This window comes from Microbacterium meiriae, assembly GCF_040686935.1.
Classification (GTDB): domain Bacteria; phylum Actinomycetota; class Actinomycetes; order Actinomycetales; family Microbacteriaceae; genus Microbacterium; species Microbacterium meiriae.
The window spans coordinates 607,156-652,570 of sequence record NZ_JBFBMF010000003.1; the positions used below are offsets into that span (position 1 = coordinate 607,156).

At 71.0% G+C, this 45,415-nt stretch carries 43 protein-coding genes and 1 riboswitch (1 of these 44 cut by a window edge); of the genes, 37 read left to right on the forward strand and 6 right to left on the reverse strand.

Translation table 11 applies throughout. From position 1 onward, the window contains the following. Positions 1–874, reverse strand: partial view of a DUF2510 domain-containing protein gene (locus AB0P08_RS13015; protein ID WP_363590119.1) — the 5' portion only. It extends 470 nt beyond the left edge of the window; only the first 874 of its 1,344 coding nucleotides appear in the window; the start codon lies at positions 872–874; its stop codon lies off the left edge, out of view. A gap of 173 nt (positions 875–1,047) precedes the next feature. On the opposite strand from AB0P08_RS13015, the gene ftsE reads away from it, so the two are divergent. The 3 genes from ftsE to smpB all read left to right on the forward strand — a co-directional run bounded on the left by ftsE (position 1,048) and on the right by smpB (position 3,610). After that, positions 1,048–2,154, forward strand: coding sequence for a cell division ATP-binding protein FtsE (gene ftsE / locus AB0P08_RS13020; protein ID WP_363590120.1), 1,107 nt, complete (start codon positions 1,048–1,050; stop codon positions 2,152–2,154). Next, complete coding sequence (gene ftsX, locus AB0P08_RS13025) at positions 2,151–3,065, forward strand: permease-like cell division protein FtsX (RefSeq protein ID WP_187661891.1); 915 nt, start codon at positions 2,151–2,153, stop codon at positions 3,063–3,065. The genes ftsE and ftsX overlap by 4 nt, the downstream gene beginning before the upstream one ends. A 68-nt stretch (positions 3,066–3,133) precedes the next feature. Then, entirely contained in the window at positions 3,134–3,610 is a 477-nt protein-coding gene (smpB, locus tag AB0P08_RS13030) for an SsrA-binding protein SmpB (RefSeq protein ID WP_363590121.1), read from the forward strand. A gap of 11 nt (positions 3,611–3,621) precedes the next feature. Here smpB and AB0P08_RS13035 read toward each other — a convergent pair whose 3' ends face one another. Beyond that, complete coding sequence (locus tag AB0P08_RS13035) at positions 3,622–5,484, reverse strand: dipeptidyl-peptidase 5 (RefSeq protein WP_363590122.1); 1,863 nt, start codon at positions 5,482–5,484, stop codon at positions 3,622–3,624. A 184-nt stretch (positions 5,485–5,668) separates the two neighbouring features. On the opposite strand from AB0P08_RS13035, the gene AB0P08_RS13040 reads away from it, so the two are divergent. Both AB0P08_RS13040 and metE read left to right on the forward strand, forming a co-directional pair. Further along, the gene (locus AB0P08_RS13040; protein WP_259954189.1) at positions 5,669–6,616 is read left to right on the forward strand and encodes a methylenetetrahydrofolate reductase; all 948 of its coding nucleotides are present in this window, start codon (positions 5,669–5,671) and stop codon (positions 6,614–6,616) included. A gap of 21 nt (positions 6,617–6,637) precedes the next feature. Next, positions 6,638–8,947, forward strand: a complete 2,310-nt coding sequence (gene metE, locus AB0P08_RS13045) for a 5-methyltetrahydropteroyltriglutamate--homocysteine S-methyltransferase (protein ID WP_363590123.1) — start codon at positions 6,638–6,640, stop codon at positions 8,945–8,947. A 64-nt stretch (positions 8,948–9,011) separates the two neighbouring features. Here metE and lexA read toward each other — a convergent pair whose 3' ends face one another. After that, positions 9,012–9,698, reverse strand: coding sequence for a transcriptional repressor LexA (gene lexA / locus AB0P08_RS13050; protein ID WP_363590124.1), 687 nt, complete (start codon positions 9,696–9,698; stop codon positions 9,012–9,014). A gap of 283 nt (positions 9,699–9,981) precedes the next feature. On the opposite strand from lexA, the gene AB0P08_RS13055 reads away from it, so the two are divergent. From AB0P08_RS13055 to AB0P08_RS13080, 6 genes are all read left to right on the forward strand, one after another. After that, positions 9,982–10,350: a LysM peptidoglycan-binding domain-containing protein gene (locus tag AB0P08_RS13055; protein WP_187661886.1), complete on the forward strand. Its 369-nt coding sequence runs from the start codon at positions 9,982–9,984 to the stop codon at positions 10,348–10,350. Positions 10,351–10,414: 64 nt separating this feature from the next. Continuing rightward, positions 10,415–11,509, forward strand: coding sequence for a histidinol-phosphate transaminase (locus tag AB0P08_RS13060; RefSeq protein ID WP_187661885.1), 1,095 nt, complete (start codon positions 10,415–10,417; stop codon positions 11,507–11,509). Next, positions 11,506–12,123, forward strand: a complete 618-nt coding sequence (gene hisB, locus AB0P08_RS13065; protein ID WP_060922523.1) for an imidazoleglycerol-phosphate dehydratase HisB — start codon at positions 11,506–11,508, stop codon at positions 12,121–12,123. Before AB0P08_RS13060 ends, hisB begins: the two co-directional genes overlap by 4 nt. Continuing rightward, positions 12,120–12,755 carry an imidazole glycerol phosphate synthase subunit HisH gene (gene hisH, locus AB0P08_RS13070; RefSeq protein WP_363590125.1) on the forward strand — a complete coding sequence of 212 codons (636 nt, stop codon included), beginning with the start codon at positions 12,120–12,122 and terminating at the stop codon, positions 12,753–12,755. Before hisB ends, hisH begins: the two co-directional genes overlap by 4 nt. A 112-nt stretch (positions 12,756–12,867) precedes the next feature. Beyond that, entirely contained in the window at positions 12,868–13,614 is a 747-nt protein-coding gene (gene priA / locus AB0P08_RS13075) for a bifunctional 1-(5-phosphoribosyl)-5-((5-phosphoribosylamino)methylideneamino)imidazole-4-carboxamide isomerase/phosphoribosylanthranilate isomerase PriA (RefSeq protein ID WP_025105284.1), read from the forward strand. After that, positions 13,598–14,395 carry an SseB family protein gene (locus tag AB0P08_RS13080; protein ID WP_363590126.1) on the forward strand — a complete coding sequence of 266 codons (798 nt, stop codon included), beginning with the start codon at positions 13,598–13,600 and terminating at the stop codon, positions 14,393–14,395. The genes priA and AB0P08_RS13080 overlap by 17 nt, the downstream gene beginning before the upstream one ends. Before the next feature lie 18 nt (positions 14,396–14,413). On the opposite strand, the gene AB0P08_RS13085 is transcribed toward AB0P08_RS13080, so the two are convergent. Beyond that, complete coding sequence (locus tag AB0P08_RS13085) at positions 14,414–14,812, reverse strand: DUF1844 domain-containing protein (protein WP_060922526.1); 399 nt, start codon at positions 14,810–14,812, stop codon at positions 14,414–14,416. A 233-nt stretch (positions 14,813–15,045) separates the two neighbouring features. Between AB0P08_RS13085 and infC the strand changes: the two genes are divergently transcribed. The 22 genes from infC to argH all read left to right on the forward strand — a co-directional run bounded on the left by infC (position 15,046) and on the right by argH (position 39,365). After that, on the forward strand, positions 15,046–15,684 hold the full coding sequence (gene infC, locus AB0P08_RS13090) for a translation initiation factor IF-3 (protein ID WP_370428515.1): 639 nt from the start codon (positions 15,046–15,048) through the stop codon (positions 15,682–15,684). Between the two features lie 72 nt (positions 15,685–15,756). Next, positions 15,757–15,951, forward strand: a complete 195-nt coding sequence (rpmI, locus tag AB0P08_RS13095; RefSeq protein WP_025105280.1) for a 50S ribosomal protein L35 — start codon at positions 15,757–15,759, stop codon at positions 15,949–15,951. 31 nt (positions 15,952–15,982) lie between these two features. Continuing rightward, the gene (gene rplT / locus AB0P08_RS13100; protein ID WP_187661881.1) at positions 15,983–16,369 is read left to right on the forward strand and encodes a 50S ribosomal protein L20; all 387 of its coding nucleotides are present in this window, start codon (positions 15,983–15,985) and stop codon (positions 16,367–16,369) included. 88 nt (positions 16,370–16,457) lie between these two features. Further along, positions 16,458–17,270, forward strand: coding sequence for a TrmH family RNA methyltransferase (locus AB0P08_RS13105; RefSeq protein ID WP_363590127.1), 813 nt, complete (start codon positions 16,458–16,460; stop codon positions 17,268–17,270). A gap of 22 nt (positions 17,271–17,292) precedes the next feature. Then, on the forward strand, positions 17,293–17,964 hold the full coding sequence (locus AB0P08_RS13110) for a response regulator transcription factor (protein WP_268776862.1): 672 nt from the start codon (positions 17,293–17,295) through the stop codon (positions 17,962–17,964). A 3-nt stretch (positions 17,965–17,967) separates the two neighbouring features. Next, positions 17,968–19,341, forward strand: coding sequence for a sensor histidine kinase (locus tag AB0P08_RS13115; protein ID WP_363590128.1), 1,374 nt, complete (start codon positions 17,968–17,970; stop codon positions 19,339–19,341). Then, positions 19,338–20,300 (forward strand): TAXI family TRAP transporter solute-binding subunit, encoded by a 963-nt coding sequence (locus AB0P08_RS13120; protein ID WP_363590129.1) that lies wholly within the window; start codon positions 19,338–19,340, stop codon positions 20,298–20,300. Before AB0P08_RS13115 ends, AB0P08_RS13120 begins: the two co-directional genes overlap by 4 nt. A gap of 262 nt (positions 20,301–20,562) precedes the next feature. Then, positions 20,563–21,309: an amino acid ABC transporter ATP-binding protein gene (locus AB0P08_RS13125; protein ID WP_363590154.1), complete on the forward strand. Its 747-nt coding sequence runs from the start codon at positions 20,563–20,565 to the stop codon at positions 21,307–21,309. A gap of 46 nt (positions 21,310–21,355) precedes the next feature. Further along, positions 21,356–22,264, forward strand: coding sequence for a glutamate ABC transporter substrate-binding protein (locus tag AB0P08_RS13130; RefSeq protein ID WP_363590130.1), 909 nt, complete (start codon positions 21,356–21,358; stop codon positions 22,262–22,264). 63 nt (positions 22,265–22,327) lie between these two features. Then, on the forward strand, positions 22,328–22,984 hold the full coding sequence (locus AB0P08_RS13135) for an amino acid ABC transporter permease (RefSeq protein ID WP_060922531.1): 657 nt from the start codon (positions 22,328–22,330) through the stop codon (positions 22,982–22,984). Then, positions 22,981–23,901: an amino acid ABC transporter permease gene (locus AB0P08_RS13140; RefSeq protein ID WP_363590131.1), complete on the forward strand. Its 921-nt coding sequence runs from the start codon at positions 22,981–22,983 to the stop codon at positions 23,899–23,901. The genes AB0P08_RS13135 and AB0P08_RS13140 overlap by 4 nt, the downstream gene beginning before the upstream one ends. A 641-nt stretch (positions 23,902–24,542) precedes the next feature. Further along, a complete protein-coding gene (pheS, locus tag AB0P08_RS13145; RefSeq protein WP_025105270.1) occupies positions 24,543–25,583 on the forward strand; it encodes a phenylalanine--tRNA ligase subunit alpha in 1,041 nt (346 codons plus the stop codon). After that, the gene (gene pheT / locus AB0P08_RS13150; RefSeq protein ID WP_363590132.1) at positions 25,583–28,129 is read left to right on the forward strand and encodes a phenylalanine--tRNA ligase subunit beta; all 2,547 of its coding nucleotides are present in this window, start codon (positions 25,583–25,585) and stop codon (positions 28,127–28,129) included. The genes pheS and pheT overlap by 1 nt, the downstream gene beginning before the upstream one ends. A 219-nt stretch (positions 28,130–28,348) precedes the next feature. Further along, positions 28,349–29,320: an NAD-dependent epimerase/dehydratase family protein gene (locus AB0P08_RS13155; protein WP_363590133.1), complete on the forward strand. Its 972-nt coding sequence runs from the start codon at positions 28,349–28,351 to the stop codon at positions 29,318–29,320. Between the two features lie 7 nt (positions 29,321–29,327). Next, positions 29,328–29,421: riboswitch (TPP riboswitch) on the forward strand. Beyond that, on the forward strand, positions 29,413–30,261 hold the full coding sequence (gene thiM, locus AB0P08_RS13160) for a hydroxyethylthiazole kinase (RefSeq protein WP_363590134.1): 849 nt from the start codon (positions 29,413–29,415) through the stop codon (positions 30,259–30,261). It overlaps the preceding riboswitch by 9 nt. Beyond that, positions 30,258–32,405 carry a bifunctional hydroxymethylpyrimidine kinase/phosphomethylpyrimidine kinase gene (locus AB0P08_RS13165; protein ID WP_363590135.1) on the forward strand — a complete coding sequence of 716 codons (2,148 nt, stop codon included), beginning with the start codon at positions 30,258–30,260 and terminating at the stop codon, positions 32,403–32,405. The genes thiM and AB0P08_RS13165 overlap by 4 nt, the downstream gene beginning before the upstream one ends. 239 nt (positions 32,406–32,644) lie before the next feature. Beyond that, entirely contained in the window at positions 32,645–33,742 is a 1,098-nt protein-coding gene (gene argC / locus AB0P08_RS13170; RefSeq protein WP_363590136.1) for an N-acetyl-gamma-glutamyl-phosphate reductase, read from the forward strand. Beyond that, positions 33,739–34,896 carry a bifunctional glutamate N-acetyltransferase/amino-acid acetyltransferase ArgJ gene (gene argJ / locus AB0P08_RS13175; RefSeq protein WP_363590137.1) on the forward strand — a complete coding sequence of 386 codons (1,158 nt, stop codon included), beginning with the start codon at positions 33,739–33,741 and terminating at the stop codon, positions 34,894–34,896. Before argC ends, argJ begins: the two co-directional genes overlap by 4 nt. Next, positions 34,893–35,810, forward strand: coding sequence for an acetylglutamate kinase (gene argB, locus AB0P08_RS13180; protein WP_268776873.1), 918 nt, complete (start codon positions 34,893–34,895; stop codon positions 35,808–35,810). The genes argJ and argB overlap by 4 nt, the downstream gene beginning before the upstream one ends. Next, positions 35,807–37,012 (forward strand): acetylornithine transaminase, encoded by a 1,206-nt coding sequence (locus tag AB0P08_RS13185; RefSeq protein ID WP_363590138.1) that lies wholly within the window; start codon positions 35,807–35,809, stop codon positions 37,010–37,012. The genes argB and AB0P08_RS13185 overlap by 4 nt, the downstream gene beginning before the upstream one ends. Then, positions 37,009–37,938, forward strand: a complete 930-nt coding sequence (argF, locus tag AB0P08_RS13190; protein ID WP_187661865.1) for an ornithine carbamoyltransferase — start codon at positions 37,009–37,011, stop codon at positions 37,936–37,938. Before AB0P08_RS13185 ends, argF begins: the two co-directional genes overlap by 4 nt. Next, entirely contained in the window at positions 37,938–39,365 is a 1,428-nt protein-coding gene (argH, locus tag AB0P08_RS13195) for an argininosuccinate lyase (protein WP_363590139.1), read from the forward strand. The genes argF and argH overlap by 1 nt, the downstream gene beginning before the upstream one ends. 22 nt (positions 39,366–39,387) lie before the next feature. Here the strand turns inward: argH and AB0P08_RS13200 are convergent, their stop codons facing one another. Beyond that, positions 39,388–39,972 carry a DUF1349 domain-containing protein gene (locus AB0P08_RS13200; RefSeq protein ID WP_268776876.1) on the reverse strand — a complete coding sequence of 195 codons (585 nt, stop codon included), beginning with the start codon at positions 39,970–39,972 and terminating at the stop codon, positions 39,388–39,390. A gap of 59 nt (positions 39,973–40,031) precedes the next feature. On the opposite strand from AB0P08_RS13200, the gene AB0P08_RS13205 reads away from it, so the two are divergent. Genes AB0P08_RS13205 through AB0P08_RS13220 form a run of 4 tightly spaced genes read left to right on the forward strand, consistent with a single transcriptional unit; the run spans position 40,032 to position 43,637 of the window. Continuing rightward, positions 40,032–40,676 carry a SatD family protein gene (locus tag AB0P08_RS13205; RefSeq protein WP_363590140.1) on the forward strand — a complete coding sequence of 215 codons (645 nt, stop codon included), beginning with the start codon at positions 40,032–40,034 and terminating at the stop codon, positions 40,674–40,676. Beyond that, a complete protein-coding gene (locus AB0P08_RS13210; protein WP_363590141.1) occupies positions 40,673–41,458 on the forward strand; it encodes a hypothetical protein in 786 nt (261 codons plus the stop codon). Before AB0P08_RS13205 ends, AB0P08_RS13210 begins: the two co-directional genes overlap by 4 nt. Before the next feature lie 52 nt (positions 41,459–41,510). Further along, on the forward strand, positions 41,511–42,812 hold the full coding sequence (tyrS, locus tag AB0P08_RS13215) for a tyrosine--tRNA ligase (RefSeq protein WP_363590142.1): 1,302 nt from the start codon (positions 41,511–41,513) through the stop codon (positions 42,810–42,812). A 12-nt stretch (positions 42,813–42,824) separates the two neighbouring features. Continuing rightward, complete coding sequence (locus tag AB0P08_RS13220) at positions 42,825–43,637, forward strand: DUF4184 family protein (protein WP_363590143.1); 813 nt, start codon at positions 42,825–42,827, stop codon at positions 43,635–43,637. Positions 43,638–43,646: 9 nt separating this feature from the next. On the opposite strand, the gene AB0P08_RS13225 is transcribed toward AB0P08_RS13220, so the two are convergent. Then, entirely contained in the window at positions 43,647–44,984 is a 1,338-nt protein-coding gene (locus AB0P08_RS13225) for a CoA transferase (RefSeq protein ID WP_363590144.1), read from the reverse strand. Between the last annotated feature and the right edge of the window lie 431 nt (positions 44,985–45,415).

A 45,415-nucleotide genomic window follows, 5' to 3' on the forward strand; every position in this document is an offset into this window, starting at 1 on the left:
GAAGCGTGACCGGGCGCACGGTGTTCGCGACGGCCAGCACGAAGAAGATGCTCACGACGATCGCGACGATGCCGCCGAGCACCGACACCCCGAGTCCGGTGATCCCCGGCCACTTGGTGCCCTTCAGGAACAGGGAGATGAGCGAGACGATGAACCCGGCCGCCAGGAGGAACCAGGCGAACGGGAGCGTCAGGGGGATGAACGCGAGGATGAGGCCGAGCGCGGCGATCCCGAGACCGACGAGGCCGAGCACCGACATCTTCTTCGGGCCGTCGGTGGCCGGTGCCTGGCCCGGATAGGCGGCCTGTCCGGGGTACGCGCCCTGTCCGGGGTACGCGCCCTGTCCGCCCGGTACCTGTCCCGGGTAGCCGCCGCCACTCTGCGAGCCGGGGTACGCACTCTGCGCCGGGTATCCGCCCTGGCCCTGATACGCGTTCTGGTCGGGGGAGAACGGTGCCGCGGGGGGATAGGCCGCCGTGCCGCCGTCGGTACCGGCCGGAGGGACGATCGGTGCCGCGCCGGGGAGGTCGTGCGCGCCGCTGGCGGGCGCCGTCCAGTCCTGCGCGGGCTCGGGAGCGACGATGAAGTCGGTCGCGGGCTCGTCCGGAGCGATCTCCCGTTCGGCGGCGACGGGTTCGGGTGTGGAGGGCTCCGCTGCGGCGGTCGGTTCCTCCGCCGGGGGAGCGCCGTCGGAAGTCGCCGCGGAGGCGCTCTCCGCGGAGGTGCTGTCCGCGCCCGCGTCCTCAGCCGCCGCAGCGGTGGTGTCCTCGGGCGTCGCGGTGGTCTCCGGCGCGAAGTGTTCGGTCCACTGCTGGCCGTCCCACCGGCGCAGGCGCCCGGAACCGTCGTCGTACCAGCCGGCAGGTGTCGTCATGGGGGTCCCCTCCGTGTGTGCGCTCGCGTGGTGGACGCGAATCGACACTCCATGTATAGCAGCGGGCGCGGACCTCGGCGGGCCGACGGGGAGGAGGAAGAGCGGCACGGCGTGCCGCGCGGCGGGGTGTCGTGCCGGGGCGACGCCCGTGCCGCGCTTAGGCTCGAATCGCCATGATTCGGTTCGAGAACGTCACGAAACGCTACCGCGGGACGTCGAAGCCCGCCCTGTCCGGTGTCGACTTCGAGGTGCAGCGCGGGGAGTTCGTCTTCCTGGTCGGTGCCTCCGGGTCCGGCAAATCCTCCTGTCTGCGCCTCATCCTCCGCGAGGACGTGCCGACGACGGGCCGTGTCGCCGTCCTCGGCCGCGACCTGAGGGCTCTGGCGAACCGTAAGGTGCCCTACTTCCGTCGGCACATCGGCTCCGTGTTCCAGGACTTCCGCCTGCTCCCGTCCAAGACCGTCCATCAGAACGTCGCGTTCACGCTGCAGGTCACCGGCTCGTCCCGGGGCTTCATCCAGCAGGCGGTTCCCGAGGCGCTCGCCCTCGTCGGGCTCGACGGCAAGGAGAAGCGCATGCCGCACGAGCTCTCCGGCGGCGAGCAGCAGCGCGTCGCGATCGCCAGGGCGCTCGTCAACCGTCCTCAGGTGCTGCTCGCCGACGAGCCCACCGGAAACCTCGACCCGGCGACCTCCGTCGACATCATGCAGCTGCTCGCCCGGATCAACGCGGGTGGCACGACAGTGCTCATGGCCACCCACGAGGCCGGGTTTGTCGACCAGATGCGCCGCCGCGTGATCGAGCTCCGCGACGGCGAGATGGTCCGCGACGAGGTGCACGGCGGATACGGCGACACCTCGAACATCCCGCGCCTGGTGCCGGAGGAGGTCCGCGGTGCCGCGGCCGCCGCAGCCCTCACGGCCGTGCAGGAGGTGCAGCGCCAGACCGCCGACCTCTCCGTGGTCCGCGCGGCCCTGGCGGAGGAGCTGGACGCCCAGCGCCGTGCCGCCGCCGCGTCCCCCGCGGTCACCAGGCCCGCCGCCGAACCCGCTCCGCAGGTGGTCGAGCCGCCGGAGCCCTCGCGGGAGCCCGGCGTGGTCGAACCGCCGGATGTCGTGCAGCCACCGGCCGCGCCGCAGCCCGCTGCCGAGCGTCCCGCGCCCGCAGGTCCGCGCACGCATCCGATCGTGATCCCGGAGGTGGACGTCGCCGAGCTCGGCGTCGCCGACCGCCTCGGGCTGTCCGACCAGGACGACGAGGAAGTGGGCCCGACCTCATGAGAATCGGCCTGATCCTGACCGAGGCCCTCGTCGGCCTGCGGCGCAACATCTCGATGGTCATCTCCGTCGTGCTCGTCACCTTCGTGTCGCTGACGTTCGTCGGCGCCGCGATCCTCATGCAGTCCCAGATCGGCGTCATGCGCGGCTACTGGGCCGAGCGCGCCCAGGTGGCCGTCTACATGTGCTCCGCGGTGTCGGAGTCGGACACCTGCGTCGACGGCGCGGCGAGCGAGGAGCAGGTCGCCGCCGTGCGCGCCCAGCTCGAGGGCGACGCGTTGTCGCCGCTCATCAGCTCCATGACCTTCGACACGAAGGAGGAGACCTACGCCAAGCTCGTCGAGCAGGTCGGGGAGGAGCAGGCCAGCGTGCTCTCGCCCGATCAGGCGTTCGAGGTCTTCTTCGTCACGATGAAGGACCCGGGCCAGTCGCAGGTCCTCGCCGAGGCGTTCAACGGCCAAGCCGGAGTGGAACAGGTCCAGGACCAGCTCCAATACCTCGAACCGCTGTTCTCCGCGCTCACCGTGGCGACCTACATCGCCGTCGGCATCGCCGTCCTCATGCTCATCGCCGCGACGCTTCTGATCGCCACCACCATCCGCTTGTCCGCCTATGCGCGGCGGAAGGAGATCGGGATCATGCGCCTGGTCGGCGCCTCGAACCGCTTCATCCAGACGCCGTTCGTGCTGGAGGGCGTCTTCGCCGCGTTGCTGGGCTCGGCTCTCGCGAGCGCGGCGGTCGTCGCCGGCATGCACTTCGGCGTGAACGGCTATCTCCGCGGACGGGTGCCGTTCATCACGACGTGGGTGACCATGCAGGACGCGATCCTCGTGGTCCCGGTCCTCGTCGGGATCGGCGTCGTGCTCGCGGCGCTCTCGGCCGGCTTCGCGATCCGGCGTTGGCTGCGCACCTGATACCCTGAAAGGCTGCTCGACCGATCCGCTGTCGAGCCGTCCACAGCACCACAGCACAGGAGATCATCATGCCCAGGGAACGCGGGGAGAAGGTCATCGCGACCAATCGTCGCGCGCGTCACGACTACAACATCGAGAAGTCGTACGAGGCGGGGATGGTGCTCACCGGCACCGAGGTGAAGTCGCTCCGTCAGGGGCGCGCGAACCTCAGCGACGGGCACGCGTTCGTGAAGGGCAACGAGGTCTTCCTCGATGCCGTGCACATCCCGGAGTACTCGCAGGGGCACTGGACGAACCACTCGGCCAAGCGCATCCGCAAGCTGCTCCTGCACCGGGAGGAGATCGCGAAGCTCGCCCACGCCGTCTCCGCGGGCGGGTACACGCTCATCCCGCTCAAGCTGTACTTCTCGGACGGTCGCGCCAAGGTCGAGATCGCCCTCGCGAAGGGCAAGCGCGAGTACGACAAGCGCCAGACCCTCCGTGAGCGTCAGGACACCCGCGAGGCCGAGCGCGCGATGCGCCTGCGCAACAGGGTCGGCGAGTAGCCCGAGCCGGCTCAGAGGCTCGGCGTGAAGCCGAACACCCGGCCGAGGAACGCGAGCTCCCGCTCCAGCGCGTCGACGATGGTCTCCGCGCTGCGGAACCCGTGGCCCTCGCCCGGGTACAGCACGTAGTCGTGGTCGATGCCGTTCGCCGCCAGAGCGTCGCGGATGGCCTCGGACTGGGACGGCGGCACGACGCGGTCCTCCCCGCCCTGCAGCAGCAGCACCGGAACGTCGATGCGGTCGGCGTGCGTCAGGGGCGAGCGCTCGATGTAGACGTCCTCGGCCGCGGGGAGCGGACCCACGAGGCCGTCGAGGTACGACGCCTCGAAGTCGTGGGTCTCGGCGGCGAGCAGCCGGAGATCCGCGACACCGTAGCGGCTGATGCCGGCCGCGAACGTGCCGCCCCGGACGAGTGCGGAGAGCACCGTCCAGCCGCCGGCCGAGCCCCCGCGGATGGCGATGCGGGTGGAGTCTGCCAACCCGGCGTCCGCGAGGCCGCGGGCCGCCGCGATCACGTCGTCCACGTCGACGATGCCCCACTGTCCCTGCAGACGGTCGCGGTAGGCGCGTCCGTATCCCGTCGATCCGCCGTAGTTGACGTCGAGGACCCCGATGCCCCGGCTCGTGAAGAACGCGATGGAGGCGGAGGCCGCACCGGTGACATGGGCGGTCGGACCGCCGTGCACGAGCACGATGTAGGGCGGCAGCTCCCCGTCGGCGCCGCGGGGGTCTCCGGGCGCGGCGGGCGGATACGCGAACGCGTGCACGGGGCCGTGTGCCCCGTCCACGACGATCTGCTGCGCCCCCGGCATCCAGTCCTCGTCGACCGGAGCGCCACCGGTGATGGTCTCGACGGTCCCCCTGTCGACATCGACGCACCAGATGCCTGAGGTCACGCGCGAGCCGTCTCCGCTGAGCAGCACGCGGGAGCCGGCGACATCGTCCACGCTGAGGTGCCCGTCGCCCGGCACCGTGATCGCCCGGGTCTCGCCGTCCGCGGACACGAGCTGCACCTCGTCGCGTCCATTCGTGCGCACCGCCACGAGGCGCCCGTCGGCCAGGACCTGGAACCAGCGGTTGCCGAGCACCCAGAGGCCGTATCCGGTATCCGCGTCCGACGAGGTCAGCGCGCGCGAGGCGCCGAGCCGGAGGCCGTCCAGTGCCAGGTGCTGGAGCTGCCAGCGCCCTGAAGCGTCGTCGGCGAACACGAGCGCGTCGTCGCCGCTCCACTCCGGCTGCAGGGCCGCGGAGGTGGGGACGCGGGTGACGGTCCCGCCGTCCACCGCCCCGATGGCGAGGACGGCACTCTCCCACGGCATGCTGTCCGCCTGCCACTCGACCCAGGCCACCCGGCTGCCGTCCGGCGAGAGAGCGGGGTGGGCGAAGAACCCGGTGCCCTCCGCGATCACGCGCACCGCAGCCGCTTCGTCGGCGGCCGAGCCGTCCACGGGGATCTCCACGATCGCGCGGCGGTGCGGGGCGGCCGAGAGGTCTTCGCGGACCGCAAGCAGGCGGCCGCTCTGCACGCGCAGCCCGCCGTACGACGGGCCGGCGGCGGTGAGGGGGCGCGGCTCCGCGCCGCGGTCCATGCGGTGCACACGCTGGTCGGCGCCGGAGACGAAGTACAGGGTGTCGCCGTCGACGGTCCAGGCACCGCCCCCGTACTCGTGCACGCGGGAGCGGGCGCTCCAGGGCGCCGGGAGGATCTCCGCCCCCGTCGAGCTGCGCACCGTGACGCGTCCGCCCTCGGCGGGCACGGACTCGGCCCACCACACCTCATCGCCGACGAAGCGTGCTCCGTCGATACGGGGAGCCGCTCCGGCGACGGCGGCGGCGGTGAAGGGGGAGGACCAGGAGCCGAACGGTGAGGACATGCGTCGAGCCTACGGGCGGTGACACACGACGTCACACTCGTGCGGCGGGCCGAGGGCGTGTTCTAGGTTTCTGGAAACGCCCGGTTGATCCCGGACGTGGAGCGACAGCCGAGCCCGGCACCCGCCCGCGAGCGACGTGCTCTTCGTCGTGCGCGGACCCCGGCCCCTGTCCCCTGGAGAGAAGATGTCTTCCCCGTTCGACGCCTCCCGCGCCTCCCGCGTGCCGTTCTCCTTCGAGCTGTATCCGCCCCGCTCGGAGTCGAGCCAGGAGGCCCTGCACGAGACCGTCCGTCACCTCGCCGCGGCCGGGCCCGCGTTCCTCTCGGTGACCTATGGCGCCGGCGGCTCGACCGGGGGACGCTCGCTCGACGTGCTGCGGTTCATCCGCGAGCACACCGACGTCGAGCCCCTCGCCCATCTCACGTGCGTCGGCAACACCTATGCCGGGGCGACGGCGCTCATCCGGGAGTTCCTCGACGCCGGGATCCTCCGCTTCCTCGCCCTCCGCGGCGATCCGCCCGCGGGCCGGACCGAGCCCTTCCTCGGCGACCTGGAGAGCGCGGCTCAGCTCGTGCAGCTCATCGATCGCGTCCAGGCCGAACGTGCTCCGTACCAGGAGTCCCCGGTCCCCGGCCTTCCCGGAGCCGCGCTGGTGGCGCCCCGTCAGAAGGTCGACATCGCGGTCGCGGCCTTCCCGAAGGGGCACCCGCGGGCCACGCACCGCACCCAGGACGTGGAGGCTCTGCTCGCCAAGCAGGCGGCAGGGGCGACCTTCGCCATCACCCAGCTCTTCTTCCACCCGGACGACTACCTCGCCTTCGTGGAGCGTGCCCGAGCGGGCGGCGTCACCATACCGATCCTCCCCGGCATCATGCCGATCACCTCACCTGCCCGGCTGGCCCGGGTGCTGGAACTCACGGGGGAGGACCTGCCGAGCGAGCTCTCGGTCGCCCTCGACGTCGAGCCCACCGCCGAGGGGCGCCGGGAGATCGGGATCTCGTGGGCCGCGCGCCTCGCCGCCGACGTCGTCGCCGGCGGCGCCCCCGGCGTCCACCTGTACGCCTTCAACCAGCACGAGACCGTCCTGACCGTCCTCGCCGAAGCCGGCATCGTCCCGGCGCTCCGGCACTAGTCCCCGCCGAAAGGAAACACCATGACCGCATTCCCCGAGGGCACCATCCTCGGCTATCCCCGCATCGGCCGCCGCCGCGAGCTCAAGAAGGCCGTCGAGGCATTCTGGGCGGGCCGCATCGACGAGCAGGAGCTGGAGCGGACGGCAGCGGACCTGCGCGCGGCGACCCGTGAACGCCTGGCCGCGCTCGGTCTCGGTCGGACGGACTCGTCGATCCCGGAGTCCTTCTCGTTCTACGACCAGGTCCTCGACGCCGCCGCGACGGTCGGCGCCATCCCCGCGCGCTTCGACGACCTGCGGGACGCGGACGGGACGATCGGACTCTCCGCACTGTTCACCGTCGCCCGCGGCGAGGGGGAGCGCGCGCCGCTGGAGATGACGAAGTGGTTCGACTCGAACTACCACTACCTCGTGCCGGAGATCGGCCCGGAGACGGTGTTCTCCCTCGCCAGCGACCGGCTGGTGCGCGAGGTCGCCGAGGCCGCGGCCGCCGGATTCGTCACGCGTCCCGTGGTCGTCGGACCGGTCACGCTGCTGGCGCTCGCGAAGGCGTCGGACGACGCGCCGGAGGGCTTCGAGCCGCTCTCGCGTCTGGAGGACGTGCTGCCGGTCTACGTCGATCTGCTCGCCCGCCTGCGCGCCGCGGGTGCTGAATGGGTGCAGCTCGACGAGCCCGCGCTCGTCAGCGAGTCGCTGCCGGCCACGACCGCCCAGCTCGCCTCGGCGGCGGAGCGCGCGCTCGCGGTGCTGGGCAGCGCCGAGGAACGCCCCTCGATCCTCGTCGCGGCCCCGTATGCGAGCCTCGGCGAGACGTTCGGGACCGTGGCCGCGGCCCCCATCGAGGCGATCGCCGTCGATCTCGTGCGCGGTGCCGTCCCGGAGGTGGTGCCTGGCCTCGAGGGCAAGACCCTCGTCGGCGGTGTGATCGACGGTCACAACATCTGGCGTGGCGACCTCTCCGCGGCGTTCGACTCTCTGGAGGCGCTCCGCGCGCTCGGTGCTCCGGTGTCCGCGGCCACCTCGACCTCGCTGCTGCACGTGCCGCACGACGTGCAGGACGAGACCGCGCTCGACGAGCGCCTGGTGTCCTGGCTCGCGTTCGCGGACCAGAAGGTGCAGCAGGTCGTGACCCTCGCCCGCGGCCTGTCCGAAGGGCGGACGGCGATCGCGGCCGAGCTGGACGCCGCGACCGCTGCGCTGCAGGATCGCCTGAGCGCTCCGGGCGTGCGCGACGGTGCGGTGCGTTCCCGTGCGCTGACCGACGCCGACTTCGCCCGCGCTCCGTATGCGGAGCGGGAAGAGGCGCAGAATGTCCTCGGCCTGCCGGTGCTGCCCCTGACGACGATCGGCTCCTTCCCGCAGACCGGCGACATCCGCCGCGCACGCGCGCAGTTCCTCCGCGGCGAGATCCCCGAGGACGACTACGAGGAGTTCCTGCGCCGTGAGGTCGCCGCGGTCGTCTCCCTGCAGGAGGACCTCGGCCTCGACGTCCTCGTGCACGGCGAACCCGAGCGGAACGACATGGTGCAGTACTTCGCCGAGCACCTCGACGGCTTCGCGGTCACGCAGCACGGCTGGGTGCAGTCGTACGGCTCGCGAGCCACGCGTCCGTCGATCCTCTGGGGCGATGTCTCCCGCCCGGCGCCCATCACGGTCGCCTGGTCGGCATACGCCCAGTCGCTCACCGCGAAGCACATGAAGGGCATGCTCACGGGGCCGGTCACCATCCTCGCGTGGTCCTTCGTCCGCGACGACCAGCCTCTGGGGGAGACCGCGAACCAGGTCGCGCTCGCCCTCCGCGACGAGATCGCCGATCTGGAGGCCGCGGGCATCCAGGTGATCCAGGTCGACGAGCCGGCGCTGCGCGAGCTGCTGCCGCTGAAGCAGACCGACCAGCCCGCGTACCTGGACTGGTCCGTCGCCTCGTTCCGTCTGGCGACGGGCGGTGCCGCGGCGGCCACGCAGGTGCACACCCACCTCTGTTACTCGGAGTTCGGCGTCGTGATCGACGCGATCCGTGCGCTCGACGCCGACGTGACGTCGATCGAGGCGGCCCGCAGCCGCATGGAGGTCGTCGCGGACATCGCCGAGGTCGGCTTCGACCACGGCATCGGCCCCGGTGTCTACGACATCCACTCGCCGCGTGTGCCGACGGTCGAGGAGGTCGAGTCCCTGCTGCGGCGCGCGGTCGAGGAGATCCCGCTCCGTCAGCTCTGGGTGAACCCGGACTGCGGCCTGAAGACCCGCGGCTACGCCGAGACCACGGCATCGCTGCGGAACATCGTCGAGGCCACCCGCCGGGTGCGCGAGGACGTGGTGGTCACCGCCTGACACTCCTGCTCAGCGAGACGACGAAGGCCCCCCCGGTGCACCGGGAGGGCCTTCGTCGTGTGTCTCAGACGGCGCGCATGACCGCGACGACCTTGCCGAGCACGACGGCTTCGTCGCCCAGGATCGGCTCGAACGCGGAGTTGCGGGGGAGCAGCCAGGTGTGGCCGTCGCGACGACGAAGCACCTTGACGGTGGCCTCGCCGTCGAGCATGGCGGCGACGATCTCGCCGTTCTCCGCGGTGTTCTGCGACCGGACCACGACCCAGTCCCCGTCGCAGATCGCGGCGTCGATCATCGACTCGCCGGAGACCTTGAGCATGAAGAGCTCGCCCTTGCCGACGAGCTGCCGGGGGAGCGGGAAGATCTCCTCCACCTGCTGATCGGCGGTGATGGGCACGCCGGCGGCGATGCGGCCGACCAGCGGGACCAGGGCGGCGTCGCCGACCGGGGTCGCCACATCCGCGGGGTTCTCCGCACCGGTGCCGGGAAGGTCGATGAGGACCTCCATGGCGCGCGTCTTGCCCGGGTCGCGCCGCAGGTAGCCGCTGAGCTCGAGCTGACCGAGCTGGTGCGTGACGCTGGACAGCGACTTGAGTCCGACGGCATCGCCGATCTCGCGCATGCTCGGCGGGTAGCCGTTCTGTGCGATGGAGGCCTGGATGACCTCGAGGATCGCCATCTGCTTCGGGCTGAGGCTCTTGCGACGGCGGGTGCGCGGCGCCTCGGACTCGAGGGCTGAGGTGTCGCTCATGGTGCTCCTTCACTGCGTGATCCGACGTGCCGCTTCGAATGTCGGTGGCCCGTGGTGGGGTGTCCTTATCGAAACCGTATCCGAGAAAAGCGCGGATCTGGAAGATCTGTTCGAGCGTGTCGGGCGATTCGCGGGCCGAGGTTTCGAAGACAGCTTGACAGATGTTCGAACTCGAAGATATCTTCGGAACGTAGCTTCGCATCCACGGCTCCCGGCCGAGGCGCGGATGCGAAAGCTACGCCAACCTCCCCGGGCTCCGGCGCCGGGACAGTAAGGAGCAGACATGAGCAGCATCAGCCTCAGCACCGCGACCGCCTTCCCGGCATCGGCCCGTCCGGCCACCCGGCTGCGGATCACGGCACGCGGCCGCCGCGCTCTGCTCGCGCTCGCCTCGGTCCCGCTCGCGGCGGGCATCGCCTTCGCCGCCATCAGCGGGGGCAGTGCGATCGCCTCCGGCGCGGACGCACCGGCCGTCTCCGTCGAGACCGTCACGGTCATGCCCGGCGACACCCTCTGGTCGATCGCGAGCAGCATCGCCCCCGAGGCCGACCCCCGCGAGGTCATCGGTGAGATCAGCCGCATGAACCTCCTGCGCGGCGGCGAGCTGCAGGTCGGTCAGGAGCTCGCGCTCCCGGCCCGCTACACCGACTGACGCGGAGCCCGAGTCTTCCGATCCGGTCGTCACGATGACCTCGGCTCTCCGTGCTCCTCTTAAGATGGGAAGGGTGACCTTCTCCCTCAACGATCTCCCGCTCCGCGACGATCTGCGCGGACTCACCCCGTACGGCGCGCCCCAGGCCCCGCTGCCGGTGGCTCTGAACGTGAACGAGAACACGCATCCCGTTCCCGACGAGGTCGCCAGCGACATCCTCGATGACATCGCCGTGGCGATCCGGGACGTGAACCGGTACCCGGATCGTGAGTTCACGACGCTGCGGGAGGCCTTCGCCGACTACCTGGGTCACGGCCTCACGCCGGAGCAGATCTGGGCGGGAAACGGCTCCAACGAGGTGCTGCAGCACATCTTCCAGGCTTTCGGCGGTCCAGGCCGCACGGCATTCGGCTTCGGCCCGACGTACTCGATGTACCCGCTCATCGCGAAGGGCACAGGGGCGTCGTGGATCGCCGGCACCCGGCAGCCGGACTACACCGTCACCGCGGAGGAGGCGGCGGAGCAGGTCCGTGCGGCCGACCCGGACATCGTGATCCTTTGTTCGCCGAACAATCCGACGGGCACTCCGCTGGGGCTCGACGTGGTGGAGGCCGTCTACGACGCCGCCCGTGGCGTGGTGATCGTCGACGAGGCCTATCAGGAGTTCGCGCCGCGCGATGCCCCGTCTGCACTGACTCTGCTGGAGGGCCGGCCGCGGCTGGCGGTCTCCCGCACCATGAGCAAGGCCTTCGCCTTCGCCGGTGCCCGCGTCGGCTACCTCGCCGCCGACCCCGCGTTCATCGACGCGCTGCGTCTGGTGCGCCTGCCCTACCACCTGAGCGCCCTGACGCAGGCGGCGGCCGTCGCCGCGCTCCGCAATGCCGACGTCATGCTCGGGATGGTGCAGGAGATCGTGGAGCAGCGCGACCGGATCACGGCCACGCTGGAGGCCCTCGGCTACACGCCCCACCTCTCGTGGTCCAACTTCGTGCTGTTCGGCGGCGTCGCGGACCCGCAGGCCACCTGGCAGCAGCTCTACGATCGCGGCGTGCTCGTCCGTGACGTCGGCATCCCCGGTCACCTGCGGGTGAGTGCCGGTACGGAGGCGGAGACCACGGCGTTCCTGGACGCCCTGGCCTCGATAGGATCGGCATCATGACCATCCCCGCGCCCACCGCACGCACCGCGAGCCGCGTGCGCAGCACGTCGGAGTCCACCGTCGAGGTCGAGCTCAACCTGGACGGTACCGGCGCGAGCCGCATCGACACCTCTGTGCCGTTCTTCGACCACATGCTCACGGCGTTCGCGAAGCACTCGCTGACGGATCTCACCGTGCGGGCGTCCGGCGACACCCACATCGACGCGCACCACACCGTGGAAGACGTCTCGATCGTGCTCGGTCAGGCGATCCTCGCCGCGCTCGGGGACAAGTCCGGCATCTCCCGCTACGGCGACGCCCTCGTCCCCCTGGACGAGGCGCTCGCGCAGGCGGTCGTCGACATCTCCGGTCGCCCGTACCTCGTGCACGAGGGTGAACCCGCGGGCTTCGAGCACCACCTGATCGGCGGGCACTTCACCGGATCGCTCGTCCGGCACGTCTTCGAAGCCATCACCTTCAACGCCGCCCTCACCGTGCACGTCCGGGTCCTGGGCGGGCGCGACCCGCACCACATCGCCGAGGCCGAGTTCAAGGCGTTCGCGCGGGCGTTCCGTCAGGCGAAGGCGCTGGATCCCCTCGTCGACGGCATCCCGTCCACCAAGGGAGCCTTGTGAGCGCCGCGCCCCGGGTCGCCGTCTTCGACTACGAATCCGGCAACGTCCACTCCGCGGTCAAGGCGCTCGTCGCCGCGGGAGCCGACGCCGTCCTCACGCGCGACCGCACCGAGGCTCTCGAGGCCGACGGGTTCGTCGTGCCCGGCGTCGGAGCCTTCCAGGCCGTGCGGGACGCACTGCAGGCTCACGGCGGCGACGAGATCATCGGCCGTCGTCTCGCGGGCGGTCGACCGGTGCTGGGTATCTGCGTCGGCATGCAGGTGCTCTTCGAGCACGGCGTCGAGCGCGGGCACGACACCGCGGGCCTCGGCGAGTGGCCGGGCGCCGTGACGGAGCTCAACGCCCCTGTCCTGCCGCACATGGGCTGGAACACCGTGGAACCGGGGCAGGACACCGTCCTGTTCCGCGGGATCGAGCAGGAGCGCTTCTACTTCGTGCACTCCTATGCGGCGCAGTCCTGGGAGCTCGATGTGATCCCGCCGTTCCCCCAGCCCGTGCTCACCTGGGCGACCTACGGCGGTCCCTTCCTCGCGGCCGTGGAGAACGGCCCGCTCTCGGCGACGCAGTTCCACCCCGAGAAGTCCGGAGACGCCGGCATCCAGCTGCTCCGGAACTGGGTGCAGAACCTCTGATCCGGAGCCGCGTCGGCGCCGGGCGTCATGCGGTTTGTCCCGCGCCCCGCGGCGGACTACCCTCGTCTCTCGTGCCCTCTCGGGCCGCAGACCCACCCGAACCAAGGACCCCATGAACGACTTCGCGCAGTCCCCCTCGCTCACGCTCCTCCCCGCGGTCGACGTCGCCGGCGGCAAGGCGGTCCGTCTGACCCAGGGGGAGGCGGGCACGGAGACGAGCTACGGCGACCCGCTCGACGCCGCGGGGGAGTGGGTCTCGCAGGGAGCCTCCTGGATCCACCTCGTCGACCTCGACGCGGCGTTCGGACGCGGCAGCAACGCCCCGATCCTGCGCAAGGTCATCAAGCAGTTCAAGAACGTCAACGTCGAGCTCTCCGGCGGCATCCGGGACGACGCGAGTCTGGAGGCGGCTCTGGAGAGCGGCGCCGCCCGTATCAACCTCGGCACCGCCGCCCTGGAGAACCCGGAGTGGGCCGCCGACGTGATCAGCCGCTTCGGCGAGGCGATCGCGGTCGGCCTCGACGTGCGCGGGACGACGCTCGCGGCGCGGGGCTGGACGAAGGAGGGCGGCGACCTCTGGGAGGTGCTCGAGCGCCTCGAGGACGCCGGCTGCAGCCGCTACGTCGTCACCGACGTGACCAAGGACGGTACGCTGCGCGGTCCGAACCTGGAGCTCCTGCGCGAGGTCACCTCGCGCACCCCGAAGCCGGTCGTCGCGTCGGGCGGCATCTCGAACCTCGACGACATCGCCGCCCTGCGCGACCTCGTGCCTCTGGGCGTCGAGGGCGCCATCGTCGGCAAGGCCCTGTACGCGGGCGCCTTCACGCTGGCGGAGGCCCTGGATGTCGCCGGAGACTGACCCCCACGCCTGCGGGCCGGAGTCGCACAACCGGGCCGACTCGGCCGGGGTCCCTTGGGAGGGGCGCAGCTTCGAGTCGAATCCGCACGCCGCGGACGACGGCTCGGCGGACCCTGTTCTTCTCGCCGCCCTGCTCCGCTTCCGCGCGGGGGAGGGGAGTCAGACGGAGGTCGTCGACGCGTTCCGCTCCGCGCGGGTGCTCATCCCGCTGATCGCCGAGAAGGGTGAGGAGGGGGTGGCCCCCAGCGGCCTCGCGGTGGACAAGACGCAGGAGCTGTCGATCGTCACCGTCGCCGCACCGGACGGGCGCCGCGTCCAGCCGGTGTTCTCATCGGTCGAGACGATGCAGCGCTGGGACCCGTCGGCGCGGCCCATCCCGGTCGAGGCCGTCCGCGCCGCGCTGGCCGCATCGTCGGAGGATACCGACCTGATCGTGCTCGACCCGACCTCGGACACGGAGTTCGTGATCCGGCGACCCGCCGTCTGGGCCGTGGCGCAGGGGCACGCGTGGGAACCGAGCTTCCTCTCGCCCGAGGTGGTCACCGCGCTCCGGGAGAGCATCGCCCACGAACTCGCCGTGATCGACGTCGCGGTCGCGCCCGGTGACCCGGATGCGCGGCTGCGCGGGCCAGAGCTCATCGTGGTGCTGGAGCTCGTCGACGGCCTGGAGCGCGAGGTCCTGGATGCGGTGCTCGCGCGCCTCGCCCAGCGGTGGGCGGCGGATGACCGCATCGCCGTCCTCGCCGACTCGCTGACGGTCAAGCTCCGCCGCAGCGTCTGAGGCGGAGCTCCGACCGGATCAGGTGACGGGGCCGGTCCACTTCTCGCCGGGGCCCTTGCCGATCGGGTCCGGGATGGTCGAGGCCTCGCGGAAGGCGAGCTGCAGCGAACGGAGGCCGTCACGCAACGAGCGGGCGTGCATGTCGCTGATCTCGGGGGCGCCGGCGGTGATGAGTCCCGCCAGCGCGTTGATGAGCTTGCGCGCCTCGTCGAGGTCGAGCTGAGCCGCGGCCTCCGGGTCGTCCGCCAGGCCGAGCTTGACGGCGGCAGCACTCATGAGGTGCACGGCGGCGGTGGTGATCACCTCGACGGCCGGGACGTCGGCGATGTCGCGGACGGCCGAGGAGGCCGCTTCTTCCTGCCGAGCCCATCGCTCCTCGCGCTCGCGGGCCGCCTCGTCCGATGCCTGGTTCGTCACTTCGCCTTGCTTTCTGTTAGACTTTGGCGGGCTCCGGAGCGTCATGCTCCGGAACGAAAGAGGATTCACTTCCCACCCGCGCTTGCCGTTCCAGGCTACCGGGTCTTGCGCTCCGCCGGCTCCGCTCGTCACGAGGGGACCGGTAGACAGGGTGCGGAGCCGGCGTCTGAGAGCCGGCGGGTGGGGGACGACTCCGATTTCGCCCGAGATGCAGACAGCATCACGGTGGCCGAATCACATCGTCTAAGGAGCTCCGCATCAGCGATCCCCGTACCAATGAGCGCATCCGCGTCCCCGAGGTCCGCCTCGTCGGCCCCGCGGGTGAGCAGATCGGCGTTGTCCGCATCGAGGCAGCGCTGCGTCTCGCACAGGAAGCCGATCTCGACCTCGTCGAGGTCGCCCCGAACTCGAAGCCGCCCGTCGTCAAGATCATGGACTACGGCAAGTTCAAGTACGAGGCCGCGCAGAAGGAAAAGGAAGCGCGTCGCAACCAGGCGAACACGATCCTCAAGGAAGTCCGCTTCCGTCTGAAGATCGAGGCGCACGACTACACGACGAAGCTCAAGCGTGCCGAGGGCTTCCTCAAGGCCGGTGACAAGGTCAAGGCCATGATCCTCTTCCGCGGTCGCGAGCAGTCGCGTCCCGAGCAGGGTGTGCGTCTGCTGCGCAAGTTCGCCGAGGACGTCGCCGAGTTCGGCACCGTCGAGTCGAACCCGACCATCGACGGCCGCAACATGGTCATGGTCGTCGCGCCGCACAAGAGCAAGTCCGAGGCGAAGCAGGAGCAGAACGCCGTGCGCGCCGCGAACAAGCAGGCCGCGCGCGATGCGAAGAACGACGCGGACGCTTCCGCGGACGCCCCGGCGGAGTAGATCCGCCCCCAGAACTCCCGCACCGCGGGTTGACACCGTCGCCTGAGAAGGCGCCATACGAAGGAAGAGAAGATGCCGAAGCAGAAGACCCACTCGGGTGCTAAGAAGCGCTTCAAGATCACCGGCAGCGGCAAGCTGAAGAAGCAGCAGGCCGGGATGCGCCACAACCTCGAGCACAAGTCGAGCCGTCGCACCCGCCGTCTGAACCAGGACCAGGTGCTCGCGAAGGCGGACTTCAAGGTCGCGAAGAAGCTTCTCGGTCGCTGACGCGCCGAACGCACGATAGGAACACAGGAAAATGGCAAGAGTCAAGCGGGCGGTCAACGCCCACAAGAAGCGTCGGGTCATCCTCGAGCGCGCCTCCGGCTACCGCGGTCAGCGTTCGCGCCTCTACCGGAAGGCCAAGGAGCAGGTCATCCACTCCCTGGTCTACTCGTACCGGGACCGTCGCAAGCGCAAGGGCGACTTCCGTCGTCTCTGGATCCAGCGCATCAACGCCGCTGCCCGCCAGAACGGCATGACGTACAACCGCTTCATCCAGGGTCTCAACCTCGCGGGTGTCACGGTCGACCGGCGCATGCTCGCCGACCTCGCGGTGAACGATGCCGCGACGTTCACGACGCTGGTCGAGACGGCGAAGAAGGCTCTGCCCTCCGACGTCAACGCGCCGAAGTCGGTCGCGTAAGCATCTCGCTTCCGAACGGGCGTCTTCCTCCGGGAAGGCGCCCGTTCCGCGTATCCGGGCGGTGGCGGGCTGACCGTAGACTGAGTCCGTGCTGGAGAACCCCCGTTCCCCCCGAGTCCGTGCCGTCGCCAAGCTGACCAAGCGCAGCGCGCGTACCGAGACCGGGCTGTTCCTGTTGGAAGGTCCGCAGTCCGTCCGTGAGGCGCTGACGTACCGTCCGGAGGCGATCATCGAGCTGTTCGCGACCCCTCACGGGTGGGAGAGGCACGCGGACATCCGTGCCGCGGCGGCGGAGGCGGACGTCGAGGTCGAGTACGTGAGCGAGGACGTGCTCAACGCGATGGCCGACACGGTGACGCCGCAGGGGCTGGTCGCCGTCGTCCGGCAGACGCCGACCTCCGTGCGCGACATCTTCGATGCCGCACCGCGTCTGGTCGCCATCTGCGAGGAGGTGCGCGACCCCGGCAACCTCGGCACCATCATCCGGGCCGCCGACGCCGCCGGCGCCGACGCCGTCGTGCTCACGGGCCGCACGGTCGATCCCTACAACCCCAAGGTCGTGCGGGCGACGACGGGCTCGCTCTTCCACCTTCCGGTCTCCGTGGGTGGGGACCTCGACGAGGTCGTGCGACGTGCGCACGATGCGGGCCTGCAGATCCTCGCGGCCGACGTGAAGGGGGATGACCTCCTCGCAGCCCGCGCCGACGGTGTGCTCGGCGAGCCGACCGCCTGGCTGTTCGGCAACGAGGCGCGCGGACTCGAGGACGATGCGCTGACACGGGCCGACCGGGTCCTGCGGCTGCCGATCTTCGGACGCGCGGAGTCGCTCAACCTGGCCACCGCGGCGAGCGTGTGCCTGTACGAGAGCGCGTTCGCCCAACGCGCCGCCGCCACCGGCTGACCGGCGACGGACGGGACGCAGGATGCGGATTCTCATCGTCGAGGACGACGAGCGGGTGGCGGGGGCCTTGCAGGCCTTCCTCGCGCGCTCGGGCTATGCCACCGTGCACGCCGCCGACGGGGCGACCGCGCTGGAGCACCTCGACGCCGACACCGAGGTGGTGCTGCTGGACCTCGGGCTGCCGGACGTCGACGGGATCGACCTCTGCCGTCGCATCCGGGGGCGGTCCGACGTCCCGATCGTGATCGTCACCGCGCGCAACCAGGTCGCCGAGCGCATCAAGGGGCTGCGGGCCGGGGCCGATGACTTCGTGGTGAAGCCGTACGACGTGCACGAACTCCTCGCGCGGATCGAGGCGGTCACCCGGCGATCACGGCCGCTGCGCACGGAACCGGATACCCGGGTGCTGCTGCACGACGGGGCGGTGCAGATCGACCTCGTGGCGCGAGAGGTGCAGGTCGGCGGGGTGCCGCTGGCGCTCACCCGCAAGGAGTTCGACATCGTGGGCGTGCTCGCCCGTTATCCGGGTGTGGCGGTGCCGAAGGAGCGCCTCATCCGCGAGGTCTGGAACACCGATTGGCGCGGCTTCGGCCACTCGCTCGAGGTGCACGTGGCGGCCATTCGGAAGAAGAGCGGGGACCGCGCGTTCATCGAGACGGTGCGCGGCGTCGGCTATCGGCTCGCGGGGTCCTGACGCGTGCGCCGCCGACTGACCGTGGTCTTCCTCGTGCCGCTGATCGTCGTGCTCGTCGCGCTGGGCGGCGTGACCGGGTGGAGCGCGGCGCGCAGCGTCCAGCAGTCGTTCTACGCGGAGCAGCTCGGCGACCTCGGCTACTTCGCGACGAGCGCCAGGCAGGCGCTCCGCTCCGGGAGCCCGGCGGTGATGGACGCCGAGGTCCGCCGCTTCCAGGAGGTGTACGGGATCGAGGTGACCGTGTTCGATCTCACCGGCAGCCCGTGGGCGGCGGGGGATCACGGCGACACGGTCCTGTCGGAGGAGGACGCGCAGCGGGTACGGCTGGCGCTCTCCGGACGCCGCGCCGAACAGCCGACCTCCTCCGCATGGGTCGTGTCCGACGCGGCGCTCGTGGAGCCGGTGTTCGACGACGGCGACGTGATCGGCGCCGTGCTCGTGAGCGGAGGAACGGAGACGCCGCAGACCGTCATCCTGCGCCAGACGCTCGTGCTCGGCGTGATCGTCGTGCTGCTGTGCGCGCTCGGCATCCTCCTGGTCGCCGGTCTGGCGCGCTGGGTGCTCTCGCCGGTGCGCCGCCTCGACGAGACGATGGCGGCGATCGAGCGCGGGGAGATGGACGCCCGGGTGGCCGAGGGCACCGGGCCGCCCGAGCTGCGGCGCATGACGCGGATGTTCAACGGCATGGCCGATGAGATCGAGCGCGTCATGACCCGGCAGCAGGAGTTCGCGCTGAACGCCTCGCACGAGCTGCGGAATCCGCTCAACGCGCTGCTGCTGCGCGTCGAGCACCTCGCGACGGGTCTGGGACGCGAGTGGGACCACGACGTCGAGGAGACGAGGGAGGAGGGCCGGCGGATGACCCGCATCCTGGAGACCCTCCTCGGACTCGCCCGCGGCGGTCGCACCGACTCCACGATGTCCGCGGTCGATCTGGCCGCTGTCGCAGCCCGCCGGGTGGAGGCCTGGCAGGAGGTGGCGGCGCAGCGGGCCATCGGGCTGCGCCCCACGGGGGAGCCGTCGGTCATGACGATCACCGACCGCACCATCGTGGAGAGCGCGCTCGATGCCGCGATCGACAACGCGGTGAAGTACTCGCCGGAGGGCTCGTCCATCGAGGTCGGCGCGCGGCGCGTGGGCGGCGAATGCCACCTCACCGTGCGCGACCACGGCCCTGGTCTGTCTCCGGAGGACGCCTCGTCGGCGGCGGACCGCTTCTGGCGGAGCGCGGACAGCGGCGACATGCCGGGGACCGGGCTCGGGCTCGCGATCGCGACCGACCTCCTCGCGACGGTCGGGGGCGAGCTGCGGGTGCGCGGCGCCGATGGCGGCGGGCTCCTCGTGGCCCTCGTCCTCCCCGCGGAGGCGGCGGCATGAGCGGGCGGGGACGGCGTGTCATGGCCGGGATGCTCGCGCTCGTGACGGCGGTCGCGTTGAGCGCGTGCAGTCCGCGTTCCGAGGGATGGACGGACACCGTCGCCGTGATCGCCGCGGGCAGCCCCACCGGGGTCTACCACGACTACGGCAGTCGCCTGTCGGCCGAGCTGTCGCGCGAGCTGGACGTCGATCTCACGACGGAGGAGACCGCCGGGTCGGTCGACAACCTGCTGCGGGTGAGTGCGGGGGAGGCGCTCCTCGGCTTCGCGCAGGGCGATGCCGCGGCCGACGCCGTGGCCGGAACGGGAGCCTTCGCCGAGCCGCTGGACGTGCAGGCGGTCGCCCGCCTGTACGACGAGTACCTGCAGATCGTCGTGCGCGACGACTCGGCCCTGGACGATCTCGCGGATCTCGCCGGGGGGACGATATCCCTCGGGGCCGAGAACTCGGGGGTGAACGTGATCGCGACCCGGGTGCTGCACGCCGCCGGCGTGGCCGCGGATACGATCGACGATCCGCAGCTCGACCTCGGCGGGTCCATCGCCGCCATGGAGCGCGGGGAGATCGACGGCTTCTTCTGGGTGGGCGGACTGCCGACGCCCGGCATCACCGATCTGGCCGAGACCGTCGACGTCCGTCTGCTCCCGGTCGAGCAGGACTGGGTCAATGCGGTCAACGAGCGGTACTCCCATGCGTATCGGCCTGCCGACGTGCCCGCGGGCACCTACGGCCTCGATGCCTCCGTGATGACGTTGGCGGTGCCGAACTACCTCGTCACCGCCGGCAGCACCCCGCCCGGCGTCGTGCACGACCTCGTCGCCGGGCTGTTCGCGGCGCGCACCACGCTGGCCGCCGACGTCCCGGCGGCAGCGTTGCTGGACCGGCGGTCCGCGATCTTCACCGGGCCGGTGCCCCTGCACCCCGGTGCGGAGGAGTACTACCGCGGCCTGCGCCGGTGACGGGCGTCCCCTCAAGAAATCCTCAAGATCCCTGACAGGCGTCGGCGCGCTCTGCCAGGGTGAGGTCGATCGCACACGATCGGACACCTGCTGCCTGCTGTCGCTGGGAGCGTGGCAGCAGGGCGATCCCGCGGCCCGAGGGGGCGGGCCGTGGGGCGCCCCTGCGAGGATGCATTGGCGCTGCGATCAGGTGATTACGAACGTGTAAACCTCACCGTGGTGCCTGGAACCGCGCGCATCGCGTGGCTAGTTTGGAGAAATGATGACCTCTGAAACCCCGCTCGTCGTCGTCGAGAACGTCCAGAAGCACTACGGCGAGTTCCAGGCGCTCAGCGACATCGACCTGACCGTCAACGCGGGGGAGGTCGTCGTCGTGATCGGCCCCTCCGGCTCGGGCAAGTCGACGCTCTGCCGCACGATCAACCGCCTGGAGACCATCACCAGCGGCTCCATCCGCATCGACGGCAAGGAGCTGCCCGCGGAGGGCAAGGCTCTCGCGCACCTGCGGGCCGACGTCGGCATGGTCTTCCAGTCCTTCAACCTCTTCGCGCACCTCACGATCCTCGAGAACGTGACGCTCGGCCCGATCAAGGTCCGTGGCCTGAAGAAGCCCGACGCCGAGGCCGAGGCGATGATGCTCCTCAAGCGGGTCGGCGTCGCGCAGCAGGCGAACAAGCTCCCCGCGCAGCTCTCCGGCGGCCAGCAGCAGCGCGTCGCGATCGCGCGGGCCCTGGCCATGCAGCCGAAGGTCATGCTCTTCGACGAGCCCACGAGCGCGCTCGACCCCGAGATGATCAACGAGGTCCTCGACGTCATGGTCGAGCTCGCCCAGGAGGGCATGACGATGATCGTCGTCACCCACGAGATGGGCTTCGCCCGCAAGGCGGCCGACCGCGTCGTCTTCATGGCGGACGGCCGGATCGTCGAGGAGGCCACGCCCGAGGAGTTCTTCACGAACCCGAAGAGCGACCGCGCCAAGGACTTCCTCTCGAAGCTCCTCACGCACTGACTTCCCAGACCCAGCACCCACAGCACAGCACACGAAGGAGACGCACATGCGACGCACACGGACACTGGCCGGATTCGGGATCGCCACGGTGGCGCTGCTCGCGCTCACGGCCTGCAACAGCGGCACGCCGTCGAACCCAGGAGACGGGGGTGACGGTGATGCAGGTGAGGACAGCACCTGGTTCGAGGTCGCCTCGGACGTACAGCTCGAGGGCAGCCCGACGTTCGACGCCATCGAGGAGCGCGGCAAGGTCGTCGTCGGTGTCAAGGAGGACCAGCCCGGTCTCGGCTACCTCGACGTGACCACGAACGAGCGCACCGGCTTCGACGTCGACACCGCGCGCTGGATCGCGGCGTCCCTCGGCTACGACGAGGACAAGATCGAGTTCAAGCCGATCGCCTCCGCGAACCGCGAGCAGGCGATCGTGAATGGCGACATCGACTACTACGTCGGCACCTATTCGATCAACGACAAGCGCAAGGAGCAGATCGACTTCGCCGGGCCGTACTTCATCACGGGTCAGGGCCTCCTCGTCGCCGCCGATGCGGAGGACGCGGATGCGCTCGAGGACTTCAACGGCAAGACCGTCTGCTCGGCGACCGGTTCCACCCCGATCCAGAACATCAAGGCGAACTTCCCCGACATCAAGACGCAGGAATACGACCTGTACTCCGCGTGCGTGCAGGACCTGATCGACGGCAAGGTCGACGCCGTCACCACTGACCAGGCCATCCTGATCGGCTATGCGGCGCAGTACCCGGACGACGTGAAGGTCACGGGCGGTCTCTTCACGGAGGAGCGCTACGGAGTCGGGCTGGCCAAGGGCGATGACGTCCTCCGCGCGCACATCAACGACCTCTTCACCGACGGTGGCGACATCTGGCAGGCGATCTTCGACAAGAACCTCGGCTCCAGCGGCATCGAGGTCGAGCAGCCCGAGGTCGACGCGTACTGATCCGATGGGGCGGCCCTCGTCCGAGGGCCGCCCCACAGCTTGAACCGAGAAGGGGAGGGTGGCGTGGACGTCATCTTCGGGAACCTCGACCTGTGGGGCGAGGCGATCAGCAACACGCTGCTCGTCTTCTTCGCGGGCGGCATCATCGCCCTGGTCCTGGGAATCATCGTCGGCGCGATGCGCGTTTCGCCCGTGCCGATCGCGCGCGGCGTCGGCACGGTGTACGTCAACATCGTGCGCAATACGCCACTGACACTGGTCTTCTTCTTCTTCGTGTTCGGGTATCCCCAGCTCGGTCTGCCCGAGCTGTCCAACACCGTGCTGGGCATCCTCGCGATCGGCATCTACACGGCCACGTATGTCGCCGAGGTCCTGCGCGCGGGCATCAACACCGTCCCCGTCGGGCAAGCCGAAGCTGCGCGGGCCATCGGTCTCCCGTTCGGACAGGTCATGACGCTCGTCATCCTGCCGCAGGCCTTCCGCTCCGTTGTCCCGCCCATGATGAGTGTGTTCATCGCGTTGCTGAAGAACACCACGGTGGCCGCTGGCTTCTCCATCGCGGAGCTCGCGGCCCTGCGCTCGACGGTAAACGACTCGGCCGATCGGCCGGGCAACCCGATGGAGGTCCTGCTCTGGGTCGCGGTGGTCTTCGTCGCCCTTGTCATGCTGATGAGCTGGGGTCAGCGGTATCTCGAGAACCGATGGAGGATCGCCCGATGAGCTCCGTACTGTACGACGTCCCGGGCCCCCGCGCCATCGCGCGCAACCGGATCATCGCTGTCGTGACCATCCTCGTGGTGCTGGCAGCCTTCGGCTTCGTGATCTATCGAATGATCGAAACGGGGCAGTTCTCCCCGCAGAAGTGGTACGTCTTCACCTTCACCAACGTCTGGGCAGGCATCGCGCGCGCCCTCGTGAACACCCTCGCGGCCTTCGCGCTGGCTGCGGTCCTCAGCCTCATCCTCGGCTTCGTCCTCGCGATCGGGCGGTTGTCTGACCACGCGTGGGTCCGCGTCCCCGTCACGATCATCACGGAGCTGTTCCGCGCCGTGCCGGTCCTCGTCTTCATGATGCTGCTCTACTACGGGCTCCCCGTGGTGGGCGTGAAGATGGACCCATACTGGGCGGTCGTTCTCGCCCTCATGGCGTACAACGGCTCCGTGCTCGCCGAGGTGCTCCGTGCCGGAGTCGAGTCGCTCCCGCGCGGGCAGAAGGAAGCGGGCTACGCGATCGGACTGCGCAAGAGCGGCGTGATGCGTCTCATCCTGCTGCCGCAGGCCATTCGCGCGATGCTCCCTGTGATCGTCGCCCAGCTCGTGGTCACGATGAAGGATACGGCCCTCGGCTTCATCATCACGTACCCCGAGTTGCTTTACTTCGCGAAGCAGCTGACCTCGCAGCAGGGGCGCCCGATCCTGCAGTCCGCCTTCGTCATCGGCGGCATCTACATCATCATGTGCCTGATCCTCTCCGGCATCGCACGTTGGGTGGAGGTGCGCACGCGCCGCTCGGCGAAGGTTCTCGCTGGCGGCACGATCGATCCTGGACCGGACCCCCGTCTGCACGAGGGCGGTACGGACACGCAGTTGATCACGTTGCAGAGGGCTGACAACGGAAACGACTCTCTCCCTCGATAGTCACGCAAAGTCGCTGCCTCGCGGGCAGGGCGAGGCAGACCGATTCGATCGGCCTCCGGAAATCGGGCGTGATGCGCCTGATCCTTCTCCTTCTCTACTCGGGTAGCTCAGGCTCGCGGCGCTGGTCGTCGGCTATCCCGCAGGATGTCCCCCAAACGCCCGACAGACGCCGCAGTGCGGAGGAGCTACCGTCCTACTATCAACTCGCCGGTCGGGATGAGTGTCGTGATGAGAGGGGAACGCATGAGAAGTCTGCGCAAGAAATTTGCCGTCGGTGCAGTGGCGGTGCTCGTCGGCCTCGGAGCAAGCGTGACCGGGGCATCAGCTGCCTTCGCCGGTTACCCGACGAACTGCAGCTATTGGACCGACAACGGTCGCGCGTACGCGTTATGTAACGGCGGCACCGGGTCCTACCGAGTCAGCGGTGTCTGTAAGGGAAACTGGCTCGACAACACGGTGTACGTCAGCGGCCCGTGGGTCACGCCTGGTTCCTTGTCCAAGTCGTCGGCGTGTCCGGGCGGATACACGCTGCGCTACGCCGGTTTGGTGAGCAAAGGTACCCCCTAAAGCTCCCGTGCCAAGGTCGTCATGAGCCGCTACCGGCGCGGGGCGCCCGTCCCGCGCCGGTAGACTCGACTCCCGTGTCAGAGTCTCCGGAAATCACCCCCGAAGCGGTCGAAGCCGCTGTCGCCGACGCCCTCGCGGCGATCGACGCGGCCGCCGACACCGCCGCGCTGAAAGCCGCCCGTGCGGCGCACGTCGCGGAGGGATCGCCGCTCGCGGTCCTGAACGCCTCGATGCGCCAGGTCGCCCCCGAGAACAAGGCCGCGTTCGGCAAGCTCGTCGGTCAGGGCCGCGGTCGTGTGAACCAGGCGCTCGCGGCGAAGGAGGCCGAGCTGGCCGCCGCCGAGGTCGCCGCGCGCCTGGAGGCCGAGCGCGTCGACATCACCGCCGTCCCGTCGCGGACGCGTGTGGGCGCCCGGCACCCGCTCGCTCTCCTGCAGGACCACGTCGAGGACATCTTCGTCGGCATGGGGTGGGAGATCGCGGAGGGGCCGGAGCTCGAGCACGAGTGGTTCAACTTCGACGCGCTGAACTTCGACGTCGACCACCCCGCGCGCCAGGAGCAGGACACCTTCTACGTCGACCCGACCTCGCGTCACCTCGTCATGCGCACGCACACGAGCCCGGTGCAGGTGCGGTCGATGCTGAACCGCGAGGTCCCCATCTACGTGCTGTGCCCGGGCCGCGTGTACCGCACCGACGAGTTCGACGCCACGCACCTCCCGGTCTTCACGCAGTTCGAGGGACTGGTCGTCGACAAGGGCATCACGATGGCGCACCTCAAGGGCACGCTCGACCACTTCGCGAAGCAGCTCTTCGGTCCGGAGGCCAAGACCCGCTTCCGCACGAACTACTTCCCCTTCACCGAGCCCTCCGCCGAGCTCGACCTGTGGCACCCGACCTTCAAGGGCGGCGCGCGCTGGATCGAGTGGGGCGGCTGCGGCATGGTCAACCCGAACGTGCTGCGCGCGGCCGGGATCGACCCCGAGGTGTACAGCGGCTTCGCGTTCGGCATGGGCATCGAGCGGGGCCTGATGTTCCGCAGCGATGTGCAGGACATGCGCGACATGGCCGAGGGCGATGTCCGTTTCAGCGAGCAGTACGGGATGGTGGTGTGATGCGCGTCCCGCTTTCGTGGCTGCGTGAGTACGTCGATCTGGCAGCGGATGCCACGCCCGAGGACGTCCTCGCGGCGCTGGTGACCGTCGGCTTCGAAGAGGAGGACGTGCACCGCTTCGACATCACGGGTCCCGTGGTGGTCGGCCAGGTCGTCTCGCTCGAGCCGGAGCCCCAGTCGAACGGCAAGACGATCAACTGGTGCCAGGTCGACGTCGGCCCCGAGCACGGCGGTGTCCGCGGGATCGTCTGCGGCGCGCACAACTTCGTCGCCGGCGACAAGGTCGTCGTGACCCTGCCCGGCGCCGTGCTTCCCGGTCCGTTCCCGATCGCCGCCCGCAAGACCTACGGTCACGTCTCCGACGGCATGATCGCCTCCGCGCGCGAGCTGGGTCTCGGCGACGAGCACAACGGCATCGTCGTGCTGAGCGACCTCGGCATCGATGCGCCCGTGGGCACGGACGCGATCGCGCTGCTGGGCCTCGACGACGTCGCGGTGGAGATCAACGTCACGCCGGACCGTGGCTACGCGTTCTCGGTGCGCGGCGTCGCCCGTGAGTACTCCCACGCCACGGGGGCGGCCTTCCGCGACCCCGCCGAGCGCGACTTCGCCGAGCTTCAGCCCGGTTCCGGACACACGGCCGTGGTCGACGACCAGGCGCCGGTGCGCGGCAAGGTCGGCGCGAGCGAGTTCGTCACCCGGGTCGTGCGCGACGTCGATCCGTCGCGGCCGACTCCGCCGTGGATGATCGCGCGCCTGAGCCTCGCCGGCATGCGGTCGCTGGGTGTGCTCATCGACATCACGAACTACGTCATGCTTGAGCTCGGGCAGCCGCTGCACGGCTACGACCTGGACAAGCTCACGGGCGGCATCACCGTCCGGCGCGCGACGCCGGGGGAGAAGATGATCACGCTCGACGGCGTGGAGCGGAAGCTGCACGTCGAAGACCTCCTCATCACCGACGACTCCGGTCCCATCGGCCTCGCCGGCGTCATGGGCGGCGGCACCACCGAGATGAGCGACACCACGCGGAACGTCCTCATCGAGGCGGCGACCTTCGACGCGACGACCATCGCCCGCACGGCCCGTCGGCACAAGCTCCCGAGCGAGGCGTCCAAGCGTTTCGAGCGCGGTGTCGACCCCCTGATCCCGTTCGTCGCGGCCCGCCGCGCAGCCGACCTCATGGTCGAGCTCGCCGGCGGCACGCTCACGGAGGAGGGCGGAGCGCTCTTCGCCGAGGTGTTCGTCGCCGAGATCGAGCTCCCGCGCGGCTTCGTGCAGGGGCTGATCGGCGTCGACTACACCGACGACGAGATCACCGGCGCGCTGACGACGATCGGGGCCGAGGTCAGCCCTTCGACAGGCTCAGGGACCCAGGCCGAAGGCGCAGGGACCCAGGGTGACTCCGGGTGGACGGTCATCCCGCCGACCTGGCGCCCCGACCTCACCGACAAGTGGACGCTCGCCGAGGAGGTCGCCCGCATCCACGGGCTCGACCGCATCCCCTCCGTGCTGCCGACGCCGCCGTCCGGCCGCGGTCTCACGGCACATCAGCAGGGGCGTCGCCGCGTGGTGAACGCTCTCGCCGCCGCAGGATTCGTCGAGACCCCGGCGTTCCCGTTCACGACCGAGGCGCAGAACGATCTGCACGGCTCCGCGTCCGGTGAGCACCTGCCCAGCATCCGCCTCGCGAACCCGCTCGACGGGCAGGTGCCGTTCCTGCGGCGCTCGCTCATCCCCGGTCTGCTGCAGACCGCGCACCGCAACATCTCGCGCGGGCTCACCGACCTCGCGCTGTTCGAGACGGGCGCCGTGTTCGTCCCGGAGTCGGGCGTGAAGTACGGCACCGCCGAGGTCCCGCCGCTCGGCGTCCGGCCGTCGGATGAGGTGCTCGCCGCGCTCGACGCCTCCATCCCGCCGCAGGAGCGCCACGTCGCGGTGCTGCTGACCGGCAACGTGTCGCCGCGCCAGCCGGGTCGTGCCGCCGAGGCCGCCGGGCTCGTCGAGGCGCTCGACGCGGTCCGCGTGATCGGGGCCGCGGCGGGCATCGAGATCGACGTCGTGCAGACGCAGCGCGCCGCGCTCCACCCCGGACGCACCGGTGCGCTCGTCGCCGCCGGCGAGGAGGTCGGCTACGTCGGCGAGCTGCATCCCGCCGTCGCCGAGGAGGCCGACCTGCCGGGTCGCGCCACCGTGCTGGAGCTCGACCTCGACCGGCTGCTCACGCTCGCCGGAGGACGCATCGTGGCGGCATCGCTCTCCACGTTCCCGGCCGCGACGCAGGACGTCTCGCTCACGCTCCCGGCCGAGGTGCCGGCGGGCGAGGTCCGCGCGGCTCTCGCGGAGGGCGCGGGTGCACTGCTGGAGTCCGTCCGGCTCGTGGACGACTACCGCGGCGAGGGCGTGCCCGAGGGATCGAAGTCGCTGACGTTCGCCCTGCGCTTCCGCGCCGACGACCGCACGCTGACCGCCGCGGAGGCCTCCGCGGCGAAGATGGCGGGCGTCGCCGTGGCCGCGGAGCGCTTCGGCGCCGCCCTCCGCGACTGATCGCGATGCCGCGCGGCTTCCTCGGGAGGCCGCGCGGCATCAGGCGTTCGCGCGGCATCAGGCGACAGCAGTGCCGGTGGCCTGTGTTCGCGTGATGGCCTGTGCTCGCGTGGTGGGCTGCGCTCGCGTGACGCCTGTACTCGCGTGACGGCCTGTCCTGCCGCTCCGCTCTGAGCGGAGGCCCTTCCCCCGAGTCGTCGATCCTGATGACATGGGCACATGACGGATGTGCTGATCCTCGGGGGAACCGGATGGCTGTCGGGGCGCATCGCCGCGCATGCACTCGGGGCGGGAGCGACCGTGACCTGCCTGGCCCGCGGCGGTCGGCCGGCACCGCCGGGAGCGACCCTCGTTCTCGCGGACCGCGATGAGGATGACGCCTACGACGTCGTCTCGCGCAGCGATTGGGACCACGTCGTCGACGTCTCCTCCCGCGCCGATCATGTCTCCGGAGCGGTCCGCGCTCTCGGCGACCGCGCGGCGCGCTGGACGTACATCTCCTCGATGTCGGTGTACCGCGACGACGAGACGGTCGGGACCGACGAGTCGGCCCCGCGGCATCCGGCGGCGCAGGCCGGTGAGGACGACGACTACGCGCGACAGAAGGTCGCGGCGGAGGATGCCGTGCAGGCGGGCGTCGGCGACCGCGCACTCCTCGTCCGCCCCGGCCTCATCGTCGGCGACGGTGACCCGAGCGATCGCTTCGGCTACTGGGCGGCGGCGTTCCTCCGGGCCCTGGATGAGCCGGTGCTGCTTCCACCGCTCGAAGGGCGCACGGCGCAGGTCATCGACGTCGAGGACGTCGCTGCGTTCGTCGTGTCCGCCACCGTCACCGGTGCCGTGAACGCGATCGGCGACGTGCGCGACCTGGAGTACGTGCTCCGGACGGTGCGCGCGGCCACGGGGCACGCTGGGCCGGTCGTCGTCGGCACGGAGGAGCGCCTCGTCTCCGAAGACGTTGCGTACTGGGCGGGGCCGCGCTCGCTGCCGCTGTGGCTGCCGCCCGAGATGCGCGGATTCATGACCCGCTCGAATGCGCGGTACCGGCGCAGCGGGGGCCCGCGCCGCCCCCTCGACGAGACGGTGGAGCATGTCGTGGCGGACGAGCGCGAACGGGGCGTGGACCGCGAGCGCCGCGCCGGACTCACGCGGACGGAGGAGCGGGCGCTGCTCGACGCCCTCGCTCGCTAGACTGCGAGGCAGTGACACGGGGTGCCGCATCCGCGGCTGAGATCACACCCGTCGAACCTGATCTAGTTCGTACTAGCGAAGGGATGTCGCCGATGAGCGATCCTGTGCGTCCGCAATCCGTCCTCGACCTCGCCGTCACCGCGGGAAGGCTGCGGGAGGAGGTCCGGGCCACGCCGCCGTTGACGCACTGCATCACGAACGCCGTCGTGACGGGGTTCACCGCCAACGTGCTGCTGGCGCTCGGGGCGGCGCCGGCCATGGTCGACATCGTCGGCGAGGCCGAGCCGTTCGCCGCTGCCGCCTCGGGGCTTCTCATCAACCTCGGGACGCCGACCCCGGAGCAGCGGGAGGCGAGCAGGGAGGCCGTGGCGGGAGCGCTCGCCGCCGGCACGCCGTGGGTACTCGATCCCGTTGCGATCGGCACCCTCCCGGTGCGGACGGCGCTCGCGCACGAGCTCGCCGCGCTGCGCCCCACCGCCATCCGCGGCAACGCGTCGGAGATCCTCGCGCTGGCCGGACACAGCAGTGGCGGCCGCGGTGTCGACGCGACGGACGGGACCGAGGCGGCGGCTGCGGCGGCCCGCGAGCTCGCCCACCGGCACGGCTCCCTGGTCGCCGTCTCGGGCCCGATCGACCTCCTCACCGACGGGGAGCGGGTGATCCGCATCGCCAACGGGCATGAGCTCCTCACACGGGTGACCGGCGGCGGGTGTGCCCTGGGCGCCGTGATGGCGGCGTTCCTCGGGGCGGCCCGTGGCTCCGCGACAGATGCGCTGACGGCGGTGGCCGCGGCGACCCTCGTCTACACGGTCGCATCCGAGCAGGCGGCGGAGATCTCCCGCGGACCGGGCAGCTTCGCCGTCGGACTGCTCGATGCGCTGTCCGCCGTGACCCCGGCGGATCTCCGGGACCGCGCCCGCGTCGAGGAGGAGACCCGATGACCGTCGACCTGTCCCTCTACCTCGTCACCGATCGGTCGCTGTGCGGCGCACGCGGGGTGGTCTCGACCGTCCGCGAAGCGGTGGCCGGCGGCGTCCGCATCGTGCAGCTGCGCGACAAGGAGGCGACGGACGAGGAGACCGTCGTGCAGCTCCTCGCTCTGTCCGCGGCCATCGACGGTCGCGCGCTGCTCGTCGTGAACGATCGCCTCGATGCGGCCGTCGAGGCCCGTCGTCGCGGCGCCAGGGTGGACGGGGTGCACCTCGGTCAGGCGGACGCCTCGGTGCTCCGCGCGCGCGAGCTCCTCGGCCCGGAGGCCCTGATCGGGCTGACCGCGAACACCTCCGCGCACCTCGAGAAGGTCGCCGCGCTGCCGCCCGGCACGGTCGACTACCTCGGGGTCGGCGTGATCCGCCCCACGCGCACCAAGCCCGACCACCCGGCCCCGCTCGGCATCGACGGCTTCGCCGCGTTCGCGGCGCGCAGTGCGCTGCCGTGCGTCGCGATCGGCGGGGTGGATCTCGATGACACGGCGGCGCTGCGCGCGGCCGGCGCGGCCGGGATCGCGGTTGTCTCGGCGCTGTGCGCGGCGGACGACCCCCGGACCGCCGCCGCGGCCTTCCGTCGGCGCTGGCTCGGGCGGGCGGTGCCGCACGTGCTCAGCATCGCCGGCAGCGATCCGTCCGGGGGCGCGGGCATCCAGGCCGACCTCAAGGCGATCGCCGCGAACGGGGGCTACGGCATGGCGGCCCTGACGGCCCTGACCGCCCAGAACACGCAGGGCGTCCGCGCCGTGCACGTTCCTCCCGCGGACTTCCTCCGGGCGCAGCTCGACGCCGTCGGTGACGACATCCGCATCGACGCCGTGAAGATCGGCATGCTCGCGGACGTGGAGGTGATCCGGACGGTCGCCGCGTGGCTCCGGGACACACAGCCCCCGATCGTCGTGCTCGACCCCGTCATGATCGCGACCTCGGGGGATCGGCTGCTCCACCCCGATGCGGAGCGCGAGCTGCGGAGCCTGCTGTCCCTGGCGACCGTGGTCACCCCGAACCTCGCCGAGCTCGCCGTCCTCGCGGGTCGCGAGGTGGCGGGCTGGGCGGACGCGCTCGCCGCGGCGCAGGAGCTGTCGGCGGCCACCGGGACGGCGGTGCTCGTGAAGGGAGGTCACCTGCCGGGGGACGAGGCGCCGGACGCCCTGATCGACACGGCAGCCGGTACGCACGCGGAGTTCCCCGGGGCGCGCATCCGGACGGAGAACACCCACGGCACCGGCTGCTCGCTGTCCGCGGCTCTGGCCACACGACTGGCGACGGGCGACGATCCCGCGACTGCGGTCCGCGCCGCGCGCGCCTGGTTGCGGGAGTCCCTCCGCGCGGCGGACGACCTGGAGATCGGGCGAGGACACGGCCCGATCCATCCCTTCTCGGGACTCTGGGCGCGCGGCGGGGTCGAGACCCGGCCGACACCGGAAGAGGTGGCCGCGGCCTGGTGGGACGAGACCGCCGCGATCCGCCGCGACATCGACGCGCTGCCCTTCGTGCGCGCGCTCGCCGAGGGGACCCTCGACCGCGACGCCTTCGTCTTCTACCTCGCGCAGGATGCCCTCTACCTCCGCGAGTACGCCCGGGTGCTCGCGGAGGCGTCACGTCTCGCTCCGACCCCCGACGAGCAGGCGTTCTGGGCCGAGGCCGCGCACGGCGCGATCCGCGGCGAGCTGGAGCTGCACGCGTCGTGGCTGACGCCGGAGACCGGGGTGAACGGCGCGACCTTCGCCGCCGAGCCCGCCCCGGCCACGGTCGCCTACATCGACCACCTGCGTGCCGTCGCCTTCGGCGGGGACTACGCCACGGTGATCGCGGCCGTGCTGCCGTGCTTCTGGCTCTACACCGACCTGGGGGAGCGGCTCCATGCCGGAGCGTTCGGCGCGGCGCCGCGCGACCCCCGGCATCCCTACGCATCGTGGCTGGCGACCTACGCGGATCCGGCATTCGCGGAGGCCACCCGGCAGGCCGTCGCGCATGTCGCCGCCGCGGCCGCGAGGGCCGACGACACCGGCCGAGAGCGGATGCGGCGAGCCTTCCTCGCATCGAGCGCGCACGAACGGGCCTTCTTCGCCGCACCGGTTGCGCACGCTGTCGTGTGACGCCCCGGATTTGCGGTGCCGAACACGCCCGCGCTATCGTCGCGGCATGCCTTCGGTCGCCACCGCTCCTTCGACGCTCGTCCCGAGCGTCATCGCCGTGCGCCGACGTCGCGGCCGCCGATTCTAGGCGACCCCGCCCTTCTGCCTGCGTCCGCGCGGCGGTCGAGTGCCGGTGTCGCCGCCTCCGGCCCCGCCCCCGGTCCCGAGATCGTCGAGGACCCGACCGTTAAGGTAGAAGCATGACGTATTCCGTCGCCGTCTCCGGCGCCTCCGGCTACGCAGGCGGCGAGATCCTGCGCCTCCTGGCCGCTCACCCCGACGTCGAGATCCGCACCGTCACGGCGCACTCGAACGCCGGACAGCCCCTCGTCGCCCATCAGCCGCACCTCCGTTCACTCGCCCACCTGACGCTGCAGGACACCACACCCGAGGTCCTCGCCGGACACGACATCGTGTTCCTGGCCCTCCCGCACGGCCAGTCCGGGCAGTACACGGACGCCCTCGGCGACACCCCGCTGGTGATCGACGCCGGAGCGGACCACCGGCTCACCTCGTCGGCGGAGTGGGACGCGTTCTACGGCGGGTCCTTCCATGAGCCGTGGACGTACGGCGTGCCCGAGCTCCTCGTCGGAGGGGGCAAGGGGCGGGACGCGCTCCGTAGCGCGACCCGGATCGCCGCACCCGGCTGCAACGCCTCCACGGTGAGCCTGAGCCTCGCCCCCGGTGTCGCGGCCGGCGTGATCGACCCGGGCGACATCGTCTCCGTCCTGGCCGTCGGCCCGTCCGGGGCGGGCAAGAGCCTGAAGACGAACCTCCTCGCCAGCGAGATCCTCGGCTCCGCGAACCCCTATGCCGTCGGCGGCACGCACCGCCACATCCCGGAGATCCGTCAGGCGCTCGCCGCCGCCCGCCCTTCGACGGGCTCAGGCCCTTCGACGGACTCAGGCCCTTCGACGGGCTCAGGGACCCAAGACATCCGGATCTCGTTCACTCCGGTCCTCGTGCCGATGTCGCGCGGCATCCTCGCCACGTCCACAGCGCCGATCGTCGAGGGTGTGAGCGACGCCCAGATCCGTCAGGCATGGGAGAGCGCCTACGGCGACGAGACCTTCGTCCAGCTGCTGCCGGAGGGGAGCTTCCCGCGCACGGCCGACGTGCTCGGGGCGAACACGGCCCTCCTCGGCCTCGCGATCGACCGCGCCGCGAACCGCGTGACGGTGGTCACCGCCGTCGACAACCTCGTCAAGGGCACCGCCGGAGCTGCCGTCCAGTCCATGAACATCGCGCTGGGGCTTCCCGAGACCCGCGCCCTCTCAGTGAACGGAGTCGCCCCGTGAGCGTCACCGCCCCCGCAGGATTCGAGGCGGCCGGAGTCGCCGCCGGACTCAAGTCCACCGGCAAGCCCGATGTCGCCGTCGTGGTCAACCGCGGCCCCCGCAAGGTCGGCGCCGCCGTCTTCACGAGCAACCGCGCCAAGGCCAACCCCATCATCTGGTCGCAGCAGGCCGTCGCGGACCGCGTGGTCGAGGCCGTCGTCCTCAACTCCGGCGGTGCGAACTGCTTCACCGGGAGCTTCGGGTTCCAGACGACCCACCAGACCGCGGAGAAGGCGGCCGAGCTGCTCGGCATCAGCGCGGGCGACGTGCTCGTCTGCTCCACGGGGCTCATCGGGACGGGGGACGAGGTCTTCCGCGAGAAGGTCCTCGCGGGTACCGCGCAGGCGATCACCGCGCTGAGCGCGGACGGTGGGGAGAGCGCCGCGCACGCCATCATGACCACGGACACGGTCGCGAAGACCGCTGTGGTGACCCGCGACGGCTGGACGATCGGCGGCATGGCGAAGGGCGCGGGCATGCTCGCCCCGGGTCTGGCGACGATGCTCGTGGTGCTCACCACCGACGCCGTGCTCGAACCGCTCCAGGCCGACGAGGCGCTGCGTCGGGCGACGGGGCGCACGTTCGACCGCCTCGACTCCGACGGCTGCATGTCGACCAACGACCAGGTGACGCTGCTCGCCAACGGCGCCTCCGAGGTCGCCCCCGATCTCGACGACTTCGCCGAGGCGCTCACCACGCTCTGCCAGGAGCTCGCGGTCAAGCTGCAGGGCGACGCGGAGGGCGCGAGCCACGACATCACGATCGAGGTGCAGCACGCCGTCTCCGAGCAGGATGCCGTCGAGGTCGGCCGCTCGGTGGCCCGCAACAACCTGTTCAAGGCCGCCATCTTCGGCAACGACCCGAACTGGGGACGCGTGCTCGCGGCGATCGGCACCACGGCCGCGCAGTTCGACCCGTACGACGTCGACGTGTGGATGAACGGCGTCCGCGTGTGCACCGCCGGTGGCCCGGACCGCCCGCGCGAGGAGGTCGACCTGACGCCGCGAGCGACGCATCTGATGATCGACCTCAAGGTCGGGGAGGCCACCGCCACGGTCCTCACGAACGACCTCACCCACGACTACGTGCACGAGAACAGCGCCTACGCCTCATGACCGACATCCAGGACACCACGCCGGACATCGCGGCCCAGAAGGCGACCACCCTCATCGAGTCGCTGCCGTGGCTGAGGAAGTTCCGCGACCAGATCGTCGTCGTCAAGTACGGCGGCAACGCGATGGTCTCGGACGAGCTGCAGGAAGCCTTCGCCCAGGACATCGCGTACCTCCGCTACGTCGGCGTGCAACCGGTGGTCGTGCACGGCGGCGGGCCGCAGATCTCCGACATGCTCCAGCGCCTGGAGATCCCCAGCGAGTTCAAGGGCGGATATCGCGTCACCAACACCGAGGCCATCGGCGTCGTGCGGATGGTGCTCACGGGTCAGGTGAACCCGCAGCTCGTGTCGAAGATCAACTCGCACGGCCCCATCGCCACCGGCCTCAGCGGTGAGGACGCCGGGCTCTTCGGCGGCCGCCGCCGCGGTGTGATGATCGACGGCGAGGAGGTGGACCTCGGCCGCGTGGGCGACGTGGTCCAGGTCGACCCGACGCCGGTGCTCGATCATCTCGCCGCAGGGCGGATCCCGGTCGTGTCGAGCATCGCGCCCGACCTCGACCACCCGGGGCAGTCGCTCAACGTCAACGCGGATGCCGCGGCTGCTGCGCTCGCCGTGGCCCTCGGTGCGCGCAAGCTCGTCATCCTCACCGACGTGCCGGGGCTGTACGCCGACTGGCCCAACCGGGACTCGCTCGTGTCGCATCTGACGTCGGGCGCTCTCGTGGAGATGCTGCCGCGCCTGGAGTCGGGCATGATCCCGAAGATGCGCGCATGCCTCGATGCGGTCGAGGGTGGCGTCGACGCGGCCGCGATCATCGACGGACGGGTCCCGCACTCGGTGCTCGTCGAACTGTTCACCAGCAAGGGAATCGGGACCGAAGTGGTCCTGGGAGAGAAAGGGGCGACGGCATGACCGTCTGGCAGGACGACGCGGCACGTGATCTCGTGCTCAACGCGGGGGAGCGCCTCGCGCTGCTGACCCGCGGTGAGGGCTCGTACCTGTGGGACGCCGAAGACCGACGCTACCTCGACTTCCTCGCCGGCATCGCGGTGACCTCGCTCGGGCACGCGCACCCGGTGTTCGTCGATGCGGTGTCGCGGCAGGCTGCCACCCTCGCGCACGTCTCCAACTACTTCGCGACCCCGCCGCAGCTCGCGCTCGCGGCGCGGCTCAAGCGTCTCGCCGGCGCGGGGATCGACGGTCGGGTCTTCTTCTCGAACTCGGGTGCCGAGGCCAACGAGGCAGCGTTCAAGCTCGCCCGTCTGCACGGCGGCGCGGAGCGTCCCCGCATCCTGGCGCTGGAGAACGGCTTCCACGGCCGCACGATGGGCTCGCTCGCGCTCACGGCCAAGGAGTCCATGCGCGCGCCGTTCGCTCCGATGCCCGGAGGGGTCGAGCACATCCCGGCCACGATCGACGCGCTGGAGGCCGCGATGGATGACCGGGTCGCCGCCGTCATCGTGGAGCCGATCCAGGGTGAGGCCGGCGTCGTCGAGCTCCCCGTGGGCTACCTCGCCGCCGCGCGCTCGCTGACCCTCGCACACGGAGCCCTGCTCATCGTCGACGAGATCCAGACAGGGGCAGGACGGACCGGCGCCTGGTTCGGGTTCAGCCACGAGGGCATCACGCCCGACGCCATCACGCTCGCGAAGGGCATCGGCGGCGGGTTCCCGATCGGCGCCCTCGTCACCTACGGCGCCGCGAGCGCCCTGTTCACGCCCGGCTCGCACGGCTCCACCTTCGGCGGGAATCCGCTCGCGACGGCCGTGGCGGACGCGGTGCTGGCCGAGATCGAGCGCGCCGACCTCGTCGACAACGCCGCGCGCCGCGGAGCCGAGCTGCGGGAGATCATCCTGGGCATCGACTCCCCGCTGATCGAGGGCGTCCGCGGCCGCGGACTCCTCGTCGGCGTCGCGCTCACCCAGCCCGTGGCGGGTGCGGTGGTCGCCGCCGCCCAGGACCGCGGTCTCATCGTCAACGCCGCCAACCCCGAGACCGTGCGCGTCGCGCCGGCACTCACCATCGGCGACGCGGAGCTGGCGGAGTTCCGCGAGCTGTTCACCGCCGCTCTCTCCGACGTCCACTCCTCCGCCACCGGAAAGGTCCCCGCATGACCCGCCACCTGCTGCGCGACGACGATCTGACGCCCGCCGAGCAGGCGGAGATCCTCGATCTCGCCCTCGAGCTCAAGAAGGACCGCTGGGCGGACAAGAGCCTCGCCGGCCCGCAGACCGTCGCCGTGATCTTCGACAAGTCGTCCACCCGGACGCGCGTCTCGTTCGCCGTGGGCATCGCCGACCTCGGCGGCACCCCGCTCATCATCTCCACCGCGAGCAGCCAGCTCGGCGGGAAGGAGACGCCGTCCGACACGGCGCGCGTCCTCGAGCGCCAGGTCGCCGCGATCGTGTGGCGCACGTACGCGCAATCGGGCCTGGAAGAGATGGCCGCCGGCACGCGGGTCCCCGTGGTCAACGCGCTGTCCGACGACTTCCACCCGTGCCAGCTCCTCGCCGACCTGCTGACGATCCGCGAGCACAAGGGCGATCTGAAGGGCCTCACGCTGACGTTCTTCGGCGATGGCCAGAGCAACATGGCGCACTCCTACGCGCTCGCCGGCGTCACGGCGGGCATGCACGTGCGCATCGCGTCGCCGGAGGACTACGCGCCGCGCGCCGACGTGATCGAGGCGGCCGACCGCCGCGCCGGGGAGACCGGCGGATCGATCACGCTCTTCACCGATCCGGTCGAGGCGGCCGCGGGCGCTGACGTCGTCGTCACCGACACCTGGGTGTCGATGGGCAAGGAGGAGGAGAAGCTCGCGCGGATCCGCGACCTCGGCGGCTACAAGGTCACGCCGGAGACGATGGAGCTCGCGCACGACGACGCGATCTTCATCCACTGCCTCCCCGCCGACCGCGGCTACGAGGTCGACTCCGCCGTCATCGACGGTCCGCAGAGCGTGGTCTGGGACGAGGCGGAGAACCGTCTGCACGCCCAGAAGGCCCTGCTGGTCTGGCTCCTCGGGAAGAAGGACGCGTGATGGCTGACTCGCACGAAGGCACCAACGAGGGCGCGCTCTGGGGCGCGCGGTTCGCCACCGGTCCGTCGCCGGAGCTCGTCGAGCTGAGCCGTTCGACGCACTTCGACTGGATCCTCGCGCCGTACGACATCGCGGGTTCCCACGCGCATGCCACGGCGCTGGCCGCGGCAGGGTACCTCGAACCGGATGAGGCCGCCCGCATGCACGAGGGCCTCGACGCCGTGGCGCGCAAGGTCGCCGACGGCACCCTGCAGCCGCTGCCCACCGACGAGGACGTGCACGGTGCGCTCGAGCAGGCGCTGATCGCCGAGCTCGGTCCGGAGCTGGGCGGCCGCCTCCGCGCCGGACGCAGCCGGAACGACCAGATCGCCACTCTCGTGCGGATGTACCTGATCGATCACGCCCGGGTGATCGCCCGTGACCTGCTGCGCGTGATCGATGCGCTCGTGGCGCAGGCCGAGGCGCACCCCGACGCGATCCTGCCCGGACGCACGCACCTTCAGCACGCGCAGCCGGTGCTGCTCGCCCATCACCTCCAGGCTCACGCGTGGCCGCTGGTGCGCGAGCTCGAACGTCTCGTCGACTGGCGCCGGCGTGCCGGTGTCTCGCCGTACGGCGGGGGAGCGCTGGCGGGATCGACGCTGGGCCTCGACCCCGCCCTCGTGGCGACGGAGCTCGGTCTCGACCGGCCGGCGGAGAACTCCCTCGACGGGACCGCCGCGCGGGACGTCGTCGCGGAGTTCGCGTTCATCGCGGCGATGACGGGCGTCGACCTCTCCCGACTCTCCGAGGAGATCATCCTCTGGAACACCCGCGAGTTCGGCTTCGTCACCCTCGACGACGGCTACTCCACCGGATCCAGCATCATGCCGCAGAAGAAGAACCCGGACATCGCCGAGCTCGCGCGCGGCAAGTCCGGGCGTCTCATCGGCAACCTGTCCGGCCTGCTGGCGACGCTCAAGGGCCTGCCGCTCGCCTACAACCGCGATCTGCAGGAGGACAAGGAGCCGGTCTTCGACTCCGTGCAGACGCTCGAGGTCGTGCTGCCGGCGTTCGCGGGGATGGTCGCGACGCTGCGCTTCCACACGGAGCGCATGGCCGAGCTCGCCCCCCAGGGGTTCTCGCTGGCGACCGACGTCGCCGAGTGGCTGGTGAAGCGGCGGGTGCCGTTCCGCGATGCCCACGAGATCTCCGGGGCACTCGTGCGTGCCTGCGAAGAACAGGGGATCGGGCTGGAGGACGCCTCCGACGAGCTGCTGCTGTCGGTGTCGCCCCACCTCGTCCCCGCGGTGCGCGAGGTGCTCACGATCGAGGGATCCGTCGCGTCGCGCACGGGTGTCGGCGGCACCGCGCCCGAGCGGGTGGCCGAGCAGCGCGCGGAGCTCGTCGCCCGCGCGCAGGCCGCCGCGCACGCGCTCGGCCTGTAGTCGTTCCGGCGGCGACCGCGCCTCAGTGCAGGTCGCCGTCGGCGGCCGAGCGCTCCCACCGGGTGAACCGGACGGTCAGGCCCGCCCGGGTGGGTGCTGCGAGGAACGGTCCTGCGGAGACGGCCGTGTCACCGGCGAAGGGAGCCACCCTGACGAGTCGCCACGGTCCGTCGTCCGCGCGGGCCCGCACGATCATCGCGTCTTCCCAGCGGCTGACCCGGACGGTGATCTCGCTCTCGCGCCAGTCGTCGACGTAGCCGACCGACCAGTCCGAGCGGCCGGCGGTCACGACGGCGCCCAGGCCGAGGTGGCCGTCGGCGAACTCGACTCCCGCCTTGATCCAGTGCTCGTCATCGGCGCGGACGAAGAGGCCCGCCTGGTCGAACTGCCCCTCCCACGGCGCGCGGAAGGCGACCTCGATCGCTTCACCGACCTCCAGCGGGGCGAGCAGTGCATGCTCGGAGTCGTGCACGAAGCCGTACGCGGTGTGACGCCAGGCATCGCTGCCCTCGATCGCGGTGGCGTCGAGATGCCCGTCGATGCGCGTCAGCGCGGGGGCGTGGGTCCAGGTGCCATCGGTCCAGTCGATGATGCGTGAATCAGGCATATTTCCTATCTATAGCCATATGAGGCATAAGCCTCGGATATTCGTGTTACGGTTATCCCATGGTCATCGCCGTGATCGCCGACATCGTGGGTTCCCGAGAGCTCGGGGACCGGAGCGCCGCACAGCGTGCACTCGACGACACCATCGCGCAGGTCGAACGCGACCGTCCGCTGGCGGTCCAGCCGCTCACGCCCACGGTAGGGGACGAGCAGCAGGGCGTCTACCGCGAGCTTCCCGACGCGCTCCTCTCCCTCCTCATGGTCCAGCTCCGGCTCCCTGAGGGCCTCGCGTTCCGCTTCGGCGTCGGCATCGGCGAGGTCCGACCGGTGGCGTCGGTGCACGGTGAGCTGGCCGACGGCCCCGGGTGGTATGCGGCGCGCGCCGCGATCGAGACCGTGCACGCCCGCGAACAGCGCGCCGTGCCGCGCACGCGCACCTGGATTGTCGGAGCCCCGGGCCAGGATGAGGTCATGGAGACCGTGATCGCCGCGTCCAACGCGTATGTCCTCGCGCGCGACGAGCTCGTCGGGGCGATGAGCACGCGCGAGCGCCACCTCACGTACGGGCGCCTGGTCGGCCGGTCCCAGCAGGAGCTCGCCGCCCAGGAGGGCATCTCGCAGCCGAGCGTGTCCAAATCGCTGCGGAGCGCGGGAGCCGCCGCTGTCATCGAGGGTGTGGCCGCGCTCCGGGGGGAGACCGCATGATCCTCGCGGGCTTCGTCCTCCTGGCCATCGGCGCGACCGACCTCGTCCGCCAGTTCGTGCCTCGGCGGTGGATCGGCTACGTCGTGGCCGCGGCTGTGGTCCTCCTCCTCGGCATCGGCGGGGACGCGCTGCTGCCGGCCCTCCTCGGACTCGGTGCCGGAGCGCTGTGGGCCTGGAGCATGCCGGACGAGGGGCCGTCCCGTGCCGGGTTCTGGCCGGCCGTCGCGCTGGCCGCCCTCAGCATCGGCGCCGTGGTCTGGGGCGGATCGAGGAATGCCGCCGGTCTCATCGGTGAGCTCTGGACGCTCCGCTCGCCGTTCGGCGAGGTGCCGTTCGATCTGGCCGTGCTCGCGCTCGGCGCCGGTGTCTTCCTGCTCGAATCCGCCAACCTCGTCGTCCGCGCGGCTCTGGACGGCGAGCACACCTGGCGCCCCGCGGAGGTGGCGGAGCCGGTGCCTTCGGTCGTCGCATCCGCACCGACCGACCAGCCTGCGGCCGATGCCCCTGCGGTGGGGGTGATCCCCGCCGATCCCCGCCACGGCTTCAAGGGCGGGCGGCTCATCGGCCCGCTCGAACGCGTCCTCGTGATGATCCTCACCCTGGCCGCGGCGTATCCGGTGCTCGCGGCCATGCTCGCCGCCAAGGGCATCGTCCGCTTCCCGGAGATCTCCCGCGACGGGGAGACCGGGGCCCGCGCGGAGTACTTCCTCGTCGGCAGCCTCGTGAGCTGGGTCATCGGCCTCGGCGCCGCGTTCCTCGTGTGGTGGGCCGCGCACAGCTGACACCCCTCCGCGCGACGCAGCGGGGCGGTCGTCCGCTGCTAGCCTGGAGCGCGTGTCAACTCCCGCTCTGACGACCGCGCCGCAGGCGATCGACCCCACGTTCGAGAACGTGTGGGACGAGATCGTGTGGCGTGGCCTCGTCCACGTGTCCACCGACCAGGAGGCGCTGCGCGCCCTGCTCGCGGGAGATCCCGTCACGTATTACTGCGGCTTCGACCCGACGGCGCCCAGCCTGCACCTCGGGCACCTCGTCCAGCTGCTCCTGCTCCGCCGCCTCCAGCTCGCCGGGCACAAGCCGCTCGGTCTCGTCGGTGGGTCCACCGGTCTGATCGGCGACCCCCGGCCCACCGCGGAGCGCACGCTCAACACCCGCGAGACGGTGGCGGAATGGGTCGACCGTCTGCGCGGACAGGTCGAGCGCTACCTCAGCTTCGAAGGGGACAACGCCGCCCGCATGGTGAACAACCTCGACTGGACGGCGCCGCTCTCCGCGATCGATTTCCTCCGCGAGATCGGCAAGCACTACCGCGTCGGCACCATGCTGAAGAAGGACGCGGTGGCCGCACGCCTGAACTCCGACGCCGGGATCAGCTACACCGAGTTCAGCTATCAGATCCTCCAGGGGCTCGACTTCCTCGAGCTCTACCGGCAGTACGACTGCGTGCTGCAGACGGGCGGCTCCGATCAGTGGGGCAACCTCACCAGTGGCACCGACCTCATCCACCGGGTCGAAGGGGCGTCCGTCCACGCGATCGGCACCCCGCTGATCACCAACAGCGACGGCACGAAGTTCGGCAAGAGCGAGGGCAACGCGATCTGGATCGACGCGGAGCTCACGAGCCCGTACGCGTTCTACCAGTTCTGGCTCAGCACGGCCGATGCCGACGTGATCGAGCGCCTCAAGGTGTTCACGTTCCTGACCAGGGCCGAGATCGAGGAGTATGCGGAGCACGTGGCGACCGAGCCGTTCCGCCGTGCCGCCCAGAAGCGCCTCGCGCTCGAGGTCGTCGCGACGGTGCACGGCGTCGAGGCGACGGCGGCCGTGATCGCGGCGTCCGAGGCGCTGTTCGGGCAGGGCGACCTGACGACTCTCGACCCGGCGACCTTGCGCACGGCGCTCGACGAGCTTCCGCATGCGACGGTCGCGGCCGGCACTCCGGTCGTCGACGCCCTCGTCGCCACCGGTCTCGTGTCGAGCCTGTCGGAGGCGCGCCGCGCCATCGCGCAGGGCGGCGTCTCCCTCGACGGGGAGCGGGTGGAGGACGACGCCGCGACCGTGCAGGGCACCCTGCCCGGCGGCGTCTCGGTGCTGCGTCGCGGGAAGAAGACCCTCGCCGGCGTCTTCCTGGGCTGACCCCGGCCTCGTATGCCGTTCACTCCGAGCCACGCGATCGTCGCGCTGCCGTTCGTGCGCACGCCGCTCGTCCCCGCGGCGATCGCGATCGGAGCGATGACGCCGGACATCTCGCTGTTCCTGCGCAACGTCGGCCTCAACTACGGCTTCCTGCACGATCCGGTCAACCTCGTGTGGACGACGCTGCTCGCTCTCGGGCTGTTCCTCCTCTGGCGCGTCCTGCTGCGCCCGGCGACCCTGGAGCTGTTGCCGGGATGGGTGTCCGTGCGACTGCCCGCCGGCTGGGGGGCGAGCGGATACCGAGCGGCGATCGAGGCCCTGAGTCGCGATGACCGCCCGCGGTACGCGGGCGGGCGACCGCTGTATCCGTTCCTGCTCGTGTTCTCGACGATGCTGGGCGTGCTCTCGCACATCCTCTGGGATGCGTTCACGCACGACTCGCGGTGGGGCGTGGATCTGCTGCCCGCGCTCGCGGACTCCTGGGGTCCCTTCGACGGCTACAAGTGGCTCCAGTACGGCTCGAGCGCGCTCGGCCTGCTGGTCCTGGCGATCTGGGCTGCACTGCGGCTGCGCCGCGCGACGCCTCGAGCGGACGCGCCCCGAGTCCTTCCGACGTTCGTGCGGGTCGCGTGGTGGCTCTCGCTGCCGGTGATCCTCGTGATCGCGTGGGTCGGCGGTCTGCTCGCGTTCGGTCCGCTGTCCGCCGAGTTCACGGTGCAGCATCTCGCATATCGGGTGCTGCCGCCCGCCTGCGCGGTGTGGGGCGTGCTGACCCTGGTCCTCTGCGTCGTGCTGGCGGTGCGGCGGCCGCGCGCTGCGGTCTGATCCCGCGCCTCACCAGTGCGGCGCGTCCGTGCCCCACCCGTGCGGGGCATCGAACGCCAGGCCGGGGAGCGCCGGCGCGGCCGTCACGATCGTTTCCCCGTCGACGTCGAAGCGGGCCAGGTGGCCGGATGCGTCCACCTCGGGGAGCGCCGACGCGTGGGGCGTCCGCGGCATCCCGAGCAACTCGGCAGCGATCCGACGCAAGGAGGTCCGCACGATTCGCGAGTGCCCGTCGCGGTGGCGGAGCAGTTGCGTGAGGGCGGCGGCCAGGAGGTAGCCGGCGCTGTGGTCCAATGCCTGAGCCGGAAGAGCGCCCGGCCGACCGCCGTCGCCCTCGATCAGTGCGATGCCGCTCTCCGCCTGGACCAGGCTGTCGAAGCCGGCGCGCTCGGGGTGAGACGTGCCCCAGGCGCTGAGCTGGGCGACGAGCAGGCCCGGATACCGTGCGGCGAGCGCGTCGGGGGAGAGGTCCAGGCGCTCCAGGGCCGCAGGACGATAGCCGAGCACGACGGCATCCGCGGTCTCCAGGAGGTCGTGCAGCGCAGCGCCTCGGGCATCGAGCAGCGCGGTGCGCTTGCCGTGACCGGTGTCGAGATGCTGCCACGGAAGCTCGGGGAGGTGCGGCGGGTCGATGCGGAGCACGTCCGCGCCGAGGAGCGCGAGGGTCCGGGTGCACACCGGACCGGCGATCACCCGCGTGAGGTCGAGGACGCGGACGCCGGCGAGGGGAGCGTGCCCCGCCGCACCGGGCGACGGGAGACGTCGGTCCTTGCCCCGTCGTCGGCCGATCGCCTCCGTGACCGCGACGTCCACGACGGGCGTCCGTCGCAGAGCCTCATCGGCCGCGCGGTCCTCAGGGCGGACGGCCACGGCGAGACCTCCGGCTTCGGAGATCCGGCGGACGGCCTCCGCGGTGTGCAGCGTCTCCAGCGTGCGGGCCACGGCCTCCGCTCCTGCCCTGTCGTCCAGGTCCAGCGCGGTGCGAAGCGCGCGGGCGTGGTGCGGGTAGTTGCCGTGTGTCCGGACCCAGCCGTCCGCGCTCGCCCAGAACCCGGAGAGGGGCGCCCACACGGGAGGGGGAGTGCCGCCCACCTCCAGATACCTGTCGCTCCGGTAGGCGACGGCGAGGCGGACGGGGTCGACGCGCGTGAGATCGATACCCGCGGCGAGGGCCACTGCTGCGACGCTGACGAGAGCGAGATCGCCGGTCGCCGTGCGCGACGAGAGCGGGACGCCCCCGAGGGCACGGAGGCCCGAGTCCGCCGGGGCCTGCGACGCGTCCCCGCCCGCCTCGATCACGACGCGGGCGAGCAGCTCAGCGGCGGAGGTGGGACGACCGGGGACCATGGCGAGATGCTACTCCCGGCGGCGAAGTGGCCGGAAACCCTGGCTGATCCGGGGGAATCAGGCGCATGAGGGGCTGCGACACGCCCGGGGGAGTGCACCCGATTTGCCAGACCCCCGGAATCCACGTAACTTATTACTTGTTCGCCCCACAGGGAAGCGGAGAAGCCCAGAGCTTCACCCCCCTCAAGCGGAGAACCACTCCCGATCCTCTCTCACTTGAGAGATCAGACGCTTGCGTCTAGGATGGGAGATCCACCCCTTCTGCGGCTGTCACCGGCTGCGCAGCGGATCCGAGATCCGCACGGCGCGCCGATTTGACAAGCGGGTCGGGATGGCTAAGATAGAGAAGTTGCCCTGCGGGCCTGGTCGTGATGGCTGGGTCGTGGGAGCATCCGATCCTTGAGAACTCAACAGCGTGCACTTGTCAAATG

Coding starts and splice junctions, on each gene's coding strand:
- AB0P08_RS13080 (WP_363590126.1), top strand. CDS start 13,598: ATGTCGCCGGAGACTGACCCCCACGCCTGCGGGCCGGAGTCGCACAAC.
- AB0P08_RS13035 (WP_363590122.1), bottom strand. CDS start 5,484: ATGTCCTCACCGTTCGGCTCCTGGTCCTCCCCCTTCACCGCCGCCGCC.
- ftsE (WP_363590120.1), top strand. CDS start 1,048: ATGATTCGGTTCGAGAACGTCACGAAACGCTACCGCGGGACGTCGAAG.
- AB0P08_RS13210 (WP_363590141.1), top strand. CDS start 40,673: ATGATCCTCGCGGGCTTCGTCCTCCTGGCCATCGGCGCGACCGACCTC.
- metE (WP_363590123.1), top strand. CDS start 6,638: ATGACCGCATTCCCCGAGGGCACCATCCTCGGCTATCCCCGCATCGGC.
- argC (WP_363590136.1), top strand. CDS start 32,645: ATGACGTATTCCGTCGCCGTCTCCGGCGCCTCCGGCTACGCAGGCGGC.
- priA (WP_025105284.1), top strand. CDS start 12,868: ATGAACGACTTCGCGCAGTCCCCCTCGCTCACGCTCCTCCCCGCGGTC.
- AB0P08_RS13165 (WP_363590135.1), top strand. CDS start 30,258: ATGACCGTCGACCTGTCCCTCTACCTCGTCACCGATCGGTCGCTGTGC.
- rpmI (WP_025105280.1), top strand. CDS start 15,757: ATGCCGAAGCAGAAGACCCACTCGGGTGCTAAGAAGCGCTTCAAGATC.
- argH (WP_363590139.1), top strand. CDS start 37,938: ATGGCTGACTCGCACGAAGGCACCAACGAGGGCGCGCTCTGGGGCGCG.
- AB0P08_RS13205 (WP_363590140.1), top strand. CDS start 40,032: ATGGTCATCGCCGTGATCGCCGACATCGTGGGTTCCCGAGAGCTCGGG.
- lexA (WP_363590124.1), bottom strand. CDS start 9,698: ATGAGCGACACCTCAGCCCTCGAGTCCGAGGCGCCGCGCACCCGCCGT.
- AB0P08_RS13040 (WP_259954189.1), top strand. CDS start 5,669: ATGTCTTCCCCGTTCGACGCCTCCCGCGCCTCCCGCGTGCCGTTCTCC.
- AB0P08_RS13225 (WP_363590144.1), bottom strand. CDS start 44,984: ATGGTCCCCGGTCGTCCCACCTCCGCCGCTGAGCTGCTCGCCCGCGTC.
- AB0P08_RS13120 (WP_363590129.1), top strand. CDS start 19,338: ATGAGCGGGCGGGGACGGCGTGTCATGGCCGGGATGCTCGCGCTCGTG.
- AB0P08_RS13140 (WP_363590131.1), top strand. CDS start 22,981: ATGAGCTCCGTACTGTACGACGTCCCGGGCCCCCGCGCCATCGCGCGC.
- AB0P08_RS13155 (WP_363590133.1), top strand. CDS start 28,349: ATGACGGATGTGCTGATCCTCGGGGGAACCGGATGGCTGTCGGGGCGC.
- thiM (WP_363590134.1), top strand. CDS start 29,413: ATGAGCGATCCTGTGCGTCCGCAATCCGTCCTCGACCTCGCCGTCACC.
- AB0P08_RS13185 (WP_363590138.1), top strand. CDS start 35,807: ATGACCGTCTGGCAGGACGACGCGGCACGTGATCTCGTGCTCAACGCG.
- ftsX (WP_187661891.1), top strand. CDS start 2,151: ATGAGAATCGGCCTGATCCTGACCGAGGCCCTCGTCGGCCTGCGGCGC.
- AB0P08_RS13055 (WP_187661886.1), top strand. CDS start 9,982: ATGAGCAGCATCAGCCTCAGCACCGCGACCGCCTTCCCGGCATCGGCC.
- hisB (WP_060922523.1), top strand. CDS start 11,506: ATGACCATCCCCGCGCCCACCGCACGCACCGCGAGCCGCGTGCGCAGC.
- argB (WP_268776873.1), top strand. CDS start 34,893: ATGACCGACATCCAGGACACCACGCCGGACATCGCGGCCCAGAAGGCG.
- AB0P08_RS13060 (WP_187661885.1), top strand. CDS start 10,415: ATGGGAAGGGTGACCTTCTCCCTCAACGATCTCCCGCTCCGCGACGAT.
- argF (WP_187661865.1), top strand. CDS start 37,009: ATGACCCGCCACCTGCTGCGCGACGACGATCTGACGCCCGCCGAGCAG.
- pheT (WP_363590132.1), top strand. CDS start 25,583: ATGCGCGTCCCGCTTTCGTGGCTGCGTGAGTACGTCGATCTGGCAGCG.
- smpB (WP_363590121.1), top strand. CDS start 3,134: ATGCCCAGGGAACGCGGGGAGAAGGTCATCGCGACCAATCGTCGCGCG.
- AB0P08_RS13200 (WP_268776876.1), bottom strand. CDS start 39,972: ATGCCTGATTCACGCATCATCGACTGGACCGATGGCACCTGGACCCAC.
- AB0P08_RS13130 (WP_363590130.1), top strand. CDS start 21,356: ATGCGACGCACACGGACACTGGCCGGATTCGGGATCGCCACGGTGGCG.
- rplT (WP_187661881.1), top strand. CDS start 15,983: ATGGCAAGAGTCAAGCGGGCGGTCAACGCCCACAAGAAGCGTCGGGTC.
- AB0P08_RS13220 (WP_363590143.1), top strand. CDS start 42,825: ATGCCGTTCACTCCGAGCCACGCGATCGTCGCGCTGCCGTTCGTGCGC.
- AB0P08_RS13125 (WP_363590154.1), top strand. CDS start 20,563: ATGACCTCTGAAACCCCGCTCGTCGTCGTCGAGAACGTCCAGAAGCAC.
- AB0P08_RS13110 (WP_268776862.1), top strand. CDS start 17,293: ATGCGGATTCTCATCGTCGAGGACGACGAGCGGGTGGCGGGGGCCTTG.